Genomic DNA, 57,671 nt, shown 5'->3' with positions numbered 1-57,671 from the left:
CAGGTTCAACCCCAATAATTTTAATATCTGGTTTAATCATTTTAGCAGCAGCAGCGATTCCTGAAATCAATCCCCCACCACCAATTGGTACTAATATCATATCAGTATCTGGTAATTCATCTAAAATTTCTAAAGCAATTGTTCCTTGTCCTTCCATGACATCTTCATCATCAAATGGATGAACAAAAGTATAACCTTCGCTTTCTTGCAATTCTACTGCTTTTGCGTAAGCATCATCATATACTTCACCAGCTAAAACTACTTCAGCTCCATGAGCTTTAGTGGCTTCAACTTTAATTAATGGTGTATGGCTTGGCATAACGATAGTTGCTTTAACTCCAAGTTTATTAGCAGCATAGGCAACTCCCTGAGCATGATTACCTGCTGAAGATGCAATTAGACCACGTTTTTTAGCTTCATCATCAAGTTTTACAATTTTATTATACGCACCTCTAATTTTAAAAGCGCCAGTTCGCTGTAAATTTTCCGGTTTGATATAGACATCATTGCCACATTCTTCTGAAAAAGCATCACTATGAATCAAATGAGTTTCTAAAATTACTTCATCAACCCGTTTTTTTGCAGCTTTAAAATCTTCTAATTTTAACATTTGGCTATTCCCCCTTAATAAACGTATTATAGCATTTATCATTAAAAAGTAAAAGAGAGTATTTTTTAGCAAAAATTTCATTTTAGAAAATAATAAAAACGAAGAAAATAATAATTCTTCGTCTTTTAACAACCACATATAATATTATTTAGCTTTTATCTGATTATTACTTTCATCATAATAAAAACCATTAGCTTCTAATTTATTCATTATTTCTTCACTATTTCCATCATTAATTTCAATCACTGTTTCTAATGACATATCATCATCTCTTAGTTTCATATTTAACATACTTACTAACATATTAATATCATTTGGCAACATTAAATTTCACCTCTTTCTACTAACTTATTTAAACAATCATAAATTCCTTCATCATCATTAGATAAAGTAATATAATTAGCACGCTGTTTAACTTCATCAACAGCATTTCCCATAGCAACACCTAATCCTGAAAATTCTATTAAGCTAAGATCATTATAACCATCACCAAAACTAATAATTTCTTCTGGTCTAATATTTAACGAATCAGCCAATACTTTTAACGATGCCGCTTTATCAATATTTTTAGCCATAACTTCAATAAAATACGCTGCTGAACGATAAATACTTAATGAATCTTTAAACGGCGCTTTAAACTCATCTTCAATTTTAGCTGCATATTCTGGTTTACCTGTCAATAATACTTTATTTACCGGATAATCAACAACCGCTTTGAAATCATCTACCTGTTTTAATGGCATATTATTTATTTTAGATTCAATTTGTACATATTGATCAGCACTATCTTCAGTAATAATTTCCTGATCAGTATATGTCATAACTGCCAAATTATATTTTTTAGCTCGATCATAAACTAAATGAGCAGTTGTGGCATCGAATATTTTTTGAAAAATAACTTCTTTAGTTTGATAATTAACAACTTTAGCTCCATTAAATGATAACAAATAACCACCAAAGTCATTTAATTGCAACTCATTAGCTTCTGCATATAAACCTGCAGTAGGTCGCCCTGATGCTAAAACTATTACAATTCCTTTTTTAGCAAGCTCAATTAAGATTTTTTTGGTTTTGGGCAAGATTATTCTTCCCGTAGCATCACTACTTTTTAATGTACCATCTAAATCTAACGCAATCATTTTATACTTCATTTTCATACCTCACTATTTTGCCACTAGTTTATGCTAAAACACCCATTATTGTCAATTGATTTATAATTATTATCATTTTTTGAAAATTTTTCTACTCTTTAATAAAAAATTTTATTTATATTAATTATTTTTTATTGCTTTTAATAATAAAATAGTATATACTAACTTCAATAAACAAAGGCATTGACGAGGAGAGTAGTTTTCTATCAAAACTAAAGCGAGTCAGGGATTGGTGCAAGCCTGATAGTGGAGTAGATTACCAAGAACACCTAAGAGCCGTCTACCGAAAGCTTTTGCAAGTAGGCTAGAACGTTACCAATGACGTTACCATTGGCGGGTATCGAGTACTCTATGAAGTATTTTCCGTACCATGTAACTAGGAAAAATATAGGTTATAAGGTACTCGCTACTTAGCGAGTTTTTATATTTATAACATTAATTTTTAAGGGGGAAATTAATTATGTGTGGATTTTTAGTTGTCGGTAGTAGCGATATCGAACTACAAGTTTTTAATGATGCACTAGACCAGGCGGCGTATCGCGGCCCTGATCATCAGCATGTAAGTGTTAACGAAGGAATCACTTGGGGATTTAATCGTTTATCAATTATGGACTTATCATCTAAAGGTAATCAACCTTTTGTTTATAAAGATTGTGTATTAGTATGTAATGGGGAAATATACAATTATCCAATCTTGAAAAAGGAATTAGAAAATGAATATACTTTTAAATCTGGTAGTGATTGTGAAGTTTTAATTCCTTTATATGATAAATACGGTATTGAGATTTTATGTAAATTTCTTGATGCTGAGTTTGCGATGGTTTTATATGATGTTAAAGAAAAAAAGATCATGGCTGCTCGTGATCCAATGGGGATTCGCCCTATGTTTTATGGTTATAGTAAAACAAGTGGTGATATTTGCTTTGCTTCAGAAGCTAAAAGCTTAATTTCATTATGTGATGATATTATGCCTTTTCCACCAGGTCATTATTATTTAGATGGTAAATTTATTTGTTTTAATGATTTAAGTGATCCTAAAACAATTAACACTGATGATTTGGATACTATTGCGATTAATTTAAAAACCAAACTAGAAAAAGCCGTTAAAAAAAGATTTATGTCTGATGCCCCAATTGGGTATTTATTAAGTGGCGGTTTAGATTCATCACTAGTATGTGCTATTGCAGCTCGTTTAAACAGCAGACCAATTAGAACCTTCGCTATTGGAATGGAAACTGATCCAATTGATTTGAAATACGCAAGACAAGTAGCTGATTTTTTAGGTACTGAACATACTGAGGTTGTTATGAGCAAAGAAGATATTCTAACCAATTTAAAAGAAGTTATCTTCCATTTAGAAACTTATGATATTACTACAATTAGAGCAAGTATGGGAATGTATCTTTTATGCAAATATATTCATGAACATACTGATATTAAAGTAATAATGACTGGTGAAGTAAGCGATGAACTATTTGGTTATAAGTATACTGATTTTGCACCTAATGCTTTCGAATTCCAAAATGAAGCTAAAAAAAGAATCAAAGAATTGTATATGTACGATGTTTTAAGAGCTGATCGTTGCATTTCTGCTCATGCTTTAGAAGGACGAGTACCTTTCGCGGATATTGATTTTGTCGATTATGCTATGAGCATTGATCCAGCTAAAAAAATGAATACTTATAATAAAGGAAAATATCTACTGCGCAAGGCTTTTAAAGACCAGGGATATTTACCAGATGAAATTTTATTTAGAGAAAAAGCGGCATTTTCTGATGCGGTAGGTCATTCTATGGTTGATTATCTTAAAGAATATGCTGAAAGTATTTATAGCGATGACGATGTTATTGCTGCTAAAAAGAAATATCCTTTTGCAACACCATTTACAAAAGAATCTTTGCTATATCGTGACATTTTTGAATCTTTTTATCCTAATCAAGCTAAATGGGTAAAAGATTTCTGGATGCCAAATAAAAACTGGGAAAACTGTGATGTAAACGACCCAAGTGCTCGAGTTTTAAAAAATTATGGTGATAGTGGTAAATAAACTTAATAATAAAACTTCTCTAGTTAAGATTACTTAGAGAAGTTTTATTTTGGTGTTTTAATTTTTGAAAAACATGACTTGATTTTTACCACTTTGCTTAACTTCATACAAAGCTTGATCAGCTTTTTGGAAAGCCTGATTAAAATCAATTGTATTATCCACAGCTGTTACTCCAACACTATATCCTAAACAAATTTTATTTCCCTTTAAGACCAATGTTTTTTTACTCATCTTTAAAAGCCGTTCTATTTTTTGAACAACTTTTTCTTTATCACAATTTAAAAATAAAATGACGAACTCATCCCCACCATAACGACAAACATAATCCTCACGTTCTAACAACAAAACAATTCTTGAGGCTGTTGCACAAATAACTTCATCACCAACATTGTGACCATAATTATCATTTATTGCTTTAAAATCATCAAGATCAACAATACAAAGATAACCATCTTTATTCTGATTAATTTGAAAATACTTTTTGTAATAGTATTCAAACATTAACCTGGTCGGAAACAATGTCAAACTATCACTATATTTCAACAAGTTTTTACTAACCTGCATATAATTAACACCTTTTTTATCTTTAGTAGTAATTGGAATTAAATAATTCTTATCATGACCAATAAATTCAAACTGACTGCGAAATCTTGTTTCATAATTAATAGTTTGTCCATGAATTACAGCATTAAAAATATCATCATAACTTTGCCCTAAAACATGACTACCAATTAATTCTTTAAATGTCTTAGCTTCTTGATTATAATAATCACAGTTTTGAGCTCGTTTATTTTTATAAATGATTTCACCTTGGGCATTACTAATTACTATTTTATTAGGAATACTATTTAAATAAAATTCTAATCGTTCGCGTTCATAATCCAGACTTTTCATTTCAGTAATATCCATAATAGTTACATACCAGCAATTATTATCACGATCATATTTAGCAGTATCATGAACCCAAAAAATTTCGCCATTTTTCTTTCTTAATCTAAATTCAAAATCCAAATCTTCTTTTTTAGAAATCTTTTCATCAATAGCAATTAATATTGCCGATACATCATCAACTACTAAATCAGCAAAACGATTATCAAAATTATCTTTAATCTCTTTAGCAGTATAACCAATCATTTTATAAAAGTAATCATTAGCATAGATTATTGTTGAATAGGGATCATTTTTACAATAAAGCACCCCTGAATGAATATGATCTAATACCTCTTTAAAATAAACATTGAAATCCATACCGATACTTTTCTCCTTATTACCATAATATTGCAATTATATAAGATATATTCTTTTATATCAATCAATGTGATAATTAATATTATTATTGTTAACTTAAAAGTTGTTATTATACAAAAAAGATGTATAAAATCATTTATACATCCAAGACTCTTTCTAATTGTTCTAAAAAATACTTTCGAACTTCACTATCTCTTTTTTTAGGCCCTTTCAAATGAACATTAGACCTTCTTTCTTTACTTGATAAATAACGTGACAATAACAATTCATCAATATTATCATTATCGATTATTTTTCCGGAAACATGCAAAACCTTAGCCTTTCTAGTCAATGCTAATGAAGCCAATCCATAATCTTGAGTAATAACAATATCATCTTCTTTAATATCATTAAATAACGCTAAATCAACATTATCTTTACCATTTTCACAAAAAACAGTAACAAAATAATCATCCAAAATATTATGACTATAATCAACATACACAATCATCTTTTGAGCTTTTTTGATTGCCACATCTTTTATTAAATCAAGATCTGGACAAGCATCACCATCAACTAAAATCGCCATGACATACACCAGATCAATAACATCATTGCTAAAAAGCCACCAATTAAACCACCTAAATGACCCGCTTTAGATACTTGACGATTCATAAGTGTAAAAGCTATATTTATAACAATTATATATAAGTACTGTTGTAACATATATTCAAAATATCCACCAACAAATAAACCTAAAGCAATCATCGCTCCTAAATAGCCATAAAAAATACCACTAGCTCCCAAAGTAACAGTGTTGTAGCTAGATACAGAATGCTTTCCTTGATAATAACAAGCCAAACTAGTAGCTATACAAGTTACTAAAATTAAATATAAATATTGACCTGTTCCTAAAATATATTCAAAAAAATGACCTAAATTATATATACAGTACACATTCATAAAAATATGCAAAATATCAATATGAACAAAATTGGCAGTTATAAACCGCCAATATTCCTTTTTTATTTCAATCCTTGGCATGTAAAATGCCCCATATTTAATTGCTAATGAAACTTTATCATCACTTTTATCAACAAAATTAATAATGATAAATATTATAATCGATATTATAATTATCGCATTTGTTATCAACTTTAATCACCTGACTTTTTTGATTTTAAAACTGTTACCTTTCTAGTTCTTTGTAACGTATTTCCTTTATCATTAGTAACCGAATAGATTACTTCATATTCTCCTTCTTCTTTGGTATCAACATTATTTTTTAGGATTTTTATTTTACTTGTAATATCATTGCCATTTCCATCTGTTGCAGTTACACCGTTTAATGGATCAAACAATGTATCTTTTAAAATCTCGACATCATCAATACCAGATAATGTTGGATTATTACCATTTTGACCAACAACTATTTTAACTCTTAATTGGGCTGATTCATTTCCAGCACTATCCTCGACAAAGATTTTTTCAACATAAGAACCTTTTTCACTAAAAATTTTATAAGTAGCGATTTCGCCATTTTTATCTTTAAAATATGCTGTATATTCAGAATTATCTTCGACTGTTTCAATTAAGTCAATTGCATAAACTTCAGTATTCAAAGCAACATTGAATGTTACTGCTTTTAAAGTAAATACCGGTTTAGTTGTATCAACAATTTCGATTTCAAAAGGATATTCAACACCCAAATATGTTGCAGCTACTTGATATCTTCCTATTTCATTTTTCAAATCTGAAAAATCCAATTCTACCTGTTTTAATATTTCTTCGTTAGCATTAACATAATCCTGTGGCAAATTAGAAATCTCACTTCCATATTCATAGACAAAAACATCACGTTTTATTGTCAAAGGAGAAACATCAAAAGCACAGGCAATCAGCATTGTATCAACGATGATAAAAAAAACTAAAATTGCGGCAACAATTCTATTTTTCACGTCATCATCATCTCCTTTTCCAATAAATTTGTTCACGGAATATATTAGTCTTTTTCAATACAAAAATCAATGATAATAATCAATAATTAAGAGTTTTTATATCTTATAATTTTTAATCATTATGCTCGATACATATCATACTTAATCTATATGAACTTTAGATTAAACCCTCTATATTTATTATACCATCTCACCAATATTAAATCGAATATTACGATTATTTATCTAAAAAAATATCCACATATACTCACTTTATAAACTATAGTATTTCCAAACATTTATGATTAAAAAATAATTTTTGGTTTTAAAAAAAATCCACCAGATCAATCTAGTGGATTTAATAAAATACAATTATTATATATTTATAAACGAGATAATACTTTTTCTTTTCCTAATAAACAAATTGAACTAGCTAAATCAGGACCATGCATAATTCCAGTAGTTGCAATTCTTAGTGGCATATATAACATTTTTCCACGCACTTTAGCTTCTTTTTGAGTTGCTTTGATACAAGCTTGAACATTTTCTTTAGTAAAATCTTCAACAGCTTCTAAATGTTTTTTAAATACTGCCAATGTATTAGGAATACTTTCATCTTTCATAAATTCTTTAGCTTCATCATCTAATACTAATTCATCATTAAAGAATAAATCAACTAATCCTACAATTTCTTTACCATATGACAATTGATCATGATAAGTAGCAATTAAATCATTGATCCATTGTTCACTTTTTGTTGATAGATCATATGCTTCTTCTAAATAAGGACGACATAAAGCTACTACATCTTCTAATGATCTTTCTTTAATATAACGGTTATTAACCCATGTTAATTTATTTTTATCAAACATTGAAGGTGATTTTGAAAGACGTTTTTCACTAAATTCTTTAATTAATTCTTCTTTAGTAAAAATTTCTTGTTCTCCTTCTGGTGACCATCCTAATAATGCCATGAAATTAAACATTGCATCTGGTAAATAACCTTCATCTTTATATTGAGAAACAAATTGCATGATACTTTCATCACGTTTTGATAATTTTTTTCTTTGTTCATTAACAATTAATGTCATATGTCCATAGATTGGTGGTTGCCAACCAAACATTTCATAAAGCATTAATTGTTTTGGAGTATTACTTAGATGTTCTTCACCTCTAAAAACATGTGTAATATCCATAGTATGATCATCAATAACTACTGCAAAATTGTATGTAGGAATACCATTTGCTTTAACAATTACCCAATCGCCAATATCATTTGATTCAAATGATACATGGCCACGAATCATATCTTCAAATTCATAAGTTTTATTTTCTGGTACTCTAAGTCTGATTGTATAAGGAATTCCAGCTGCTTCTTTTTCAGCCACTTCTTCAGCTGTTAAGTTACGACATTTTCCATTGTACATTGGCGCTTTTCCAGCAGCAACTTGACGTTCATGTTCAGCATCTAATTCTTCTGGTGTACAGAAACATTTATAAGCTAAACCACGCTGTAATAATTCGTTAGCATATTTACGATAAATATCCAAACGTTCCATTTGACGATATGGAGCATATTTTGGATTAGGATTTAAAGGTGATTCATCAGGAACAATTCCTAACCAAGCTAAATTATCTAACTGACTAGCTTCACCACCTTCAATATTTCTTTCAATATCAGTGTCTTCTAATCTAAAAATAAAATCTCCATCATAGTGTTTTGCAAATAAATAATTAAATAATGCAGTTCTTGCACCACCGATATGCAAATGTCCAGTTGGACTAGGAGCATATCTTACTCTTACTTTTTCCATCTTATATTCCTTTCTTTTTTAACATTACTACACATTGGCTGACAGCTCCTTCACTTTTACCGACAAAGCCTAATTTTTCACCACGAGTAGCTTTAATATTGATTCTATCTGGATCACATTTTAAAATCCGGCTAATGTTTGCTTTCATTGTTGGAATGTGAGGTGCCATCTTTGGTTTTTCAATCAAAATAAGGGCATCAAGATTACTGATTTCATAACCTCGCTCATCCATCATTTCATAGGTTTTTTCCATTAAAACAAGTGAACTAATTCCTTTATAACGTTCATCAGTATCACTAAAATGTTTACCAATATCGCCTAAGCCTAAAGCACCGATAATACTTTCAATTACGGCATGACTTAAAACATCGGCATCACTATGACCTAATAAGCCTAATTCTGATTCAATTTCAACGCCACCAATTATTAACTTTCGACCTGGTACTAATTGATGAATATCTGTTGATTGTCCAATTCGATACATATTCTCACTCCTTCACGCCATATTCTAACACAAAAAAGCCCCATATTCTAGGGGCTTTAATCTTCTATTGTTCTTTTGTTCTTTTTACGTTTATAATCTTCTTTACAAAATGATATTGTAGCAACGGCAGTAGCACCTGCCAAATCAAGCATTAAATCTTTCATCGTATCCGCTAGTGCTTCATGACCAACTAAAGGCTCATCGGTTGTTTTATATAACGTTCCACGTGTAGTTTTCATATATTGTTGATTGTTCGTTTTAAAAACATCATCTACTAAATATTCACCAATCTCCCATAAAGCACCTAATGATAGTGAAAATAAAACAACACTAATACAGATCCAAATATTTCCCATCGAAATATTCACATTATCTTTTTTTACAAAAAACTCTAATAAAACTATCCCAACATATGATAAAACAACGCCTGAAAATGCATGTAAAATCGAATCCCAGACCGGAATCTTGCCATAGAAATCAAAAACATCACCAAGAACAAAGCCACAAAAAGCAAATACCGTTAATGTCGTTTCTAATAATAATGGTATTTTTAACCCAATTCTTTCTTTTAACTGTTCAGGTAAAATTATTATTACCATCATTAACAATAATTGCCCAATAGTAAAAATTAACCGTCCTTTACGATCTGGATTTTTTCCAATAAACAAAAAGACAATCGCTGTTAATAACATTGCTGCTGTAAACAACGTAATTATTTTCTTTATTACTTTCAAACTTTTATCCGTATTTAACTTAAGCATAATATTGCCTCCAATATGCTATGTATTATACCAAAATCTATCAATAAGAATCAACCGATTATAATGATAAGCTTAAATATAGTCATAATTTAAACATAAACAGCTTAACGTATCTTCAAACAAACGTTCTAATCTTGCTTTTCGATAATATAAAGGTCCGTCAGTTTCTATTGATATTTGATAATCTACTAAACAAGTTTTGGAAAAATCAATTTCGCCTATAAAAACAACCTTACTTGGGCAGTCAAATTGAAAATATTTAATATCATTGTAATAGACTGTTCGGCTATTTAAAAAACTTTCAAAAGTCTCATGCAAACTTACGAAAATAACTAAATCATCATCTTTTAAATCATATTCTTTAAAAACAGTCTCTTCTTTCCCTAAATATATTGGAATTTCCATATCTATGCCTAAATGAATAAAGCCTTTTAAATACAAAATCAAACCAAAACAATTGCCATCACCTAAAATCAAGATTCGATTAGCCTCACTTATTAAATATGCTAGATTAATCACAGTAGAATCAAATTGTTTTTGAGAGGCATCTTTTTTTTGTTCTAAAGCTGTAAGTCCTTTGATACTCTCTAAAACAACGACTTCTTTAAACAAAGAAAATGTATTTACTCCTAGATTGTCTAAATACCTAATTAATGATGTTTTAGATACCCCTATTTCACGAACAAATCGATCAATAGTATATTTTTCAATATTTTTACCTAATCTCAACACACTTTTACAAATTTGATAATCAACACTACCGTATTTACTTGCTGATTGAATCATTAATATTTTACCTAAAATCATTTATCGCATTCCTTTTTATAATATAGATAATAGTATCTTGTTTTAATAACATCTAAATAAAATAATACAATATAATATGTTTCATAATACTCATTTTTCATGTTCAGCCGTAAAATATAATCAGCTGTTATTATTGAATTATTCTGAGTAATTAATAGTTTTTTATTTATCGAATTAGTAATATTTATTCTAGTAGACTCACCTAATACATTAACTATCCGTCCGGTTAAAGAAAAAAAACAAGTAAAATCATCAGTATTGGGAAAGATCGCTTTATCTTCATTTAATGAACTTCTAACTACTAATTTTCCTAACAAACGCATATCTATTTGAAAATCATGCGTTAAACTAACCATTGACTCTGATCCATACAATATAACTCGATTGCATTTTTTTATTTGATAACAAATATCATCGATTATTTTTATATCCAAAAATTCTTCTACTGATTTATAATTAGTTAAATTAATTAGTATATTTGAAGTTTTTATAATATTTTGCCAATTACAACGTGTAGTTAATTGTTCTAAACGAATTTGACACCATAGTGTAATATTTTTTTTTAAAGCATTATAATTGTTACAATTTAAATTTTGGTAAAATTTTTTAAACTGACTTGTACTTATATTTATCTTATCTAAAAATTCAGTTAATGTCATTTTTTCTATTTCATCACAATATTCAAATAGTTTATAAGCTATATAGCGATCATTACTAGAAATATTAAAATTATTTGCAATATCTAAAACATTATCCAAAATCGTCATTGTATATATCATATTTATTCACCTCAATTAATTGATATTATAATTACTTTAAATAATATTATATCACACTTATTTTTTATAACCATAGTAAAAGGTGCTACAAGCCAGCACCTTTTTGCATCGATTTTTTGATATTATTTTATTCAAATCTTTTTCTTGTTGATAAATAACCACCTAATATAGCTAATCCTGCTAAGCATACAAATATTTCAGAATTACTTGAATCACCAGTTTTTACAGCTGTTGCTTTTTGATCTACTGGTTGATTTTGATCAGCTGGTACATCGACTACTGGCGTTTCTGGAACAGTTGGAGTTTCTGGAACTTCAGTTACTTCTTTAGATTGTTTAAATAACCAGTTCATTGGACTACCTTCTTCATTATGATTCAACACTTTTACCCATGACCAGTGTAATATTTGTGGTGCAATCCCATCTTCAGCCATTTCACTATCGCTCCATACTGTTAAATGATTATTTTTTGCACCTAAATTATTTAATGCTTCATACATTGCTTTAGAACTTGTAACAGAACAAGTTGTATCATTTTCAGCATGAGTGAAATATATTGGTAAATTAATTAAAGATTGTGTATCAACTGCTTTTTCAACCATTTGTCCTTGTGATTCATCCCAAGTATAGACATTTCCTTGAAAAGCGTTTTCAAAATTAGCAACTATTTGTTCATATGAATCTTGATAATTGTAATGTACCCAAACAATTGGATCCATTGAACAACATGCTATAGCCCCAGCAAAAAGTTCAGGATATTGCATAGCAAATCTCATTGTTGCTCCACCACCACTAGATGCACCAGTTACATAAACACGATTAGCATCTACATAACCATCGTTTATTAATTGTTTAATCAAATCAGCTTGTAAAGCGTTATTTTGATCAATTAATTTCTTTTTAGATTCATCAAAGGCAGCTCCATAGCTATAATTTTCATTAGAAATTTGCACTTCTAATACTGCTGTTTCATAACCTGCTTCTACCCATGCAGTAAGTCCACGGTTAGCAACTAATGTATTTTCTATTTCACCAGCATATTCACCACCACCATGGTTCCAAACTACTAATGGTACATCTGTTTTATAGCTACCGTTACTATTTTTTGGTAAGTATAAAGCATATTCTCTTGTTAGACCGGCATATGTATATTCGCCTCTAATTACATTATCCAATGTTCTTGTTTTTAATTCAGTTACATTATCCTTATTGAAGCTTAATTCCGGATATTTTTCACAAGTAATTTGCCATGGATTTTTTGTAAAATCGGCATTATATTTCCCAGTATAATCGAATGATTTTACATTCATTACAATAGTATTATCTTCAATGGCAATACTAATACCATCATCAACATAGTCAGTTACCATTTCTCCTGTTGTTAAATCATAAGGAATAGAACTAACATTATTAGTAATATCAAAATCATCTGCTGTTAAATCAGCAATCAAACTAGCATCATTAACCTCAATTTCAAAAGAACTCACTTCTCTTTGACCATCGCCTACAAAAGTATTAGCTACAATTGATTGTACTTCTAAGCCAGTTGTTGCACTAACACTACCAAAACTTAATCCTAATGTCATTGATAAAGTAATGGCTGTCAAAAATAATTTTTTTAACTTTTTCATTTTTCTCCTCCTAACTCCTATCCACATTTTAAATGTAACCGGATACAATTAAAAGATAAAAAAAAAGACACTTAGTTCCATATTATGGTACTAAATGTCTAAAAATATTATTTATTGTTCGTATTTTCTTTTATGAGCCGCAGTTATCAACCCTTGAAATAATGGTTGTGAACGATTAGGACGACTAGTAAATTCAGGATGGAATTGACAAGCAACGAAATATGGATGCTCTTCAATTTCAATAATTTCAACTAAATTACGTTCTGGATTCACTCCCGAAATAATCAAACCATTATCAATAAGCACTTGACGATATTCATTATTAAACTCATAACGATGACGGTGCCGTTCTTCAATAATTTCTTTACCATACAATTTATGTGCTTTAGTTCCTTTTGTTAATTCACAACGATAATTACCTAGTCTTTGTGTACCTCCCATATCCATTAATGATTGATCAGACATTAATGTAATAATTGGTGTTTTACAGATTTCATCAAACTCAATTGAGTTAGCATCTTTTAAACCACAGACATTACGCGCAAATTCAATAGTTGCCAGTTGCATTCCTAAGCAAATCCCAAAAAATGGCAGCTTATTTACCCTAGCATATTCTATCGCAATGATCATTCCTTCTATACCTCGGTTACCAAATCCACCTGGCACGATCATTCCATCAGCATTCTTTAATTTTTCAGCAACATTATCTCTAGTTATTTCTTCAGAATCAACAAACTCAATATTAATAACACTATTTTCATAATATCCTGCATGTCTTAAGGCTTCATTTACTGATAAATATGCATCTGGTAATTGAGTATATTTACCTACTAATGCAATTGTAATTTCATCATTCAGTCCTTTTACTCGCTCAATTAACTGTTGCCATTCACTCATATTAGCTTTAGGTACTTCAATTTGTAAATGTTTTAAAACTAAATCATCCATTTTTTGATCCAATAACATCATTGGTAACTCATATAATACATCAACATCATAATTAGAAATTACGTTTTGAGTTGGTACATTACAGAATAAAGAAATCTTATCTTTTAATTCTTTATCTATATGCTTTTCACTACGACAAACTATGAAATCCGGTTGAATTCCTAGTCCTCGTAATTCTTTAACACTGTGTTGAGTTGGTTTAGTTTTAACTTCATGACTAGCACCAATATATGGTAATAAAGTAGTATGAATATACAATGTATTTTCATATCCTAAATCTAAACGCACTTGTCTAATTGCTTCAATAAACGGCAAACTTTCAATATCTCCAGTTGTTCCACCGATTTCAGTAATTACAATGTCAGCATTAGAACTAGATGCTGCAGCATAAATTTTAGCTTTTATTTCATTAGTAATATGTGGTACAACTTGAACAGTTGCTCCTAAATAATCACCACGACGTTCTTTAGAAATTACATCACTATAAATTCTTCCAGTAGTAATAGATGAATTACGATTTAATTGTTCATCGATAAATCTTTCATAATGTCCTAAATCTAAATCTGTTTCAGCACCATCACTAGTAACATATACTTCTCCATGTTGGTATGGTGACATAGTTCCTGGGTCTACATTAATATAAGGATCCAATTTTTGCATAAATACTTTTAATCCACGTTGTTTTAAAATTCTTCCTAATGATGCTGCTGTTAGTCCTTTTCCTAAACCAGATACAACACCACCGGTTACAAATATATACTTTGTCATAACTTATTCTCCTTCTATTACAAAATAAAAATGCCTTCCTAAGGAAGACATGCAGGTGCCCTTTTATATTCTAGCAAATTTTTATTATCTAAGCAAGAATTTTTTATTATATACTAATAAAATAAAAAGGAAACTTGGGGAGAGTTTCCTTTACTGTATAGGTCATTACTTGGGGAAGAAGGGGGTGACCTATACATATATATTATTATCTTGTCTTGACGACATTTGATAATATACAAAAGAATTATGAACATAATATGAACTAATGTCAAAAATGTATAAAAAAAGGAACATTTTTCATGTTCCTAATTTGCATAGATGATTAATATGGGAGAGGGGTCATCTATGCAGTATTATTGTCATATTTTGACATGAGTATAATACACCAAATATTATGTATTATTTTTGAAAAAAAGTCAATCTGTTATAAACGTTTTTCGAAACAACTACTCCATTAACACGTTGATACTCTTTTTCAAGATAATTTTGATACGTTCCTGGTGATATTATTCCATTTAAATCAATAATATCTAAACCCCCTTTTCCAACAACACGCTCTGCTAATTTTACACAATTCGAACCTAAAACAAAGTAAGTTTTAAATTTCCCTTTTTTAAATTTATAAAAAAATGCATTTGTAACTAAAAACAATTTGCTTGCATAATCCTTACAATCATTTTTATTATAATAACTACGTGGAAACCATCGATAAGTATCAACCATTAATTTATTTATCTCATTTTTTACACTAACTAATTGTTTAGCTGTTAAACTCAAACCATATGCAAAGATTGTTTGTCGATAGTTTTGAATACAAAAATTCAAATAACGATCACGATCAGCAACAAATAAAACACCATCACCTATGGCTTCAAACATTCTTATTGAATCATGATCGTAATTTCCATAGGAGATAACTTTTTCATCGATGCAAACATCACAGTGTCCTACAGTTCCAAAACCATCAGCACTTACATGAATAAAAATTTCAATATTATATACTTCTTTAGGATCTAGAAAATGTTCTTTGGGTTCTATTTGTAGACGCTCATTTATATAATCCATCATTACCTTTGGAATTAAAGCCGATATCAACAAAGGAATAGGTATTCTAATCCTTCTTTTTAAACTATCCTTTTTTTGTTGAGGAATCGCAATAAATATACCATCAATAATATAATTGATTCCTAGCAGCAATCCATATGCACCAATAAAAATCATCATATTTCTAACATTAGCATATTGTCCAATTAAAAGAGCCAATCCATAAATAATTAATAATAAAGCACCACATAAAACTGGAAAACGATAACTCACACGGTCTTTTTTATAATTCAAATAAGAAATTAAAGTGATTATTCCATTACATGTTATATAAAAAGCAAAGATAATCAAAACAAGCCTAATTGGAATAGCAGTATATCCAATGATAAAAATACCAGCAATAATATTTAAAATGACACTTATTAACGACCCTTTAAAATGCTTACGATAATAATTACTAAGCTCATGAAGACCGTTAACAATCAATATCCAACCCAAAAGATCAAAAACACGCATTAAAAAATTTTCCTGGTAAATTAAAGCTAATAGTGAAAGAACTATTAAAACTACGCCCAAGATACAATAAAAAATAGAGCTGTAGATATTGCGTCGCATATTATCACCTCTTCACTTATATAATACTATTATATTATTGATATAAAAAGAAATAACAAAGACTAATTCAAAAAAAAGAGATAGTGCGTACACTATCTCAAAAAATACTATTTTTTAATAATTATTTTTTTGCATATTTGTTTTCATAATCCCAAGATACTCTTAAGATTTCTTCCATATCTTTAACCATAGGCATTCTAGGGTTTGCAGGAGTACATTGATCTTCATAAGCATTCATTGCAATTCTATGAATAGCTTCGTCCCAATCTTTCTTATCAATTCCTTGAGATTTGAAGTTAGAAGCTAAATGAACTTTTGCCATTAATTCTTCTACAGCATTAGCAAACATTTCAACCCCTTCAGCAGGTGTCTTTGGTTTTAAACCAATTAATTGAGCTAATTCCATATATTTAACGTCTGCTTTATAGTTTTCAATTTTTGGCCAAATGTTTAATTTAGTAGGAATAGAACCATTATATCTAATTACATGTGGTAATAAGATACCATTAGTACGACCATGAGGCACATGGAATTCTCCACCAATCTTATGAGCTAATGAGTGGTTCATACCTAAGAACGCATTAGCAAATGCCATACCTGCAATTGTTGCAGCATTGTGCATTTTTTCTCTTGCAAGAGGTGTACCTTTATTTACAGATTCTTCTAAGTAATCAAATACTAATTTAACTGCTTGTTTAGCCCATCCATCAGTAAAGTCTGATGCTAAGATAGAAACATAAGCTTCCATTGCATGAGTTAATACGTCAATACCAGTATCTGCAGCGATTGAAGCAGGTAAACTCATAACGAATTCAGGGTCTACGATAGCTACAGTTGGTGTTAAAGCGTAGTCAGTTAATGGATATTTTTTATTTGCTCTCTTATCAGTAATAACGGCAAATGGAGTAACTTCTGAACCAGTTCCTGAAGTTGTTGGGATACAGATTAATTTAGCTTTTTTACCTAATTCAGGGAATTTGAAAGCACGTTTTCTGATATCCATGAATTTTTGTTTGATATCATCGAAGCATACTTCTGGATGTTCATACATTAACCACATAACTTTTGCAGCATCCATTGGAGATCCACCACCGATAGCAATAATTGTATCAGGTTCGAATTTTCTCATTAATTCAACTCCAGCTTCAACTGTGTCAAGACTTGGATCTGGTTCAACATCGAAGAATAATTCGATATCAACTTTATTTCTTCTTCTTCTGATTACATCTTCAATTTTTTCTACATAACCAAGATTATACATACCTCTGTCTGTAATAATCATGGCTTTTTCCATTTCTTTCATGTCTCTTAAATATTTAATCGAATTTTTTTCGAAATAAATTTTTGGAGGAAGTTTAACCCATTGCATATTGTTATTACGTCTCCCTATTCTCTTAATATTGATTAAGTTAACAGCACTTACGTTGTTAGATACAGAGTTATGTCCATAAGAACCGCAACCTAATGTTAATGATGGAATGAATGCATTATAAACTGAACCGATTCCACCGAATGTAGATGGTGCATTTTCAATGATACGGATAGCTTTACATGCATGTCCAAAACGTTTAGAAATTTCATGATCTTCTGTATGAATTGCAGCAGAGTGTCCTAAACCGTTGAATTCAACCATTGCTGCTGATTTAGCAATACCATCATCAGTATTTTCAGCTTTTAATACAGCTAATACAGGAGATAATTTTTCTCTTGTTAATGGTTCATTTGGTCCTACTTCGCTACATTCAGCTAAAAGGATTTGAGTGTCTGCAGGAACTTTGATTCCAGCTTGTTCAGCGATCCAAGTTGCTGGTTTACCTACAACTGCAGGTAAGACACCTTTGTTTTTATCTGGGAACATATAGTTTTCTAATTTTGCTTTTTCTTCAGCATTTACCCAGTATACTTTAAAACGACTAATTTCTTTTTTGAATTCTTCATAGATTTCTTTATCAACAATAGCAGCTTGTTCAGAAGCACAAATCATACCATTGTCGAATGATTTTGATAATACGATATCATTTACTGCTCTTGGTAAAATACAAGTTTTTTCTACATATGCAGGAACGTTACCAGCACCTACACCTAATGCAGGTTTACCACAAGAGTAAGCTGCAGCAACCATTGCATTACCACCAGTTGCTAAGATAGTAGCAACACCAGGATGTTTCATTAATGCTGTAGTTGCATACATTGATTTAGTTTCCAACCATTGGATACAATCTTCTGGAGCACCAGCTGCTACTGCTGCATCACGCATAATTACTGCTGCCATAATTGAACATGCAGTTGCACTTGGATGGAATGAGAAAATGATTGGATTTCTTGTTTTTAAACAGATTAATGATTTAAAGATTGTAGTTGATGTTGGGTTAGTTGTTGGAACGATACCACAAACAACACCTACAGGTTCAGCAATTTCAGTAATTCCTAAAAGTGGATCTTCGTTAATAATACCAACCGTTTTTAAATGACGTAAGTTGTTAGTTACGTATTCGCAAGCGAATAAGTTTTTAACGGCTTTATCTTCAAATACCCCACGTCCAGTTTCATTTACTGCGGCTTCTGCTAAAGTACCGTGAGCATCAAGACCTGCTACTGAACATTTAGCTACGATGTAGTCTACTTGTTCTTGAGTAAAGTCTTCAAATTTTGATAAAGCTACTTGAGCTTTTGAAACCAGTTGATCGACATAAGCATCGATTTCTTCATTTGTCATTTCTGCTGGTTTGTTGTTAACAGCTTTCTTTTCTGCCATTATTTCTTCCTCCGATTCATTGTGAAATATTTAATTTGTTTCCACCGTTAGTGTACCTTAATTTATCAAAAAACACAAGCAATATTGTGCATTTTTTCACAATAAAATCACCTTCACCCTATGGAAACGTTTACAATATTATACCACACAAAAAAACTAGGGTAAATACTTTTTACCCTAGATATCTTTATTAGTAATAATAGTTTTTACACCCGCTTCAAGCAGAAAATCTTTAATTTCTTCATCGTTGACAGTCCATGTATTAACATCTAAATGATGTTTCAAATAATCCTTAATTTCTTGTTCGTTTAAAAACACATATTTACTATGACAATGAAAATGATGCTTTAAAACAAGTTCCTTATTTTTTTGATAATCATCTTCAAATAAATACCCTAAATATAAATCAGGATCAATTGACCGTAGTTTCAATAAACTATCTAGATGAAAAGATGAAAACATCACTTGTTTTAACATTCCTTTTTCCTTAACTAAATCATATGTCATTTGTTCAATGTTAGGATATTGAATCTTATCAGTTTTAATTTCCAAATTCAAAATAACATCTTTACCATAACAATAATCCAGTAATTCAGCTAATAATGGTATTTTAGCCTCAACATTTTTAAAGCGATAATTAAAATTAAACTTACATAATTCTTGATAAGTATGATCCTTAACATACCCTCTACCATTAGATGTTCGATTAATTGTTTCATCATGGATTAGAACCAGTTGATTGTCTTTAGTTAATTGAACGTCTGTTTCTACACCATCAAAATTACCATTTATTGCCGCTTTAAAAGCCATCATTGTATTTTCAGGATATTTATCACTATATCCCCGGTGTCCTAATTTTATCATTTCATTTCTCCTGTAAAGCTAAATCAATCTAAATTCTTTTAAAGCTTTTACAATTCCATCATTTTCAATTCGATCAGTTTCAAAGTCGGCAACAGCCTTAGCTTCTGGGACCGCATTCCCCATTGCTACCCCCATAGCTACAGTTTCTAACATCTCAATATCATTACGACCATCACCAAAGGCAATTGTATCTGCCATATCACGTCCTAATCGCTCAACTAATTTTTCTATTCCGACTGCTTTAGAAACTCCTTTTAATGTTAAATCAAATGAATAATCGCTTTGATGACGTTGGACATCAAAATAAGGGCTTAATTTTTCAACAAGAATCGGAATATCTTTTTTATCATTAACAACAATCATTCCAATATAAGTTTCAATTTTTTCGGGATCAAAATCATCAATAATAGTTTTATCTTTCATCCCCCAATTATTCGCAAATTCAAGATGTCTTGAATCATTACGGTCACGAACATAAATATAATCACTACTTTCAAAATAATAATTAAAATTATGCTGATTTGAAAGTTCCATCGTTGCTTTAATAGCTTCACTAGAAACAATAGCTTTATAAATTGGTTGGTTTTTATATTCAACATAACCACCATTACATGTTACATAACCGCTAAAAGGATAATCCATTACCCCATCAGTAATAAAACACTTACAACGCCCAGTCGCTAAAAAAACATCATGACCATTTTCTTTAAGTTTATCCAAAGCAATTCTAGTATTATCAGTAATTGCATAAATATCCTGATTACATTCTATCAAAGTTCCATCAATATCAAAAAACAATAACTTACCCATCTTTTTACCTCCGCTACTTTATTGTAACATAATCATAGTAAGTTTCTACTTAAGAAATGTAAATATTACTGATATAATTCTCTAATAGCACCACAGGCAATAATTGCTCCAGCATTTCCTGAAGGCTGGCTAGTAAAATCATAAAGTCCAGCATGAATAACGATTGTACGACCAACAATGTCTTCAGGTGTAAATTTATCAATATAAACTGCCATCCAAGCTAAACCATCATTTGAAAATAGCGGTGGTAAATCACCTGTATGATAAGGGTGAGGGCAACTATTTGTACTGTAATGTCCACCAGTATCAGCAAATGGTTCATCAGCACTACCCGAACAATTACCACCTTCATGAATATGCATAGCATGTATTCCTAGTCCACAACCAGTTACTGGCAAACCAAATGCTTCTACTACAATAATGGTACCTTGTCCAAATTCATAAGCTAGCATCGACCCATTTACTATCGCTCCTCTAATAATCGCATAAGCTTTAGGGGTTTGTTGACATAAAGCTCTAATAATATCAAATGTATCCATCTTATACCTCCCCTATATTCTTATGACGATATATAAAAAAAGAAAGGACGTTTATCCTTTCTTAATTACATTTTTATAAATATCTTCTTGCACAAACATAGTTACGGTTTAAACTAGAAACCTTAACAACATCACCAGTATGTGGTGCATGTACCATTTGCCCACCACCAATATAAATGCCTACATGGGTAATATTGCTTGTACTTGATCCAAAGAATACTAAATCACCTGGCTGTAAGTTAGCACGATCAACAGGAGTTCCCCCTCTTGATTGTCCTTGAGCTGTTCTTGCAATTGAGATACCGTGTTGACGATATACCCAAGAAGTAAATCCTGAACAGTCAAAGGCGTTAGGTCCACTTGCACCATATACATATGGTGTACCTAATTTAGTATATGCAGTTTCTACAATCTTAGATCCTGGAGTATAAACTTTAACACTTAAAGTTGCTGTAGATTGATTTCCAGAACTATCACTTACTGAATAAGTAACAGTTTTATTTCCAGTAGAACTTGTATCAATTCCACTAACAGCAACATTCGCTGTTACATCACCATCTTTATTGTCAATTGCTGATACTAAATATTGACGTGGATCAAAAGCAGAATCTTTGACAACTTCTACTGCAGTTGTAGATAAGTTGATTTGTGGCCCACCGATATCTTTTACAGTAAAGTTTAAAGTAGTAACCACTTTATTTTCCGCTTCATCTTGAGTAGTAACTTCAATAGTTTGCACTTCATTTTCTTTAGTTGTATCAACAGTTCCAGAAACTGTATTAGTTACAACTCCTAAATCATCTGTAGCTGTTAAATAGTTTTCCAATTTAAATTCGCTACCATAATCAATAACAACATCGTTTCCTTGAGATAAAGTAACAACAGGTGCTGTTAAATCTGAAACAGCAAATTCAAAAGTCTTTTCTCTAACATTACCAGCAGAATCAGTTACTTTTAAAGTAATATCTTGAATTCCAGCTTTACTAGCATCCAAGGCTTTATCTGATTCAATAAAAGGTGAAACATCACCGTCAACGTTATCAATAGCGCTGACATAACTTGTTATATCGCTACTTCCATTAATTGGAACTTGAACAACATAACCTTTTTTTGCTCCGGCAATTTTAAATTCTGGAGCTTCATCATCAACAACTTCAACACTAACTGTTTTTGTAGTTACATTTGAAAAACTGTCAGTAGCCGAAACTGTCATACTATAAGTACCTAATTGATCAACATCTACACTGTTAACATTCCCTTCAACCACTAAATCTTGGCGTGAATCTTGATTATCAGTGATATCAATTACGTCTAAATCCAATTTTTCACCATATGGAACTTCAATACGATTAGAAACAATTACTGGTGCTTCTTTATCGATTGCAGCATAACCCACTAACATAAATACTGATACCCCTAAAATTGGGATAAACATTGCGCGTCTTTTGATAATGTTTTCATTAATAAAATCAATTAATTGTTCTTTATTACGTTTTTCTTTCATTAATTCACTTCCTATCTTGAACGTCCTTTGCATAATAACATATTTTGATACAAAATGCAAATTTTATCGATATAATCAAAGAAATTTCAATTATTAAAGAACTTGTTTAATATATAAAACAATAATTTTCTTATTAAACCCCCTATTTTACTACGTTTTTTTACTCTTTATAAAAATTACAAAACCTTAAATTTTATTAAATTTATTTTTTCATATTTTGAAAAAAATATTTTATATTTCCTATATCTTTAATAATTGCCATTTTGTAATCATTTATACTTCTAATAAAAAAAGGCACAAAAAAAGGACTTAAACATATATTTTGTCTAAATCCTTTTTCAAAATTACACCATTTAACCCAAAAAAAAGCGAATATTAAATATCCGCTTTTTCTAACTGAACTAAATCGATTTCGATTGGTGTTAAATTTCCTAAAAAATCTATTAAAACTTTAGCTGATTCTTTTTCAGTATCAATTGATTCAACTTTTCCACTCTTACCAGCAAATGGACCAGAAATTACATTAACTTCATCACCTGGTTCATAATTTACTGATACTTCTGAAGTACTAATACCCATTTTCTTTAAAATTGGTTCTAATTCACTTTTTGGAAGTGGGAATGGTTTAGCTCCACCACCAGAAGATCCAATAAATCCAGTTACTCCTGAAGTATTTCTTACAACATACCATGCTTCATCTGTCATGATCATTTCAACTAAGACATAACCAGGAAACATGTTTTTAGTTTTATTAATTTTTTTACCATCTTTAATCTCAGTTTCAACATGTTCAGGAATAACAATTTGAAATAACACATCTTGTAATCCCATTGATTCAACACGCTTTTCTAGATTTTCTTTTACTTTATTTTCATGACCTGAGTATGTATTAACAACATACCAGCGTCTTCCTTCATCATTCATTCCTGTCATTTTAATTCATCCCCAATGCTTTTAATATAAAGGCAATGATTGCATCACCAGCAAAAAAGTATAACCCTAAAACAAAACAAAATGCTAATACAGTAGCTGAATTTTGGGCCAATTCTTTTTTCGATAACCAGCTAATTTTTTTAATTTCACTTCTAATTCCTTTTAGAGTAAACCAATCACGAAATTTCACAGCTAAACCTCCTATTTAGTTTCTTTATGCAATGTGTGTTTTCCACATTTTTTGCAAAATTTTCTTAATTCTAATCTTTCTACATTAACTCGTTTATTTTTTGTAATTGTATAATTACGTGATAAACACTCTGTACAAACTAAAATTACTTTTTCTTTCATACTATCAGCTCATTTCTATGCTATAATAATTTATCATAAATACCAATGATAGTCAAATACATTTGAATTTTGCTATCTTTTTTTGGATTCGATAGTTCGCATTATAAACACTGCGAATATCAATATTTAATATCCTGGCAATATCTTGATTTTTATAACCTGCCTGGTGATACTTTACTATCTTTTGTTCAAGTTCTGAACAAACTTGTAATAAATATTTATCAATTTCCTGCTGTTGCTCTTGTTCAATACAATATCGATTGGGATTCGGAGTTCGTTCATCAATCAAATTAGTAACATAACGAATTTTTTGAGTTGCATCATAATAATCATCTAATGAATATACTACTCTTTTTTCTCTAATTACTTTGCCACTATTTTTCAATACGATTGATTTTATCGCATTTTCAATCAGCATGGAAATAAAACTTCTCATTTTCATCCCTTTATCTGGACGATAATTATTTAATGATTTAAACACTCTTACCATAATAAGCTGAATATAATCTTCATACTCATCTTTATAAATTGTACTTATATAATACTTAGGTAAAATGATTTCTATTTGTTTATAACAAAATTTCATTAAATATCGTTTTGCTTCCGGACAATCCTGCAAATATAAATAATACAATTCTTCAACATCGTAACCATCCATGGTTACCTCCCTTCTGCTTATAAAGGGTTACGAGAATTATATACCTGGTATAAAATTACAGCAGTTGCTACTGAGGCATTTAGCGATGTTACATGCCCCACCATTGGTAAAACTACATTAAAATCACAATTTTTTTTCACTAGTCGTGATATTCCAAAACCTTCAGAACCAATCACAATTACTAAAGGCATGTTATAATCAATAGCTCGATAATCCTGAGATTGATTTAAATCACAGCCTACTACCCAAAAAGAACGTTTCTTTAATTCTTCTAATGTTCTTGATAAATTCGTAACCTGAGCTACTTTAACATGATCAATAGCCCCAGTTGATACTTTAGCTACCGTACCATTTAATCCAACACTACGATTTTTACCAATAATTACACCATCAACGCCTATTGCATCACATGTTCTTAAAATAGCCCCTAAGTTATGAGGATCTTCTAGTCCATCTAACATTAATAGCAATGGTTGTTTGCCCTCTGGAATAGCATCTAATATCTCATCAAGAGAATAGTAGCGATATCCCTCTACTTCTGCCATAATTCCCTGGTGAGTAACATTGCCAACTTTCTTGATAAATTCCGACTTATCAACCTGGCGATATGGAACTTTCGTTTTTTTACATAGTTCAATAATTTTATTGTCTTTAAAATTGTTTTGGACATACACAGTATATACACGTTTTTCTCCCTTTAAAGCTTCTAATATCGTGTTTTTACCATATATATATTGTTTCATATTTTTCACCTATTTTCGTCTCAAATTTATCTCAAATTTATATATTCTTTATATCGATTAAATATTTCATTCATTCTTTTAAAATCTTTTTGTAAATACAATGTACCAATTATTGCTTCAAAACCAGTCGAATGCAAATGCTCAATACTTTCATTTTTATTACCTTTATTATTACGACCCCGCTTATAAATTCCTACTTCATCTTCACTAAAAAAACCTTCTGATAACATATCATGCATAAACTTAGCATGGGAAGTTGCTGTTACATATTTAATAGCTTCTTTTTGAATTTCATGAGTCTTGGCAAGGCCACTTTCTCTAACTAAATAATCTCTTACTAAAAGTTCAAAAACACTATCTCCTAAATAAGCTAATACGCTAGGATTAATTAAATCTGGTCGCATTAAATTATCCCCTTATCAATTAACTCATCACGAATTTTATCAGCTGTTTGGAAATCTTTTTTAGCTTTAGCATCATTCCAGCTTTGATATAATTCTAATTCATCGTCAGAAAGCTGTCTTGGCTCATAAACAAAACCAATTACATTAACCATCGCTAATAAAGTTTGATAAGCCTCACTAATTGCCTGATCATCTTTATCTTTTTGTCTAAATAATTGATTCAATACTTTTACTTGATTTAAAATCTTTGTTAAAGCTAAAGATGTATTTAAATCATCTTCTAAAGCACTTACCATATCATCAACAATTTGCTTATTAACTTCACCTTTAGCAACATGATTTACTTGTAAATATAATGAAACAGTTTTAATAACATTATCTACTTTTGCAACTTCTTTTTTTACAGTAGCTACTACTTCATCAGTTAAATTCAACGGATTGCGATAATGACTTGATAACATTAGCCATTTATAAACATTACATCCTAATTTAGCAATCATATCTTTAGCCCAAATTACATTACCTAATGATTTTGACATTTTTTGATTATCAATATTGATCATTTGATTGTGCATCCAAGTATGAGCAATTGGGTGATGATGGCACGCCATTGATTGAGCAATTTCATTTTCATGATGCGGGAATTTTAAATCTTGTCCACCACCATGAATATCAATCTTACCATCTTCAAAAATATCATTGATCATTACAACACATTCAGTATGCCACCCCGGTCTTCCTTTAGACCATGGACTATCAAATTGAATCCCTTCATCTGTTTTTTTCCATAATGCAAAATCAGTTGATTCTTCTTTTTTATCATTTTCATCAACACGATCACTAGCACCAGCCACTAAATCTTCAATTTTAATTCCTGATAATTGACCATATTCTTTAATTTTAGATACTCTAAAATAAACATCACCATCGACTTCATAAGCATACCCATCTTTTACTAACCCATCAATAAAATTAATAATAGCATCCATAGTATTAGTAACTCTTGGAGCGTAAGTTGGGAATAATAAATTCAAATCACGGCGAACATCTTCATATGCTTTGATATATTTGTCAGTCAATTCCTTTTCGGTAATCCCTTCTTCTTTAGCTGCTTTGATAATTTTATCATCAACATCAGTAAAATTTGATACAAAAGTTACTTTATAACCTAAGTATTCAAACGTTCTTCTTAAAACATCAAACACAATCATAGGTCGTGTATTGCCAATGTGTACGTAATTATACACTGTTGGTCCACATACATAAATGCTCACTTCACCTTCACGAAGCGGTTTAAAATCTTCTTTTTTATTTGTTAGTGTATTAAATAACTTCATCATTACCTCCATAAATAAAAAAGCATAATGCTACATTCTCGATAGCAGATGCTTTAATGTTAAATGTTTTAATAGATTTCGATAAGCATATATCAATCCCCATTTAATTTTCTACCATCAAGCAGTTTAAATTAATATCCAAATAAATTACTGCTCACTAACTATTTAATATCTTACCAAAATCAATCTAAAAATACAACTTATTTGCCGACTGCCATTGAAAAGCTTTCCAAATATACAGTCATTTCCTCTTCATTATCCGCAAATTCATCTTTTACAGTACGATAACCATAAATATAAGTTTTATCCTCTAAAAAATATACTATCTCTTTGCTCTTTACACCAGTTTCACTATATTCATATATATACTCATATACATCTAAGCCACTATCTAAAACCGGCTTTAATACCTCAACATCCGATGCTTTACTTTGTTCAAGCATTCCCGTATATAACTCATCTTTATCTTCAACTAAATTATCAGTATTATCATTTACCACAGTAAAATACAACATATTATTATCTTTTGTAAATTCTACTGTATTTACTCCATTTAAATCATTTAAATCAGAAACAACACTAATCTCATAATCTTTAGGATAATAAAAGCTCACACCATCTTCAGTAGTATATAATTCCCCCGTTTTAGTTAAATTAACTTCTTTATCACGGGCACCACAAGCTGAAGTTAAACACATTAAAGAAACCATGATAAGAAACAGGATTGATTTTTTCATCATCATCCCTCCTTGCTATCATCATTTTACACAACTAACTAAGTTATTACAACCAAATTTTAGTCGATCAATTTAAAATGCTTTAAAGCACTTACAATTCCATCATTTTCGACAGTGTCAGTAACATAGTCACTACAAGCAATGGTTTCTGGATGCCCATTAGCCATACACACTCCAATGCCAACTAGCTTTAACATATCAACATCATTATGACCATCGCCAAAAGCCATAGTTTCTTCTAATTTGATACCATAATACTTAAGAACCGCTTTAATTCCTTCTTGTTTTCCACCATTTTTGGCAATTAAATCATATGCACCATCATGCCATTTAGTATATTTACAATTTTCTAACTCAGCAGTTAATTTAATAACATCCTCTTCACCTACAAATGGGTTAACTTGATAAACATCATTTTCTAAAGCTCTTTTAGCATCTTTAACTGGCGGTATTGACGTATTAATAGATTTCTGTGCTTCAACGACATAATCATTAACTAAATTAACATATAAATCATTACTTTCTACAAAACTGCACGCTAAATTATGCTCACTAATATAAGATACTATTCTTGCTATATCTTCTTTATTGATTGGATTTTTATAAATAACTTCTTTTTGATTATAACAATAACCGCCATTTAAAGTTAAATAACCATCGAAAATAAATTTATCATTAATCCCTAACTCCTCAATCTCTAAAGCATGGCGTCCACTAGCAATAAATAATTTTATCCCTTTTTCTCTTAAGCATTTTAAAGCATTAACTACACCATCACTTATTTGCGGATGATTTTTAGAAATTAAAGTTTCATCGATATCAAAAAAAATTGCTTTTATCATATATAGTCTCCCTTATAAAATTACCAGAAAAAAATTTTTTAATCGTTTATATTGTAAACAAAAAAATGTTAACATTCAATCGTTAATACGTTAAAAAAGGGCAGCTACTAACTGCCCTTATGAGGTTTCGAGTTTATCCTAACAATGAATTAAAAACTTTTAAATATTGATCAGCACTAGCATCCCAGTCAAGTTTTGCACTCATCGCTCTTGTCATGATACCTTTCCATGCTTCGGGATCTTCATTATATACTTTTAAAGCATAATCAATTGTTCTCATCATTTCATGAGCATTGAAGTTTGCAAAGCTAAATCCAGTTCCAGTGTGTGCATATTCATCATATGGTTGAACACTGTCTTTTAAACCACCAGTTTCTCTAACGATTGGAATTGTTCCATATCGAAGTGACATCATTTGTGATAATCCACAAGGTTCAAATAATGAAGGCATTAAGAACATATCACATCCAGCATAAATACGACAAGATAATCCAAAGTCATATTTTAACTGTAATGATACTTTATCAGGATGATGATAAGCGATACCTTTTAAAGCATCTTCATATACGTGATCCCCAGCACCTAAAATTATAATTTGAACATCACGGCTGCACATTTCACTGAATTGATTTAAAATCAAATCCAACCCTTTTTGTTTAGTTAAACGAGTTACTACCCCAATTAATGGTACATCTTTATTTTCTGGTAATCCAACTTCTTTTTGAAGTGCTAATTTATTAGCCACTTTGTCTTCAAATACTGTATTGATATCGTAATTTTTAACAATTTCTGGATCAGTAGCAGGATTGATTACATCATAATCTACCCCATTTAAAATACCATATAAATCATATTTACGCATTTCAAGGATATTTTGTAATCCTTCACCATATTCAGGTGTTAAAATTTCTTTTGCATAAGTTGGAGAAACTGTTGTTACGATATCACTATAGAAAATAGCTGCTTTCATCATATTAAAGCATCCATCATTACGACAATTTCCATTATAATATAGATAATTATCTAACCCAAATAATTCACTTAATAAATTAGGGTCTGCTTTTCCTTGGAAAGCAATATTATGAATCGTAAAGACAATTTTAATATTTTCATAATGTTCATAATAACAATATCTTTCCTTATACAACATAGCAATCATCGCAGTTTGCCAATCATGTAAATGTAAGATATCTGGTTTTAAATCTAAATGAGAAATCAATTCTAAGACTGCAAAATCAAAATATGCAAATCTTTCATTGTCATCATCATATCCATATAATCCAGGTCTTTTAAAGTATTGTTCATTATCAATAAAGTAGAAACGAACACCATCTAATACATAGGTAAATACACCACAATATACTTTACGCCATCCAACCCAAATATCGAAATTAGTTACATATTCAATTTTGTCTGCCAATTTCATATCTTGGTATTTTGGTAAAACAACAATACTTTCGACACCTTTTTTTACCATTTCTTTTGGTAAAGAACCTAATACATCAGCTAATCCTCCAGATTTAATAAATGGAGTAGCTTCTGATGTAGCAAATAAAACTCGCATTAAACTACATCTCCTTCTTTAATATATAATGGTGTTTTAGAATCCCCTTTTAAGTCTAATTGACGTTTAACCTTAGAATGTTTATCCATAATTACATTTTCTAAGTGAGCCCCTGGGCTAACAACAGATCCTGAGAATAAAATACTATTTTTAACTACTGCACCTGTTCCAATTGTAACATCACGTCCAATAATACTATTTTCAACAGTACCATTGATCATTGCACCATTAGCTACAAATGAACTAACAACTTCTGATTCAGATAAGTATTTTGCAGGAGGTGTATCATTAGTATTTGTATAAATTGGCCAGTTGCTTTTAAATACTGCAGATGAAACATCAAGATCCAAGAATTCTAATGAATATTGATAATAATGTTCTAATGAATCCATGCAACGTGCATATCCTTTATATTCATAAGCATTAATTTGTTTTTCATCACATAAATATGCTAATACATCTCTTAAACTAAAGAATGAACTAATTTTTTGAGCTTGTTTCATTACTTTTAATAAAGTTTTTGTATTGAAAACATATGTTTCCATTGAAATACTACAATCTTTACGGCTACCTCTATTTTTTTCAATTGCTGTTACTGTTTTATTTTTTACAGTTAAACAATCACATCCAATGTATGCTTCATTAGCATCATGAACTTTTTTATAAACCATAGTAATCTCAGCACCAGATTTTTCATGACTTTCAATAGCATCATTGTAATTCATTGTAGTAATAATATGAGCAGGAGCAACAACTACATAATCAGCTTTATTGCTTTCTAAAAATGCAATATTTTCAATTAAGTTATTAATATCATGATTATAATTAGGGTTATTAGCGTATTTTTCGTTATATAACAAAGATACACCACCGGCTTTAGAGTTGAAATTCCAAGAATTACCATTACCTAAATGTTTTAATAATGATCTTGGTTTCTTTTGAATTAATACTCCAACTGCATCAATAGTTGAATTAGACATGTTTGATAAAACAAAGTCAATCAACGCATAACGTCCTAAAAAACTAACAGACGCTGCTGGTCTTCTTTCTGTAAGACCTACAAAATCTACATCTGAATGTAAATTTACTACACCAATTACTTTAACCATCTCTATTTCCTCCCCTACTTACTATTATCACTAATCAAAGCTACATCTTTGGCTTCTTCATTAACTTTTGTATTAGCGCGAATTACAACACCTTCATCTACAATAGCTTTATAGACTTCAGCACCTTCTTCTACTAATACGCCTGGCATTAATACAGAATCAACGACTTTTGCACCTTCACCAATATTTACATTGTTGAATAATACAGATCCTTCAACAGTACCGTTAACCAAACATCCTTGAGTAACCATTGAATTTTTGATACTTGCTTTGTCACCAATAATTTGAGGTTTTTCCAAAGTATCTTCAGTATAGATTTTCCAATCTCTTTTAATATTGTAAAGATCTAATTCTTTATCGTTTAATAAGTCCATATTAGCTTGCCATAAGCTTTCAACTGTTCCAACGTCTTTCCAGTATCCGCTAAATTCATATGCATATAATTTTTTGTTATCATTCAACATACTTGGAATGATATTCATACCAAAGTCATGTTTACTATTTTCATCTTTTGCATCATCAATTAAATATTTTCTTAATTCTTTATATGTGAAAATATAAATACCCATTGAAGCTAATGTAGATTTAGGTTTAGCAGGTTTTTCTTCGAATTCATAAATCGTACCATCTTCATTAGTATTCATAATTCCAAAACGACTAGCTTCTTTTAAAGATACATTTAATACTGCGATAGTAGCATCTGCTTTACGTTGTTTATGAGCAGTAAGCATCTTATCATAATCCATTTTATAAATATGGTCACCTGATAAGATTAAAACATATTCAGGATCATATTGATCTAAGAAACTAATATTTTGATAAATTGCATCCGCTGTTCCAGCATACCAAGTAGCTCCAACTTCACCACGTTCACGTGCTGGTAAAATTGCTGCCAATGATTGTTTACCATCAAGGCCCCATTTAGTTCCGGCACCAACATAAGTACCCAATAATACAGATTCGTATTGAGTTAACACACCTACAACATCAATTCCAGAATTTGCACAGTTACTTAAAGGAAAATCGATAATACGATATTTACCCCCAAAATGCACTGCTGGCTTAGCTACTTTAGCTGTTAGTGCTTCTAGACGAGTTCCACGTCCTCCAGCTAAAATCATTGCGACAATCTCTCTTCCCATTTTTTAAAATACCTCCTTGTCTAATGTAAGCGCTTTACCTATAATACTATTTTAGCATAAAATAAAACTAAATACGAGATTTATTATATAAAATATAAGTATTATATCTTGTCATTAATTATACTCTCTTTTATTTTTTTATTAAACTATAAATAAATGCATTCTTGTAAATTTTTTATTATGTTTTATTTAAAAAACACCAAATTATTCCACAAAACCATAAACAAAACGATTTAAACAATAATAAAGGTATTTTATTTTTTTTAATACATATATTATAACGGGGTGATAATTTGGCACGAGTTAAATATTCTAACGAAGAAGTCGAATTACTGGCACGATTGATTCAATCGGAAGCACTTGGAGAAGGCGAACAAGGAATGTTATTAGTTGGTAATGTAGTAATTAATCGTGTCGTTGCCAACTGTGATGTATTTAGAAATACACGTTCCATTACTGAAGTTATTTATCAAAAAAATGCTTTTTCTGGAGTAGATACTCCATTATTTAACGAACCTGTTAATAGTCTAGTTAGGAGTCTAGCCCTTCGCTGTATTAACGGTTATCGTAATGAACCAGCTACAAATGCACTCTGGTTCAAAAATCCTGGTGCCAATGTTGCTTGCCCGCCAGAATTTTATGGCAATCTTTCTGGTCGGTATAAACAACATTGTTTTTATAATCCAGGGCATGATTTAAGATGTGACTTATAAAAATTTTTAACAAGGAGACTGCATATGAATTATTTTAATGATTTAAATCCTTTTTTAGTACGTCAAGAAAATGACAATTCATCTGCTGAAAATCCCAGCGATTCTTCAACTAATCCTCCACCTATAACTACTCCTCCTAATACAAGTAATACTCCTGGTACTGGTACTACAATGGTTCCTGCTCCAGTAATTGATCAAACTTATATCGAAAACATTTTAAGATTAAATATCGGTAAACTAGGTACTTTTTATTTTACTTACTCAAATAGCAACGAATGGCGCGATAAAGTTTATCGTGGAATTATTCAACAAGCAGGACGTGATCACTTCATCATTCGCGATAGTAAAACCAATCATGAGTATTTATTACAATTAGTATATTTTAATTGGGCAGAGTTTGATGAACCAATAAATTACCAGCATCCATATCAATAAGGGATTTCCCCTTATTGATTAAATGCTGGCAATATATAACTATACTATTTTTTAGCTACCAAATATTTTCTAACCGCACTAATAAAATGCAGCGATCCAGTGACAACAATATTTTTGTGATTATTCCAATTATCTTTTAATACTTTTTTAAAATCCGGCGCATCAGATTTTAAACGTTCATCATCAAAACTAGCTTCTATAATTGAATAGCGACAAAGTAAGTCTTTCATAATTTTTGTATCTTTATCTTGCAAAGCACTAAAGATAATCAATACATCATCAATATTTTGATCGATCAAAGTTTTTATCAACGATTTAATACCATCTACATTATGAGCCCCATCTAAATAAACCTTATCAATTTTTTCAAAACGTCCTGGCCAGCTAGCCTTGTTTAAGGCTTGTTGTAACAAACTTGGCTTCAATTCAATTAAATCATTTGCAATCGTTATCGCTAATGAAGCATTAGCAACTTGATAACTGCCACAGTTTTTTAAAACATACTGCTGATTTAAACAAGTAAAAACATAAGGATATTGATAGTCACATTGAACAGCTACCTTTATTAATTCACTTCTTTTTAAATTACATACATCTTCAAAAATATTTAATAATCCCGGATTCTTTTCAGTTGTATAACATTTTTGATTATCTTTAATAATTCCGGCTTTATGAACAGCGATTTTTTCTAAAGTATCTCCTAGCATAAACTGATGATCATAACCAATATTAGTAATAGCACTACAACGACTTGTTATTACATTAGTTTTATCATTCAAACCACCAATACCAGTTTCAATAATTCGAAAATCCAAATCAGATTCATTAAAATACTTAAGCATGATTAATGTATCGATTTCAAACATTGATAATTGATCATTTTCAATTATCGGTACTAATTCATTGATTATCTTTAAAAGACGATCATCGTCGATCATTTTACCATTAATACAAATACGATCATTATGACAAATTAAATAAGGAGAAGTAAATGTCCCAACATTATAACCGTGAGCCATTAAAATTTCTTTTAGATAATTTGTTGTAGAACCCTTACCATTAGTTCCGGCAATATGAATCATGTTTTTTTGATTAACATTAAATCCATATTTCTTTATAGTTGCTTTAAATTGATCTAGCGTTCTTTTAGCCCGTTTAGATTCAATATAAACTAACGCTTCATCAATTTCTTTAAATGTTTTCAATTTGCCAATCGATTGGCTCAATGCCATTTTTAACTAAAAACTGATTTGCTTTACTAAACGGACGCGATCCAAAAAAGCCACGACTAGCAGATAATGGCGATGGATGAGCACTTTCTAAAACAAGATGTCTAGAAGTATCAATATATTGCTTTTTAGCACGAGCATTATTACCCCATAAAATGAAAACAAGCGGTTTTTCTCGTTCGTTTAATGCTTTAACAATATTTAAGGTAAAAGTTTCCCAACCAATACCTGCATGACTATTAGCTCGACCTTGTTCAACAGTTAAAACATTATTTAATAACAACACCCCTTGCTTAGCCCATTTCGTTAAATCACCATGATTAGGAATAGTAGTATTTAAATCATTATGTAATTCTTTATAAATATTTACTAGACTAGGCGGAACTCTAACTCCAGGCGATACGCTAAACGCCAAGCCATTAGCCTGATGTAATTCATGATAAGGATCTTGACCTAAAATAACTACTTTTACATCATCATAGTCACATAAATTTAAAGCTCTAAAAATATTTTGCTTAGGTGGAAATATTGTTTTATGTTTATATTCGTTTTCAACGAAATCATGAAGTTTTTTATAATAATCTTTTTGAAATTCAGCTTGTGCAATATCTTTAAATCTCATTGAAAATAAACTTCTCTATTAATTCGGCTACAACGCCTTCATTATTATTAGCTTTTGTTGTATAATCACAAGCTGCTTTTACTTCATCAACAGCATTATTAGCTGCTACTGCTAATCCTGCTACTTTTAACATTGCCATATCATTATAATTATCTCCAACAGCAATTGTATCTTCAATTGCAATTGATAATTTGTCGGCAAGATCTATTAAACCTTGTCCTTTATCAACACCTAAAGCATTGAATTCCATATAACGATTAGATGAATAACTAACCGCACAACATCCATCAGTAATTGGTTTTAAACCATCTTCCAAACTCATTAAATATGGCACATCAGTATTTTGATACAATATTTTAGAAATTGGTGTATCTTTTAAGAAATCAACACTATTTTCCTCAGGATAGATTACTTCCAATCTTTGTTCCAATAATCTTTGTCGTTCTGATTCACTTAAATTAAACACATATAAATGCTCAGGGGTATAAACATGGATACAAACATCAAAATTCAACCCTGCTTCAAAAATCTGTTTCATCTTTTCAAATTCTAAGCCTTTAAATTCAATAAGACGATTACCCTTATTTTCAGTTAAAGCTCCTCCATTAAACGAAATAACATACTCCTCTGGTAAATCATATAATTGTAATTCTTTTAACTCAGGCTGAATTTGCATAAAGCCTCTTCCTGTTGCTGGAACAAATTTAACCCCATATTCTTTACGCGCTCTTTGAATCGCTTCAACATTACGCTTACCAACATGATGCTGGTCATTTAATAAAGTTTCATCCAAATCACATGCTATTAATTTATAACCCATTATTCTTCCTCCAAAATAAATTTTTCAATTACTTCTTTTACTGCTCCTTGATTGTAATCAAGTTTAGTTACATAATTGGCAATACTCTTTATTTCATCATCACCACAAGCTACACAAACACCAAGTTTGGCCTGTTTTATCATCTCAACATCATTATAGTTATCACCAATGGCAATTGTTTTATCTAAATCAATATTTAAATAACTAGCTAACCATTTAAGCCCATATCCTTTATTTACTCCAGGTGCATTAAATTCCAAATAACGATTTGATGAATAACTAGCACAAGCTTTATTTTCAATATCATCTTTAAGATCAGCTGCTATTTTCTTTAAATAGTTCATATCTTTTTTTTGATATAAAATTTTAGCTATTCGATCATTTTTTAAATTATCGATATTATAATCTTCAACTACAACAAACGGTGCTTTTTGATCCTTTTTTCTTTGCACTTCATCAGGATCAGCATTATAGATATAACACATATCAACCGTAAATACCAATACACAAACATCATAATCACGGGCTTTATCAAATAACATCTTAGCAACATCAAATGATAACCCCTTAAAGTTCAAGATTTTACTATTTTTATTTTCTACAATTAATGCCCCGTTAAAACAAATCGAATATTCGTCTTCTTGATCATATGTACCAATTTCTTTTAAAATTTCTGGTATCATATTAAAAGCACGTCCTGTTGCTGGAACAAATTTCAACCCATGTTTACGCGCCTTTTTTATCGCTTCAACATTAAATTCAGGAACATGATGATTAACTAATAAAGTTTCATCCAAATCAGATAACATTAATTCATACATATTCAAACCCCTCTGTTATTTATTTTAATAAATAATAACATAAATTACTACCTGCTTTTTCCTTTTTTGCAAAATAGAAAACAAAAATAAAAAAATGAGGTCTTAATCGACCTCTACCGACGATAAAAAAGTTCCATAAAAATCGGCACTCGTTTTCGCCATTCAAATTCATTGTGAACAGCATCTTCAAAAAAGCGTGCTTCAATCTTGTCACTTTTTTTAATTAACTCATTAAATATTCTTTCATTGCTTTCATAGTATATACGGCTGATGTTTTCATCACCATTACCTTCATTACCACCTAAATCCAAATAAAAACATTCTATTGGACTTAAATCGCTTTTATTAATCAAATCAATAAATTCGTCTACATAAAACCAATAAGCCGTCGAAAGTGAAGCTGTCTTTTTAAAAATATGGCTATATTTAATACCCGCATAGCTAGTAATTATACCACCCATTGAGCTTCCTACCATCGCACAATCATCAACTATTGTGGGAAAGTTTTTATCAATATATGGTTTTAACTGTTTTATGATAAAACGCATATATTTATCGCCTTCACCACCAACTTTAATACTATCATCACCATATTCCATTAACAATACTTCTTTTTTTATTGGCCATGGCCCATATTCATCTTCACGCTTATTTAATTTAAAATTGCATGGAATAGCAACCATAATAATATCTAAATTATTCTCTTTAACATAATCAAAAAAGCCCCAGCTAACACCCATATAAGACTCTTCATCAAAAAAGGCATTTTGGCCATCATTTATGTATAGAACTGGATATCTTTTATTACTAGTTTGATAATCATCTGGTGCATAAATAGTGATTTTTCGCCACCGTCGCAATGAACGCATATAGATATTTTTTTCAATAAACATCTTTTACCCCCTAAAAAACTAAAACAAAAATAAGCACTTAGTGCTTATTCTACTCCAGGAATGATAGATACTTGTTCGCCATCACGAGAAAATATATAATTTTCACGAGCATAACGAGCAACATAATCTTCATCATTCAATAATTCTACTTCATTTTGTAATTCGGCCTTTTCTTTTTCAACAGCTTTTTTTTGTTTTTCTAAAACTGCTATTTCATCCTGACGCTGAAGAACGTTCATAGCGCTGCTAAATAAAACAATCATCAAAGCACATCCAATGATCATAAAGGAAAAACCTTTAATTAATTTGAAAACTTTTCTTTTATTAGCCATCTAATCACCTTCTTCATGCGTCTTATTATACCATTTATTTTTCTAAAAATGAATATAATTGGGGATAAAATATATTTTAACATTTTCACAATCGCTTCAATTACAAAAAACATATAATAGCTATAATAATTGAGATAAAGAACATATCCTACTAATAAACTAATAATAAAATATCCTCTTATCACACCATTATTAATCACTAACAAACCAAGATAATAGCAATACCCAAAAACAATACCAACAATAATCTGTATAAAATATCTAAATATACTTTTGTGGTATTTATAAAACACACGATTGATAAGACTATAAACAAAAGTAAAGAGAAAGCCAAATACCAGTGAATAGCTGATCCCTTGAAGCTGCTTTATTAAATCCATTATTTAAGCAATTTATTAAAAACACTTTCTTTACTTTTGGGACTTTTTTTACTAGAAACATATGAAATAGCATCAATATTTCCTTTAATGCTTACTTCATTTTTTTCCTGATCTAATCGTGTTAAAGAAAGTTCGGTTCCTTTGATATTTAAAAAACCTAACGAAGTTTCTATCAAAAATTCTAAAGAATCAAAACTTTCAATTCTTTTCACCCCGGTTAATTCAATATTTTTACGATCTTTTAAATACACGTTATGATAAGGAGTATGTTCAAAACGTATACCATTACTGTTGTTGTCCATATAATTACCTCCATTAATAAATTATGCAAAATGGAGAAATTAAGAACCACTAAATTTGTTCAATATCCTTATGACGATATCGATTCACCGCTTTAGTTTCTATTTCCTTTGTAAATGCCGCTTTACCTTGCGTATACTTCTTAATATTTCTTGGATACTTTTTAGCTAATTTAACTTTCAAATCTTCATATTCTTTAGCAACCTCTGGATTATCTTTTAGATAATCATAAAAAGCTAGTAAAGCCTCAATTCGATCACGATTATTATCATCATAAGCGTGCACATGTACTGAGTTATCACTTTTCATAAAGAATCTTCTGCCTTTAATACCATCTTCTCCCAAACAACGATATCCTGCTGCTTCAAACTTTTTATTTAAATCATCTAATTTTTTTACATCTTTTACAAAAGCCAATATATCAATTGTTGGCTTTGCTTTCAAACCAGGAACCGCGGTAGATCCAATATGAGTAATAGTAATCAATTCGCTAACAAGAATATTTCTAATTACATTAGCCTCATAAACATATTTTCGTGGCCATTGTTCATTATAATCAACTACTTCAACTTTATCCACCTTCATCACCGCCTTTGTTTAATTGTACTAGATTTAAACATCATAATACAAGCTACTTATTTATTTTTTTACAATTAAATATAATCATCAGTAAAAAACACCAAAATCTTTAATAATATCTTTATTTTCTATTTACTAACATCCATTCAAAAGCAAAATCACACAAAGATTTAACGCCAATAAGTTTTGCTGATGCCTGCCCAACTAATCCATTGATCACATTATTTCCCTGTTCATATTTTCTTCCAATTTCTAAAAAATCACTTTCATCATAAGCAATTTCTAGAAACTCTTTCCAAATATCTTGACCATTTTCTTTAATACAAGCCCCATCTAAATACCACTGGTTTTCTTTATTCAACCAAACTTCAGCTAAGTGCATACAAGTACAACGATTATAATCAACCCCTAGTAATAATACCTTACCATTTAAATCATATACCCGCTGTAATGGCGAAAACCGTCCAAAACCTGGTGATAATTGATGATTTTCAATAATTGACTTAGCCAATTTACCATGTCCGCTCATAGAAACTTGAGGATGGTTAGAACGTAACGTTCCAGGATAGTGCCAAAAAGCCTCAGCTATTAATCCCATTTCTCTAGTTGGTGTTGTCAAAGGATCAAACGGTAACATTTCATTTTTAATCTGGTCTACCCAGCTAGCTGGTACTGGTGGATTTTGCCAAAGCTCAGGTTGACTATTTTCACCAGTAAAACTAGGCATGACAATTGTCCCTTGTAAGCCTACTACCTCCAATAATGCTTCAATAACTGCTATTTCTCGCCCAGCAATCCAGCCAATTTTAGACATTGAAGAATGTACTAATATTATATCGCCAGATTTCAATCCTAATGCCTGTAAATCTTTTTTTATGCTTGTTTTACTTTGGGGCTTGTTACTTTGTTTTATAACATCTGCCTCCGACATAATCTAACCTCCCATCTTTATAATAATTATATTATGACATAAAAAAAGATATTTGGAAAAACCAAATATCTTAAATATTTTCTAAGAATGTTAAATAAGCTACATAAGCTTCATAAACATCTACTTTGCTTACAATTTCCATTGGCGCATGCATATTTAATACAGCAACACCAGCATCAATAACATTCATATTATAGTTTCCTAAAATATATGCGATGGTTCCCCCACCACCTTGATCAACTTTACCTAATTCAGCAGTTTGATAATATACATTTTTACTATCTAAAACATTTCTAATTTCTGCCATATATTCAGCATTAGCATCATTAGAACCACTCTTACCACGTGATCCAGTATATTTGTTAAAAACAATACCTTTACCTAAATAAGCAGCATTTTTCTTATCATTAACACTTAAATATAATGGATCAACACCAGCACTAACGTCACTAGATAACATTTTTGAATTAGCTAAAGCTTGACGAGTTTTTACAAAACTATCAGTTCCTTGTTTTGCAAGTAATTCAGCCACTGTGTTTTCAAAGAATAGTGATTGGGCTCCAGTAGCTCCAACACTACCGATTTCTTCTTTATCAACTAAGATACAGCAGCTAGTATATTCAGGATTGTTTACTTGTAATAATGCCATCAATGAAGTATAAGCACAGACACGATCATCATGTCCATATCCAGCTACCATGCTACGGTCAATTCCATAATCACGTGCTTTTCCACTAGGAACAACTTCAATTTCAGCACTTAAAAAATCTTCTTCTTCAAAATCATATTTTTCTTTTAAGATTTTTAAAACATTGGCTTTAACAGCTTCTTTTTCACTATCTTTTAAAGGAATACTAGCAATTGTAACGTCTAAATCTTCACCTTCAATAACTTTAGAAGCATCTTTTTTCATTTGATCAGCAGATAAATGAATTAATAAATCAGAAATTCCTACTACTGGATCATTTTCATCTTCACCAATATTTACATCAATTACAGTACCATCTTTTTTTACAACAACCCCAATTAAAGATAAAGGAATTGTTACCCATTGATATTTTTTTACCCCACCATAATAATGAGTATCTAACAAAGCAAACCCTTCACTTTCATATAAAGGATTTTGCTTTAAATCCATTCTTGGAGAATCAATATGAGCCCCTAAAATACGCATCCCTGTTTCTATTGGTTGTTTTCCAACTACAAACAATGCGATATTTTTATTCATATTATTAACATATACTTTATCACCTGGTTTTAAAGTTTCATATTCACTTAATTCTTTAAAACCTTTTTCTTTGGCTAACTCAATACTTTGTTTAACACATAATCTTTCTGTTTTTCCATTAGTAATAAAGTTTTTATAGCCTTCATTAAAAGCCATAACATCTTTTATTTGTTCATCAGTATATTTTTCCCAAGCTAATTTTGCGTACATAAAAATCTCCTTTCACTTCTTTATATATAGTATACCAAATTGCAATATCTATCAAACAATTTACATATATAATTATTATAAACAAAAGATATCTAGCTAACTAGATATCTCGTTGAATTCTTTCTTCCTTAATTATCTCATAAAGCATCGTGCTATCTTCTTTTAATACATGTTCTTTTAATTCTTTTACTCGAACCGTTAATAGACTACGTCCAAACTCAATTTCAATTTCATCGCCTACTTTTAAACGAGTACTTGGTTTAGCTACTTTCCCATTAACTTTAACTCGAGAACTTTCACTAATTTCTTTTGATAAAGTCCGACGCTTAATGATTCTGGATACTTTTAAAAATTTATCTAATCTCATTTTAATCACTCATAACTGCAGTAATTGCAGGAACTACTTGTTTTTTACGAGAAATAACACCTTTTAAAGTTGCTTGACTATCATTTAATTTAATATTAAATGCTTGTTCAACTAAATATGCTTTTGGTCCAGCTGCAAAAATTTCACTATTAGCATTAATTACATCTGTCAATAATAATGCCACAAAGTCTAAATTATTATCTTGAGCGAATTTTGTCATATATTCAAGCATTTCTGCTTTATATTCCGCAAAACCTTCAATATCCATAGTGTTTACTTGCCCAACACCAACTGTTCCATTTTCAAATAAGAATTTTTTGAAATCTTGATTAAAGATTTCTTCCACTGTTTTTCCAGCTAAAGATGTTCCAGCTTTAAACATATCCATTGCAAATTCTTGAATATCAACTTGAGCAATTTTAGCTAATTTGCGAGCTATTTTTGTATCTGTTGGTGTACATGTTGGTGATTTAAACAACAATGTATCAGAAACAACTGCTCCAAGTAAAATTCCTGCAATTGCTTGTGGAATTTCAACATCAAATTCTTCAAACATTTTAGTAACAATTGTCGCTGTTGATCCAAGTGGTTCCCCTCTAAATAATAATGGTCCAACTGTTTGAATATCAGCAACACGATGGTGATCGACAATTTCTAAAATATCAGCTTCTTCAATTCCAGGAATTGATTGACCACGTTCGTTATGGTCGACTAAAATAACTTTTTTTCTTAATCCTTTTAACAGAGCAAAACGTGAAATACTTCCTACGCATCTATTATTTAAATCTAATACTGGATAACTTCTAAAACGAGTTTCACTCATGACTTCTTTTACATGATCCAAAGTATCATCAGTAGTGAAAATTTTCAAATCACCCTTTTGCATAATATATTCAACTGGAATAGCTTGAATAATTTGTTGTGAAGTTAAATATGTATTAAATGGTGTAGAAATAACACTAATCCCCTTATCTTTCAATTTATCAAGCATATCTTTTTCAAGTTCAAGAGAACCTGTCAAAATAATTAAAGATACTTGTGCTTCAATTAATGAATTAACAGCATCATCACGGTCACCACCAACAATAACAATATCCCCTGGTTTAATTCTTTTTTTAGCTTCTTCACCACGCATTGCAGCGATATGAAGATCACCACTGATTATTTTTAAATCATGGTTCAAATAAAGAATTGAAGCTTCAAGAGTATCGATAACATTTTCAATTGGTGTATGCGCATCTTTTAATAAACTACTATCCCATTTTTCCATGAATCCTTCAACAATATTTGATGTTGAAAGTAAACCTAATAATTGCCCATGGTCATCTAATATTGGTGCTGATTTTACATTTTGTTGTTTCATTAGATCCCATGCTGTTTTTAATGTTAATTCTTTAGAAAAAACAGTTACTTTATCATAGTTTAAATCTTCTACTTTTTGTTTTACTGTTTTCAATAAAACCGGTATCTCAACATCAAATCTTTTTAAAACATATTCAGTTTCCCGATTAACTTTTCCTAATCTAACCGGCATTGCATTATAGCGATTAATAGCTTTTAATAAATATGAATAAGCAATCGCTGAACAAATACTGTCAGTATCTGGATTTCTATGTCCACTAACATATACGACTTCTTTCATTTTAACCTCCTATTTTTCCATTTTCTTTAAATAACGATATACTGTTGGTTCGGAAACCGCTAGTTTTTCAGCAACTAAAACAATTGCTCCTTTAACTTTAAAGGTACCTTTTTCTTGTAGATATTTAACTACTTTGATCTTTTCATCAACATTTAATCGTTCTGCCAAGAAATAACTTGGGAAGCCCATTTTTTCTAGACATTCTTTAATATACATATCAATCATTTCATCTAAAGGTGAAGATAAGATTTCGACTGGATTATCCATTTTAAATTCAATATCTTTTTCATCTTTAATCCCTAAGATTTTTTTAATTGTTGCTGTTAAATACTCAAAATCAGAAATATTAACATTAATACAAAGCATTCCTACTGGCATTTCTTTATCGGATTCCTTAATAAAATAAGTAGCAGCTCGCATTAATTTACCGTCAGGTCCGGTAGTTTTATAATTAACTACATAATCATGATCAAGATATTGTTTTTCTTCTAAGTAATGTAATGATAAATTCGATAACTTAGCCCCAATTTCTCTTCCTGAGTTATGGTTATTGATTATTGCGACAATTTCTTGATCTTTTGAAGTTAAATCATGTAAAGCAATTTCGACATTGTCCCCTAATGCTTTTCCTAGAAATTCAACCATTGCAGCATATGGTTCCAAAAATTTATACATTTTTTATTATCACTCCTTTATGTCAATTATACACGAAATGATAAAAAATTAATAGCTTTTTTATCATGATAATAATTAATTCAATAATTTATAACTTTTTTATCACTTAAATACAAACTACAAATTATTTCCTATTTGATAAGCCATTTTTAAAAAACGTTCAAAATTAGCTTCTCGATTAGGATAATCTCTAGACATTCGATCAAAAACAATCATTTCTTTTTCTTTAGCTCGTTCATTGATACGATCTTCAAGCATAACTGTTTTCATTGCCTCTAATTGCTCCTGACGCACTAATTCATTAAGATCACCGCCCATTGTAACCAAAAACAATGCTTTATCTAATTGTTTCATTGCTGCATGATTACCATAGGCAAAGCCATAAGTCCAAACTCTTTGAAACCATCCTACTAGCTTAGCTGGCGCTTCAGTCCAAAATACCGGATAAATAAAAGTTAAAATATCAGCCTCATTAATTAGCTTATGATAAGCTTTCACATCTTCACTAATTGACATCTCATCATTATAAAAAGCTTCTCTTGTATATTCTTGTTCACTAAAAGTCTCATTAAAATTTTCTTGATATAAATCCACTAAAGTATATTGATGTCCTGCTGCCACTAGTCCCTTAATAAATTCATCTTTAACCCGTGCTGTAAAACTATTATCGCTAGGATGACAATATATTATTAATACCTCCATTCAATCACCTCATCTCCATTTTAACATAAAGTGTTACTAAAAATAAAAATCAACTCTAAATAATAGAGTTGATCAATCTAACTATCTTATAATTTTGATAAATATTCGTCCATTGCTTTAGCAGCTGTTTTACCAGCACCCATAGCTAAAATTACTGTTGCCGCACCAGTTACAACATCGCCACCGGCAAAGACACCTTCTTTACTTGTTTTCATAGTGTCTTCATCAACAATAATTCCACCCCATCTTTGAGTATCTAGACCAGGAGTAGTTTGTCTAATCAATGGATTTGGACTTTGTCCAATTGCTACAATTACAGTTCCAGTTTCAATAACAAAGTTTGAACCTTCAATAACAACTGGTCTTCTACGTCCTGATTCATCAGGTTCACCAAGTTCCATTTCTACACATTCCATTGATTTAACCCATCCATCTTCACCTTCGATTTTAACTGGGTTAGTTAATAATTTAAAGATAATTCCTTCTTCTTTAGCATGATGTACTTCTTCAGCACGAGCTGGAATTTCATCAACACCACGACGATAAACAATATAAACATTTTTAGCCCCTAAACGTTTAGCTGTTCTTGCCGCATCCATTGCTACGTTACCAGCACCAATTACACAAACTGTATCAGTAATTTTAACAGGTGTAGGATGATTAGGGAATTCATATCCCTTCATTAAGTTAACACGTGTTAAAAATTCATTTGCTGCATAAACACCGTTTAAGTTTTCACCAGGAATATTTTGGAATCGAGGTAATCCAGCACCACTACCAATGAAGATACCTTGATATCCTTGTTCTTGTAATTCATCAATTGTAATTGAACGTCCTACAACAACATTTGTTTCAAAGTCAACACCTAAAGCAGCAACGCTGTCAACTTCTTTTTGAACTAAATCTTTTGGTAAACGGAATTCAGGAATTCCATAAGAAAGAACTCCACCTGTTTTATGAAGTGCTTCAAAAACAGTTACATCATATCCTTTTTTAGCTAACTCACCAGCACAAGTAATTCCTGCAGGTCCAGAACCTACAATCGCTACTTTTTTACCATTTGGTTTAATATCTAAAGTAGCAGGTTTACCGTGAGCCATATGGTAATCAGCAACAAAACGTTCTAATCGACCAATACCAACTGCTTCACCTTTAATACCACGAACACATTTTCCTTCACATTGATTTTCTTGAGGGCAAACACGTCCACAAATAGCTGGTAAAGCATTTTCACTTGTAATGATTTTATATGCTTCTTCAAAATTTCCAGCAGCAACTTCTTTTATAAATTCAGGAATTGGAACTCCTACTGGACATCCTGTTTTACATGGCTGATGTTTACAGTTTAAACATCTAGTTGCTTCTTCCATTGCCATTTCTTTAGTATATCCTAAAGCAACTTCTTTAAAGTTTTTATTTCTTACATCAGGTTCTTGTTCAGGCATTTGAACCTTTGTAGGTGACATATTTGGTTTAGCCATTATTTGACACCTCCCATTAAATTACACATTCTATTAGCATTTTCACTTACTACATGTTCTTCTTCTTTAAACATTCTTTGACGCATCATTAATTCATCAAAATCAACTTGTAATCCATCAAAATCAGGACCATCCACACAAGCAAATTTAACTTTACCGTCAACTGTTACACGACAGCAACCGCACATTCCTGTTCCATCAATCATAATTGGATTTAATGAAACTGAAGTTTTAATATTTCTTGGCTTAGTAACACCAACAACAGCTTTCATCATTGGTACAGGACCAATAGCGATAACTTCATCATATGTTTCACCTTTTTCTAATAAATCAGTTAAAACAGTAGTTACAAAACCTTTAGTTCCAAGTGATCCATCATCTGTTGCAATATAAACATTTTTACAGAATTTTTTAAACTCATCTGCCATTAATACATATTGAGCTTCACGACCACCAATGATAACATCTACTTCTACTCCACGAGCAGCTAGTTCACGAAGTTGTGGATATAGTGGAGCGCTTCCAACACCTCCAGCTACCCCAATAACTCTTTTAACTTCGTGGAATGTAGTTGGAACACCTAACGGACCAACAAAATCAGTTAGTTCATCACCTTCATTTAATTTTGATAATTCTTTTGTTGAATAGCCTACAATTTGATAAATGATAGTAATTGTTTCTTTTTCACGATCAAAATCTGCAATCGTTAATGGAATTCTTTCACCATCTTCACCAACACGAAGAATAATGAATTGACCAGGTTCGCATTTTTTTGCGACATAAGGAGCATGAATTTCCATAAGTTCTACAACATCATTTAATACTTCTTTTCGTATAATCTTATACATGCTTAAATTCCCCTACTTTCTTATTCTTGTAATATTATATCTTTCTTGAATAAAAGAAACAATGGTATTTTAAAAAAATTATTCCTTTAATAACTTCTTTTTAATACCATGTTTTTTATTCATATACCACATCGCCCATGTATCATTATTATAGCATGTAGCCTCGTAGAAACAAAGATTGCTTTTACATATAATAAAAACTGGGTTATTTAATCCCAGTTTCTATTAAAATTAATTTTTTCTTTTTCTCATTTTAATACTAGCGTATATTCCTAAAAGAGATATTGCACTGACAAATACAGTTGCTAGAAGGGCAGTTTGATCACCAGTTTCAACTGAACCTTTTGAATTATTTTGTCCATTTTGGTTTCCATTATCTTTTACAGGATCATTTTTATCTGGATCTTCTGGTGTTGGAGGCACTTGATTCTTTTGATATACATATACTACTTCTAATTCACCTTTTTCGATAACGCCATTAGCATTTGCAGGTGCTTGTACTAATGTATAATTTTCAAATTCTTTTGCAGTAGAAGTATATGCCATGCCAACTTCATCTTCGATAACTATTGGATCGCATAAATCTTTATTAGTTTCATCAACATATTTAATTGTTACTTTTCCTTTATCAGCTACATATTCTACATTTTCATATTTATGAATTAATGTTTCAATTTCTTGAACAGTATATAATGTTTTGTCATTAGGTGTATCTAACAAAGCGTTTAATTCATCAATATTCTTTTGTACGTTTATATCATCTGTTTTGATATTAGCTAGTCCATCTTTGATAGTTTTAACTACTGCTTGATAATCTGTTGCTGTGTATTTTTTAGCAACTTGGCTACCTAATAATTCTGGTCTTGGTGATTCAACAGCGTATGCTAAACGTTCAAATTCTTCATATGAAAGTCCGCTGTCATATTCAGCACCCCAAGTTTTGTATGCAAATCCAGCATATCTTGGGAATAATGTTCTTGAAAGTATGTATTCAGGAACATAACCATGAGCATCATCCCAAATTGGGAAAACTTGTCCTTGAGCTTGATCTAAGTTTTCTGTTAATACTTCATCTTGATTGTAGAATGGGTAATTAAATGCACTACCTGAATAAGTATATCTAGTAAAGTTTTCATATAAATTCTTTGGTGCTGGACGATCTAATTTATTTTGACCTTGTTGTGGCCATAAATCATGATAGTTTGATGAAGAACTTGACATTACATTATATCCAGCTTTAATTGCATCAGAAGCCATTACAGAACCATAAATTCCGCCACCCCAAACGTCAACTACAATTCTTTTATCTAAATCAACAACACTATCAAATGAGAAGATATTATCATTCCATACTAATACTTTCGTTCCTTTATCTAAGAAAGGTTTGGCTGCTTCATTAAAGAATAATTTCAAAGCATCTCTTTGATCAGCAGCAGGATTTCCAGTTTGTTCTTGAGCCCAAGCTGATAATTTTTGATTACCTTCAACACCCCATCCTGATGTTTGGAAATATTCATCACCACCGATATGGATAGTTTTGGCATGGAACATATTAGCTGCTTCTTGATAAATTGCAAATATATATTCTCTAACTTCAGGTTTTGAAAAATCTAAATTTGAACAATTCTCAGTAATTTTCCATTCTTTATGATAATCAGCTTCTTGACCTGAGTGACCAGGGAAGTCTACTTCTGGAATTACTTCGATATTAAACTTAGCAGCATAATTTACTAATTCATCAATTTCTTCTTGAGTCCAGAAACCACCTTTTCGGTCAACTAATTCAGGAGCTACTTTAGAATCAAAACGAATCCCTTCATTATCTTTAAGTCTTAATTGCAATACATTTTGTTTGTAATATGCCATTTGTTCAACTTGTTTTTTCAACCAATCGATTGAATAATAACGTCTACCAGAGTCAACTTGTAATCCACGAATATTTTGATCTGTATAGTCTTGAACAACACCACAATTTAGACTATCTCTTTGAACAAAAGCTTGTAAAATAGTCATTGAACCATTTTGAATTCCTTCAATGTAATCAGAGTAGATAGTTACTGCATTTTCAGTGATATCAATTTGATATGCATCTTTTTCACATTCTCTACCTTTAACCATATCATTTAATTCAAAAGATACTGGTTGTTTATAAAGAGTAATTCCTTTTGCATTACTAATATTATCAATAACATTTATAGTATAATTTTCAATAATTCCCTTTTCTTTCATTGACTTTGCTAAATATTCAGTTTTAGCTTTAGAGAATTCATCAGTAGAAAATACTTGATTTCTCTTTGTCAATTTGTAAACACCACTTGTTTGTTCAAAATTTTGAATCGCTGGAACAGTATCAGGGAATCCAGTAGTTTCGCCGTTATAAGCTATTGTTTGAACATCTTTTTGAACTGTTTCTACTTCTTTTATTTCAACATCATCAAAATAGAAAACACCTGCTCCACTTTCATTACCTGTCCATTCCATGTATGCAAATGCATAAATTTCATCTGTTCTTGGTCCAGTAGTGATTGTATGAACATTAGTTTGCCATTCAGCACTTTTTTGTGCATTTGTCTTAATATTAGATGCTAATTTCCATGGATATTCAGCTGAATAATCACCATCAACATCAAGAACACCTGTCGACATTTTTACGCCAGTTTCATTATAATAATGTGTAGTTACTTCATATGTTGTATTAGGTTTTACATTATCAATAATGACATTAACACTTCCCTTACCATAATTATAAGACCAGATTGGTATTTCATGTTCATTTTCTGGTTTATAATTTCCAACCTTAATAGACCAGTTTCCATCATAAGCTTTTTCTGAAGTTCTTTCAGCTTTATAAAGTTGAATTGCATTTCTATCAATTTCATTTTCAAAAGATGGATTTGTCATATATTCGTTACCTTGTGCATAGGTTATTTGACTAAACATACCAATAGTCATCGCACAAGCAAGCATTGATGCAAATATTTTTGTCTTTTTCATATTTTCCTCCATTTCCGTCCGCCTTCGTCGGTCGGACACAAACATACAATAAAAATTTTAATTTATCATTAACCTAAATAAATTTAGGATATTACTATTCGATTTACTTTTTTCATAAGCAATATCTACTATGTCTTTATTTTTTTCGATTAATAACAAATTTTATTTTCACACTTTTTTCCTTTCTCTAAAAATAAATTTGTCTTTGGGATTTATCAACCGATCCTCCTTCCTGTCCCATGTCTATTTTTATTTTAAAATGGCCCATATCCCGTTTCAACACACGAAATAGATACTGTATTCATATTTTAAAAAGCATGTCAAAAAATGAAATATTTTGCATTTTTTGGAAACATTTTTCATATTTTTTTCAAATCTTTATAAAAAAATGTAACTTTTTTACTTTTTTCTTCACAATCTTTAAAAAGAAAAAAATTCATAATATAATGAAAAAACCAACCAATAAAAAGGAGGGATAGCTAGTTAATTTACTAGCAATAATTTATGGCTGGCTTTATTTATAAACTACAAAATATTGTCAATATTACCCAAATAACAATAACACTGATATAAATATTGCAAGATGCTTATTAAAAAATGTTGGTAAAATAAAAAAGAAAACATCTTTACAAGACATATCAGAACTTTGTTATACATCTCCATCAAGTATTAGCCGTTTTTGTCATAAAATGGGCTATTCAAGTTTTAATGATTTTAAAGCTGACTGTTTAGATGTCCAAGAAGAACTCGATGAAATGATTTTAGATAATAAAGCTTTTAAAAAAATCGATACATTTACATTTTTAAATAATATCAATGCTAGCTTTTTAGCAATCGAAACTGATAAACTAGAAAAATCAATAGATAAACTATGTGATATGATCTATGAAGCACAGCGCGTGTTTATATTTGCCACTCATATTCCTGGTGATTTAGCTAGCATTTTACAAAGAGCTTTATTAACAGCAAGTAAAAATGTTGAATTTTATCCTCAAAAGGAACATCAAATGGAATTAGTTAAACAAATTCGTCCTAACGATCTTTGTATTTTTATTTCTTTAGAGGGTACTTTATTAATGGAAAAAGCAATTACAATTCCTGCTATTATTTCATTAGCTAATATTGTTTTAATTACTCAAAATAGTCAAATTAAATTTTCACAACAATTTAGTGATACTATTGTATTAGGTAGTCATGATGATGAAAGCTTAGGTAAATATAAGTTATTATTTTTCATTGATTGTTTAATTAATCGATATTACAACAAATATGTTATTTAAAAACTATAATGATTTTGACCCGTTATGGGTCATTTTATTTTTCATAAAATCACAAATAAATTACAACTTTGTTAATTTAATGTTATAATAAATGCACTTATATTTATCTTTTAGGAGAATTATCATGTACAAAATTGCAATTATTACTAATGATTCAATAACTGTAAAAAAAATAACAACAAAAATACTTAAAGCATTCAATAATCATAGCGTTGATCCAAAAATCACAACTTATAATGATATTCAACCACTTAATTTAAATACCCATTATGATATGCTTATAATCGATAACTATCGAAATATCACTTTTGCAAAAAAATATCGTCAAAAACATTTAAATACCCATATTATATTTATTTCTAATAATCATGATTTTCTTTATATTCAGCCTATAAATGAAATCAAACAAAATCATTTACAATCAGATTGTTATCCTATTATTAATCATTTAACTCATAAAACAAATCATCATAATAACGTTTTACTTATTCAAACAAAAAGTGATTTAATTACCATCAAACATAACCAGATTATTTATTGTCAAAGTCAGGGGCATACTAGTTATATTTATACAACTAAAACAACATTAACTACCCGATATAAACTTTCACAATTAGAAACAATGTTAAATTCAAAAGATTTTCACTTAATTAATCAGTCATATTTAATAAATTGGCATTTTGTTTATCAAATAAAAAACAAAGATGTTTTCTTAACAAACGGCACTATTTTACATATCAGCAGGCGTAAGTATAAACAAGCTATTGCCTCATATCAAAAATATCTTATTACTAGATAATATTTTTCTTTGTTGCAAAAAATGTTTGTTGTATAATGCAACTAGGAGGCAAGCATGAAAACAAATAAAATTTTATTCTTTGATATTGACGGTACATTGCTATCAGAAACTACTCATACCATCCCGCAAAGTACTATTGACGGGTTAAAACAAGCTAAAGAAAATAATCACTTAATTTTTATCAATACCGGTAGACCTTATACTACTATCGATGATTGTATTAAAGATTTAAACCCTGATGGTTATATTTGTGGTTGTGGAACATATATTCGCTACCATGATCAAGTTTTATTTTCAAAAACTCTTAGTTTACAAAAATGTAAAGAAATTCGTGATCTACTTAGAAAAACAAATGTCGAAGGCGTTCTTGAAGGGAAAGATGGGGTCTATTTTGATAATTCTATTCGTCATCCTTTCTTACAAAATATAAAAGAAAATTATCAAGCCGTTCCAACATTTAAAGTTTCTACATTTGATGATGAAAATCTCTCATTTGATAAATTTGCAATCTGGTTTGATCAAAATAGTGATATTGAAACTTTTAAAAAAGAAATCAGTGAAGAATTCCAATATATAACTAGAGATCATGACTTTGGAGAAATTGTTCCTAAAGGATGTTCAAAAGCAACTGGGATTGAGTTTTTATTAGATTATTTTAATCTCGAATCAGAAGATGCTTATGTCTTTGGCGATAGTTTTAATGATTTGGCAATGCTTGAATATGTAAAATACGCTATTGTAATGGGAAATGGCAATCCTGAGTTATTTGACTTAGCTTACTTAGTAACCAAAAACATTGATGATGACGGCATTTATTATGCTTTGAAAAAATTAGAATTAATCTAGCGTTATGGATAATCATAGCGCTTTTTAAATTGTTTTTAATCTATGTTTAATGTATAATAGGTCTTGCTTTTAAAGGAGGAAAGATATGGCAGCAATAAGCTATGAATTAAAACATGTTTGTAAACAGTCAAATGCTCGTTATGGAATCTTACATACCCCTCATGGTGATGTAGAAACACCAATGTTTATGCCAGTAGGAACTTTAGCAACCGTAAAAGGAATTGCTCCTGAAATGTTAAAGGAAATGGGTTCACAAGTTATTCTTGCAAATACTTATCATCTATGGTTACGTCCTGGTGAAGATGTTGTTGAAAAAGCTGGTGGATTACATAAATTTATGAATTATGATGGACCTATCTTAACTGATAGTGGTGGTTTTCAAGTATTTTCTTTAGGAAAAACAAGAAAGATTGAAGAAGAAGGTGTAACTTTCAAGAGTATTATTGATGGAAGCTCATTATTCTTATCACCTGAAAAGTCAATTGAAATTCAAAATAAATTAGGGGCTGATATTATTATGTCGTTTGATGAATGTGCCCCATACCCTTGTGACTATGAATATATGAAAAATAGTGTTGAACGAACTATTCGCTGGGCTAAACGTGGTAAAGCTGTTCATCATAATACTGAAAAACAAGCTTTATTTGGAATTGTTCAAGGTGGGGCTTTTCCTGAACTTAGAGAACAATGTGCCAAAGAATTAGTAGCGATGGATTTCCCTGGTTATTCAATTGGCGGTACTAGTGTTGGTGAACCTAAAGATGTAATGTATAAAATGGTTGAAGATGCTATTCAATGGTTACCAGAAGATAAGCCACGTTATTTAATGGGTGTAGGGAATCCAATTGATTTAATTGAATGTGCTATTCGTGGTATTGATATGTATGACTGTGTTTTACCAACAAGAGTTGCTCGTCATGGTGCCGTAATGACTAGTATGGGGCGTTTAAATATTAATAATGAAAAATTTAAATATGATTTTACCCCTCTAGATCCTAACTGTGATTGTTATACATGTAGGAATTATACAAGAGCTTACGTTCGCCACTTACATAAATGTGATGAGATTTTTGGTAAAACTTTATTATCAATTCATAATGTCAATTTCTTATTAAACTTATCTAAAGATATTCGTGAAGCAATTAAAAATGATCGTTTATTAGATTTCAAAGAAGAATTTTTAAAACAATATGGTCATGATGTTTATAAGAGGGCTTTTTAAATGAAATTAAGTGAATTTGATTTTAACTTACCTGAAGAATTAATTGCTCAACGACCTCTTGATAAACGTGACACTTCACGATTAATGGTTTTAAACCGCGAAAAACAAACTATTGAACATAAACATTTTTATGACATTATTGATTATTTACAACCTGGTGATATTTTAGTTAGAAATAATACTAAAGTTATCCCAGCCCGTTTATTTGGTATTAAAGAAGAAACTAATGGACATGTTGAAGTATTATTATTAAAAGATCTTGGTGATGATACTTGGGAATGTTTAGTGGGAAATGCGCGAATTGTAAAAATTGATACTGTAATTACTTTTGGCGAAGGGTTACTTAAAGCTAAATGTATTAAAATTAAAGATGAAGGAATTAGAGTATTTAAAATGATCTATACAGGAATTTTCTTTGAAATTCTTGATCAATTAGGTACAATGCCATTACCACCTTATATTAAAGAAAAATTAAATGATCAAAATCGTTATCAAACTGTATATGCTAAAATCGAAGGAAGTGCTGCCGCTCCTACAGCTGGGCTACACTTTACTGATGAAATAATTGAAAAAATCAAAGCTAAAGGCATTGAAATCTTAGATGTTACTCTTCATGTTGGACTAGGAACATTTAGACCAGTAAAAGTTGATGATATCTTAGACCATCATATGCATAGTGAATTTTATATGATTGAACCTGATGTTGCAAAAAAACTTAATCAAGCTAAAGCTAATGGTCAAAGAATAATCGCTGTTGGAACAACTTCAACTAGAACTCTTGAAGCCAACATTAAAAAATATGGAAAATTCACAGCAACTCATGAAAATACTGATATCTTTATTTATCCTGGATATCAATATGAAGCTATTGATTGTTTAATCACTAATTTCCATTTACCAAAATCTACTTTATTAATGTTAATTAGTGCTTTTGCATCTAAAGAATTTATCTTTAAAGCTTATCAAGAAGCAATTGATAAAAAATATCGTTTCTTTAGTTTTGGTGATAGCATGTTTATTATTTAAGGGAAGTTTTTAGAAACTTCCTTTTTATTATGTTATAATGTTATCATGAAAATTAATTATGACTTAAAATTTAAAGAAGAACTAAAAAAAATAGGAAACACACGTCCTACATTATTACTACATGTATGCTGTGGACCTTGCAGCAGTAATGTTTTAAAAGAAATCTGCAATCTTTTTGATATTACTATTTACTATTCAAACTCTAATATTTATCCTAGTGAAGAATATTATCGTCGATATCATGAATTATTAGATTTTATTACTAAATTCAATAATGATTTCAATCAAAATATTACTGTAATCGAAAAAACATATCAGCCTAAAGAATATTTAAATGATATCAGCAAATACAAAGATGAACCAGAAGGAGGTAAACGTTGTTATCTTTGTTATCAAAAAAGAATGGATGACGCTTATAATTATGCTATTAGCCATAATTTTGATTACTGGACTACCGTTTTAAGTGTATCACCACATAAAAATAGTCAATGGATCAATGAAATTGGTGCTACTTATCCCCAAGAGCAAACTAAATTTTTATTTAGTGATTTTAAAAAGAATAATGGCTACTTAAAATCAGTCCAGATGGCAAGCAGTTATAATTTATATCGCCAAAGTTATTGTGGCTGTGTGTATTCTTATCAAGATATGTTGAAAAGAAAAAAGGAGCGTGAAAATGATGAAGCCACTTAATATTTATGGCAGCAAACCTTTTTCTAAAAGCGATTTTGCAGGTTGTTTACTTTTTGCTGCTTTTTTCGCTTGGGTGATAACTTCTAATTTGCATATTGAATCACTAATTACTTATTTAATTATTCTATTATTTATTACTTTGGTTAGTGTTATTTTACTTTTTTATTGTAAGGGGCGAAAAATTTTTCTGTTTTATAACAGCTATATGCTATATCGAGAAAATATGGGAATTATTGATATTATTAAATTAATGTTGATTAAAAATAGATCTGATTTAATTGATGATTTTTTTGATAAACGTAATTATATTAATATTAATTGTTTAAAAATTTATATTAAAAATATTGATGCTATTTTAACAGAAGAAAAAGGGGTTGAAGCTGAATTTCAACTAATATTCAATGATCAAAAATGCTTTAATTTTCGTCCTGAAGATACCAAAGAAGCTTATCAAAAGTTTTTAACACCATTTTTAAATTATAATGTTTATATTGATGATCCCTATGATTTAGTTGATGGTATCTACCAGCCGTTAAGATTAACAGAATATTTGAAAAAGACACAATAAACCTGGCTTAACCCAATGTCATTAAGTTAAGATGACAAATTTTTAGCCAGGAGCTATATAGAAAATATATTTTCTCCTGGTTATATTTTTATTCAAGCTAAAAAAGTGTAGTCTTGAAACT

Annotated in this window: 60 protein-coding genes and 1 pseudogene (1 of these 61 running past the window's edge); 11 read left to right on the top strand and 50 right to left on the bottom strand. The window is 30.2% G+C overall.

Annotated features, from left to right (window positions below; genetic code table 11):
• The 3 genes from ilvA to B5F09_RS07815 form a co-directional block, all read right to left on the bottom strand.
• Positions 1 to 610: the 5' portion of a threonine ammonia-lyase gene (gene ilvA, locus B5F09_RS07825; protein WP_087300575.1), read on the bottom strand. It extends 593 nt beyond the left edge of the window; 610 of the gene's 1,203 nt are visible here — the first part of the coding sequence; it begins with the start codon at positions 608 to 610; its stop codon lies beyond the left edge, outside the window.
• A 144-nt stretch (positions 611 to 754) separates the two neighbouring features.
• Positions 755 to 934, bottom strand: a complete 180-nt coding sequence (locus B5F09_RS07820) for a DUF4250 domain-containing protein (protein ID WP_087300577.1) — start codon at positions 932 to 934, stop codon at positions 755 to 757.
• Positions 934 to 1,761, bottom strand: a complete 828-nt coding sequence (locus tag B5F09_RS07815; protein ID WP_087373382.1) for a Cof-type HAD-IIB family hydrolase — start codon at positions 1,759 to 1,761, stop codon at positions 934 to 936. The genes B5F09_RS07820 and B5F09_RS07815 overlap by 1 nt, the downstream gene beginning before the upstream one ends.
• A 460-nt stretch (positions 1,762 to 2,221) precedes the next feature.
• Between B5F09_RS07815 and asnB the strand changes: the two genes are divergently transcribed.
• A complete protein-coding gene (gene asnB, locus B5F09_RS07810) occupies positions 2,222 to 3,808 on the top strand; it encodes an asparagine synthase B (protein ID WP_087300581.1) in 1,587 nt (528 codons plus the stop codon).
• 57 nt (positions 3,809 to 3,865) lie between these two features.
• On the opposite strand, the gene B5F09_RS07805 is transcribed toward asnB, so the two are convergent.
• The 29 genes from B5F09_RS07805 to B5F09_RS07665 form a co-directional block, all read right to left on the bottom strand.
• Entirely contained in the window at positions 3,866 to 5,056 is a 1,191-nt protein-coding gene (locus B5F09_RS07805) for a diguanylate cyclase domain-containing protein (protein ID WP_087373381.1), read from the bottom strand.
• Between the two features lie 136 nt (positions 5,057 to 5,192).
• Entirely contained in the window at positions 5,193 to 5,624 is a 432-nt protein-coding gene (locus tag B5F09_RS07800; protein WP_087373379.1) for a DUF188 domain-containing protein, read from the bottom strand.
• Entirely contained in the window at positions 5,612 to 6,190 is a 579-nt protein-coding gene (locus B5F09_RS07795) for a rhomboid family intramembrane serine protease (RefSeq protein WP_087300587.1), read from the bottom strand. Before B5F09_RS07795 ends, B5F09_RS07800 begins: the two co-directional genes overlap by 13 nt.
• Positions 6,191 to 6,192: 2 nt before the next feature.
• Positions 6,193 to 6,993: an immunoglobulin-like domain-containing protein gene (locus B5F09_RS07790; RefSeq protein WP_239404285.1), complete on the bottom strand. Its 801-nt coding sequence runs from the start codon at positions 6,991 to 6,993 to the stop codon at positions 6,193 to 6,195.
• Positions 6,994 to 7,355: 362 nt separating this feature from the next.
• A complete protein-coding gene (gltX, locus tag B5F09_RS07785; protein ID WP_087300589.1) occupies positions 7,356 to 8,786 on the bottom strand; it encodes a glutamate--tRNA ligase in 1,431 nt (476 codons plus the stop codon).
• 1 nt (position 8,787) lies between these two features.
• Positions 8,788 to 9,270 (bottom strand): 2-C-methyl-D-erythritol 2,4-cyclodiphosphate synthase, encoded by a 483-nt coding sequence (ispF, locus tag B5F09_RS07780; protein WP_087300591.1) that lies wholly within the window; start codon positions 9,268 to 9,270, stop codon positions 8,788 to 8,790.
• A gap of 56 nt (positions 9,271 to 9,326) precedes the next feature.
• On the bottom strand, positions 9,327 to 10,031 hold the full coding sequence (locus B5F09_RS07775) for a hypothetical protein (RefSeq protein WP_087300593.1): 705 nt from the start codon (positions 10,029 to 10,031) through the stop codon (positions 9,327 to 9,329).
• A gap of 72 nt (positions 10,032 to 10,103) precedes the next feature.
• The gene (locus tag B5F09_RS07770; protein ID WP_087373377.1) at positions 10,104 to 10,838 is read right to left on the bottom strand and encodes a hypothetical protein; all 735 of its coding nucleotides are present in this window, start codon (positions 10,836 to 10,838) and stop codon (positions 10,104 to 10,106) included.
• The gene (locus tag B5F09_RS07765; RefSeq protein ID WP_087373375.1) at positions 10,835 to 11,617 is read right to left on the bottom strand and encodes a MurR/RpiR family transcriptional regulator; all 783 of its coding nucleotides are present in this window, start codon (positions 11,615 to 11,617) and stop codon (positions 10,835 to 10,837) included. Before B5F09_RS07765 ends, B5F09_RS07770 begins: the two co-directional genes overlap by 4 nt.
• Before the next feature lie 127 nt (positions 11,618 to 11,744).
• Positions 11,745 to 13,247, bottom strand: a complete 1,503-nt coding sequence (locus tag B5F09_RS07760) for a prolyl oligopeptidase family serine peptidase (protein WP_087373373.1) — start codon at positions 13,245 to 13,247, stop codon at positions 11,745 to 11,747.
• Positions 13,248 to 13,358: 111 nt separating this feature from the next.
• The gene (locus tag B5F09_RS07755) at positions 13,359 to 14,963 is read right to left on the bottom strand and encodes a CTP synthase (protein WP_087373371.1); all 1,605 of its coding nucleotides are present in this window, start codon (positions 14,961 to 14,963) and stop codon (positions 13,359 to 13,361) included.
• Positions 14,964 to 15,362: 399 nt separating this feature from the next.
• The gene (locus tag B5F09_RS07750) at positions 15,363 to 16,622 is read right to left on the bottom strand and encodes an HdeD family acid-resistance protein (protein ID WP_087373369.1); all 1,260 of its coding nucleotides are present in this window, start codon (positions 16,620 to 16,622) and stop codon (positions 15,363 to 15,365) included.
• A gap of 121 nt (positions 16,623 to 16,743) precedes the next feature.
• Complete coding sequence (gene adhE, locus B5F09_RS07745; RefSeq protein WP_087300599.1) at positions 16,744 to 19,377, bottom strand: bifunctional acetaldehyde-CoA/alcohol dehydrogenase; 2,634 nt, start codon at positions 19,375 to 19,377, stop codon at positions 16,744 to 16,746.
• 177 nt (positions 19,378 to 19,554) lie between these two features.
• Positions 19,555 to 20,241 (bottom strand): glycerophosphodiester phosphodiesterase, encoded by a 687-nt coding sequence (locus B5F09_RS07740; RefSeq protein ID WP_087373367.1) that lies wholly within the window; start codon positions 20,239 to 20,241, stop codon positions 19,555 to 19,557.
• Between the two features lie 18 nt (positions 20,242 to 20,259).
• Positions 20,260 to 21,051, bottom strand: a complete 792-nt coding sequence (locus tag B5F09_RS07735) for a Cof-type HAD-IIB family hydrolase (RefSeq protein ID WP_087300603.1) — start codon at positions 21,049 to 21,051, stop codon at positions 20,260 to 20,262.
• Between the two features lie 65 nt (positions 21,052 to 21,116).
• Positions 21,117 to 21,590: a superoxide dismutase family protein gene (locus B5F09_RS07730; RefSeq protein ID WP_087373365.1), complete on the bottom strand. Its 474-nt coding sequence runs from the start codon at positions 21,588 to 21,590 to the stop codon at positions 21,117 to 21,119.
• A 73-nt stretch (positions 21,591 to 21,663) separates the two neighbouring features.
• Positions 21,664 to 23,094, bottom strand: coding sequence for a C40 family peptidase (locus B5F09_RS15370; RefSeq protein WP_087300607.1), 1,431 nt, complete (start codon positions 23,092 to 23,094; stop codon positions 21,664 to 21,666).
• 375 nt (positions 23,095 to 23,469) lie between these two features.
• Positions 23,470 to 24,027: a transcription termination/antitermination protein NusG gene (gene nusG, locus B5F09_RS07720; protein ID WP_087300609.1), complete on the bottom strand. Its 558-nt coding sequence runs from the start codon at positions 24,025 to 24,027 to the stop codon at positions 23,470 to 23,472.
• Position 24,028: 1 nt separating this feature from the next.
• Complete coding sequence (gene secE, locus B5F09_RS07715; RefSeq protein WP_087300611.1) at positions 24,029 to 24,217, bottom strand: preprotein translocase subunit SecE; 189 nt, start codon at positions 24,215 to 24,217, stop codon at positions 24,029 to 24,031.
• Positions 24,218 to 24,228: 11 nt separating this feature from the next.
• Positions 24,229 to 24,378, bottom strand: a complete 150-nt coding sequence (gene rpmG / locus B5F09_RS07710; RefSeq protein WP_087300613.1) for a 50S ribosomal protein L33 — start codon at positions 24,376 to 24,378, stop codon at positions 24,229 to 24,231.
• 52 nt (positions 24,379 to 24,430) lie between these two features.
• Complete coding sequence (locus B5F09_RS07705) at positions 24,431 to 25,036, bottom strand: sigma-70 family RNA polymerase sigma factor (protein WP_239404283.1); 606 nt, start codon at positions 25,034 to 25,036, stop codon at positions 24,431 to 24,433.
• Between the two features lie 17 nt (positions 25,037 to 25,053).
• Complete coding sequence (gene rlmB / locus B5F09_RS07700) at positions 25,054 to 25,779, bottom strand: 23S rRNA (guanosine(2251)-2'-O)-methyltransferase RlmB (protein ID WP_087300616.1); 726 nt, start codon at positions 25,777 to 25,779, stop codon at positions 25,054 to 25,056.
• A 26-nt stretch (positions 25,780 to 25,805) separates the two neighbouring features.
• On the bottom strand, positions 25,806 to 26,183 hold the full coding sequence (locus B5F09_RS07695) for a Mini-ribonuclease 3 (protein ID WP_087300618.1): 378 nt from the start codon (positions 26,181 to 26,183) through the stop codon (positions 25,806 to 25,808).
• The gene (gene cysS / locus B5F09_RS07690; protein WP_087373363.1) at positions 26,183 to 27,520 is read right to left on the bottom strand and encodes a cysteine--tRNA ligase; all 1,338 of its coding nucleotides are present in this window, start codon (positions 27,518 to 27,520) and stop codon (positions 26,183 to 26,185) included. Before cysS ends, B5F09_RS07695 begins: the two co-directional genes overlap by 1 nt.
• Positions 27,521 to 27,720: 200 nt before the next feature.
• Positions 27,721 to 28,257 carry a hypothetical protein gene (locus B5F09_RS07685; protein WP_087373361.1) on the bottom strand — a complete coding sequence of 179 codons (537 nt, stop codon included), beginning with the start codon at positions 28,255 to 28,257 and terminating at the stop codon, positions 27,721 to 27,723.
• A 59-nt stretch (positions 28,258 to 28,316) separates the two neighbouring features.
• Positions 28,317 to 29,099 (bottom strand): Cof-type HAD-IIB family hydrolase, encoded by a 783-nt coding sequence (locus B5F09_RS07680; protein WP_087373359.1) that lies wholly within the window; start codon positions 29,097 to 29,099, stop codon positions 28,317 to 28,319.
• A 133-nt stretch (positions 29,100 to 29,232) separates the two neighbouring features.
• Positions 29,233 to 30,663: a glycogen synthase GlgA gene (glgA, locus tag B5F09_RS07675; protein ID WP_087373357.1), complete on the bottom strand. Its 1,431-nt coding sequence runs from the start codon at positions 30,661 to 30,663 to the stop codon at positions 29,233 to 29,235.
• A complete protein-coding gene (gene glgD, locus B5F09_RS07670; protein WP_087373355.1) occupies positions 30,663 to 31,772 on the bottom strand; it encodes a glucose-1-phosphate adenylyltransferase subunit GlgD in 1,110 nt (369 codons plus the stop codon). Before glgD ends, glgA begins: the two co-directional genes overlap by 1 nt.
• Before the next feature lie 14 nt (positions 31,773 to 31,786).
• Positions 31,787 to 32,914: a glucose-1-phosphate adenylyltransferase gene (locus B5F09_RS07665; RefSeq protein ID WP_087300630.1), complete on the bottom strand. Its 1,128-nt coding sequence runs from the start codon at positions 32,912 to 32,914 to the stop codon at positions 31,787 to 31,789.
• 293 nt (positions 32,915 to 33,207) lie between these two features.
• On the opposite strand from B5F09_RS07665, the gene B5F09_RS07660 reads away from it, so the two are divergent.
• Both B5F09_RS07660 and gerQ read left to right on the top strand, forming a co-directional pair.
• Positions 33,208 to 33,627: a cell wall hydrolase gene (locus tag B5F09_RS07660; protein ID WP_087300632.1), complete on the top strand. Its 420-nt coding sequence runs from the start codon at positions 33,208 to 33,210 to the stop codon at positions 33,625 to 33,627.
• Positions 33,628 to 33,651: 24 nt separating this feature from the next.
• Positions 33,652 to 34,062 carry a spore coat protein GerQ gene (gene gerQ, locus B5F09_RS07655; protein ID WP_087300634.1) on the top strand — a complete coding sequence of 137 codons (411 nt, stop codon included), beginning with the start codon at positions 33,652 to 33,654 and terminating at the stop codon, positions 34,060 to 34,062.
• Positions 34,063 to 34,106: 44 nt separating this feature from the next.
• Here the strand turns inward: gerQ and B5F09_RS07650 are convergent, their stop codons facing one another.
• From B5F09_RS07650 to B5F09_RS07565, 18 genes are all read right to left on the bottom strand, one after another.
• Positions 34,107 to 35,267, bottom strand: a complete 1,161-nt coding sequence (locus B5F09_RS07650; RefSeq protein ID WP_239404281.1) for a folylpolyglutamate synthase/dihydrofolate synthase family protein — start codon at positions 35,265 to 35,267, stop codon at positions 34,107 to 34,109.
• A complete protein-coding gene (locus tag B5F09_RS07645) occupies positions 35,254 to 35,913 on the bottom strand; it encodes a uracil-DNA glycosylase (RefSeq protein WP_087300638.1) in 660 nt (219 codons plus the stop codon). The genes B5F09_RS07650 and B5F09_RS07645 overlap by 14 nt, the downstream gene beginning before the upstream one ends.
• Complete coding sequence (locus tag B5F09_RS07640) at positions 35,903 to 36,733, bottom strand: Cof-type HAD-IIB family hydrolase (RefSeq protein ID WP_087373351.1); 831 nt, start codon at positions 36,731 to 36,733, stop codon at positions 35,903 to 35,905. Before B5F09_RS07640 ends, B5F09_RS07645 begins: the two co-directional genes overlap by 11 nt.
• Complete coding sequence (locus B5F09_RS07635) at positions 36,733 to 37,554, bottom strand: HAD family hydrolase (protein ID WP_087373349.1); 822 nt, start codon at positions 37,552 to 37,554, stop codon at positions 36,733 to 36,735. Before B5F09_RS07635 ends, B5F09_RS07640 begins: the two co-directional genes overlap by 1 nt.
• A 113-nt stretch (positions 37,555 to 37,667) precedes the next feature.
• A complete protein-coding gene (locus B5F09_RS07630; protein ID WP_087373347.1) occupies positions 37,668 to 38,447 on the bottom strand; it encodes an alpha/beta hydrolase in 780 nt (259 codons plus the stop codon).
• A 44-nt stretch (positions 38,448 to 38,491) separates the two neighbouring features.
• A complete protein-coding gene (locus B5F09_RS07625) occupies positions 38,492 to 38,779 on the bottom strand; it encodes a septum formation initiator family protein (protein WP_087300646.1) in 288 nt (95 codons plus the stop codon).
• Complete coding sequence (gene yabQ, locus B5F09_RS07620) at positions 38,749 to 39,159, bottom strand: spore cortex biosynthesis protein YabQ (RefSeq protein ID WP_087300648.1); 411 nt, start codon at positions 39,157 to 39,159, stop codon at positions 38,749 to 38,751. Before yabQ ends, B5F09_RS07625 begins: the two co-directional genes overlap by 31 nt.
• Positions 39,159 to 39,461 carry a sporulation protein YabP gene (gene yabP / locus B5F09_RS07615; RefSeq protein WP_087300650.1) on the bottom strand — a complete coding sequence of 101 codons (303 nt, stop codon included), beginning with the start codon at positions 39,459 to 39,461 and terminating at the stop codon, positions 39,159 to 39,161. Before yabP ends, yabQ begins: the two co-directional genes overlap by 1 nt.
• A gap of 49 nt (positions 39,462 to 39,510) precedes the next feature.
• Complete coding sequence (locus tag B5F09_RS07610; RefSeq protein ID WP_087373345.1) at positions 39,511 to 40,044, bottom strand: GrpB family protein; 534 nt, start codon at positions 40,042 to 40,044, stop codon at positions 39,511 to 39,513.
• A gap of 115 nt (positions 40,045 to 40,159) precedes the next feature.
• The gene (locus B5F09_RS07605) at positions 40,160 to 40,969 is read right to left on the bottom strand and encodes an aminoglycoside N(3)-acetyltransferase (protein ID WP_087373343.1); all 810 of its coding nucleotides are present in this window, start codon (positions 40,967 to 40,969) and stop codon (positions 40,160 to 40,162) included.
• A 70-nt stretch (positions 40,970 to 41,039) separates the two neighbouring features.
• Positions 41,040 to 42,407 carry an aminopeptidase gene (locus B5F09_RS07600; RefSeq protein WP_087373341.1) on the bottom strand — a complete coding sequence of 456 codons (1,368 nt, stop codon included), beginning with the start codon at positions 42,405 to 42,407 and terminating at the stop codon, positions 41,040 to 41,042.
• A 100-nt stretch (positions 42,408 to 42,507) separates the two neighbouring features.
• Complete coding sequence (locus tag B5F09_RS07595) at positions 42,508 to 42,774, bottom strand: RNA-binding S4 domain-containing protein (RefSeq protein WP_087373338.1); 267 nt, start codon at positions 42,772 to 42,774, stop codon at positions 42,508 to 42,510.
• Between the two features lies 1 nt (position 42,775).
• A complete protein-coding gene (locus B5F09_RS07590) occupies positions 42,776 to 44,416 on the bottom strand; it encodes a putative manganese-dependent inorganic diphosphatase (protein ID WP_087300660.1) in 1,641 nt (546 codons plus the stop codon).
• 9 nt (positions 44,417 to 44,425) lie between these two features.
• On the bottom strand, positions 44,426 to 45,091 hold the full coding sequence (locus B5F09_RS07585; RefSeq protein WP_087373336.1) for a transcriptional regulator: 666 nt from the start codon (positions 45,089 to 45,091) through the stop codon (positions 44,426 to 44,428).
• Between the two features lie 117 nt (positions 45,092 to 45,208).
• Positions 45,209 to 45,793 (bottom strand): NAD(P)H-dependent oxidoreductase, encoded by a 585-nt coding sequence (locus tag B5F09_RS07580; protein WP_087373335.1) that lies wholly within the window; start codon positions 45,791 to 45,793, stop codon positions 45,209 to 45,211.
• 86 nt (positions 45,794 to 45,879) lie between these two features.
• Positions 45,880 to 47,274, bottom strand: coding sequence for an NADPH-dependent glutamate synthase (gene gltA, locus B5F09_RS07575; RefSeq protein WP_087300666.1), 1,395 nt, complete (start codon positions 47,272 to 47,274; stop codon positions 45,880 to 45,882).
• The gene (locus B5F09_RS07570; RefSeq protein WP_087300668.1) at positions 47,274 to 48,122 is read right to left on the bottom strand and encodes a sulfide/dihydroorotate dehydrogenase-like FAD/NAD-binding protein; all 849 of its coding nucleotides are present in this window, start codon (positions 48,120 to 48,122) and stop codon (positions 47,274 to 47,276) included. Before B5F09_RS07570 ends, gltA begins: the two co-directional genes overlap by 1 nt.
• A 231-nt stretch (positions 48,123 to 48,353) precedes the next feature.
• Positions 48,354 to 51,116 (bottom strand): family 20 glycosylhydrolase, encoded by a 2,763-nt coding sequence (locus B5F09_RS07565; protein WP_158095828.1) that lies wholly within the window; start codon positions 51,114 to 51,116, stop codon positions 48,354 to 48,356.
• A gap of 569 nt (positions 51,117 to 51,685) precedes the next feature.
• On the opposite strand from B5F09_RS07565, the pseudogene B5F09_RS15380 reads away from it, so the two are divergent.
• The 8 genes and pseudogenes from B5F09_RS15380 to B5F09_RS07530 all read left to right on the top strand — a co-directional run.
• A pseudogene (locus tag B5F09_RS15380) lies at positions 51,686 to 51,778 on the top strand (MurR/RpiR family transcriptional regulator); the annotation flags it as partial.
• Positions 51,779 to 51,805: 27 nt separating this feature from the next.
• A complete protein-coding gene (locus tag B5F09_RS07560; RefSeq protein WP_239404280.1) occupies positions 51,806 to 52,396 on the top strand; it encodes a MurR/RpiR family transcriptional regulator in 591 nt (196 codons plus the stop codon).
• 124 nt (positions 52,397 to 52,520) lie between these two features.
• A complete protein-coding gene (locus B5F09_RS07555; RefSeq protein ID WP_158095827.1) occupies positions 52,521 to 53,195 on the top strand; it encodes a LytTR family DNA-binding domain-containing protein in 675 nt (224 codons plus the stop codon).
• Positions 53,196 to 53,249: 54 nt separating this feature from the next.
• Complete coding sequence (locus B5F09_RS07550; RefSeq protein WP_087373332.1) at positions 53,250 to 54,041, top strand: Cof-type HAD-IIB family hydrolase; 792 nt, start codon at positions 53,250 to 53,252, stop codon at positions 54,039 to 54,041.
• Positions 54,042 to 54,126: 85 nt separating this feature from the next.
• Positions 54,127 to 55,263, top strand: coding sequence for a tRNA guanosine(34) transglycosylase Tgt (gene tgt, locus B5F09_RS07545; protein ID WP_087373330.1), 1,137 nt, complete (start codon positions 54,127 to 54,129; stop codon positions 55,261 to 55,263).
• Positions 55,264 to 56,289 carry a tRNA preQ1(34) S-adenosylmethionine ribosyltransferase-isomerase QueA gene (gene queA / locus B5F09_RS07540; protein WP_087302380.1) on the top strand — a complete coding sequence of 342 codons (1,026 nt, stop codon included), beginning with the start codon at positions 55,264 to 55,266 and terminating at the stop codon, positions 56,287 to 56,289.
• Between the two features lie 45 nt (positions 56,290 to 56,334).
• Entirely contained in the window at positions 56,335 to 56,982 is a 648-nt protein-coding gene (locus B5F09_RS07535; RefSeq protein ID WP_087373327.1) for an epoxyqueuosine reductase QueH, read from the top strand.
• Positions 56,966 to 57,550, top strand: coding sequence for a hypothetical protein (locus tag B5F09_RS07530; RefSeq protein ID WP_087373325.1), 585 nt, complete (start codon positions 56,966 to 56,968; stop codon positions 57,548 to 57,550). Before B5F09_RS07535 ends, B5F09_RS07530 begins: the two co-directional genes overlap by 17 nt.
• Positions 57,551 to 57,671: the final 121 nt, after the last annotated feature.

The sequence above is a fragment of the Erysipelatoclostridium sp. An173 genome (assembly GCF_002160495.1).
GTDB classification, from domain to species: domain Bacteria; phylum Bacillota_I; class Bacilli_A; order Erysipelotrichales; family Coprobacillaceae; genus Thomasclavelia; species Thomasclavelia merdavium.
This window is presented reverse-complemented; position numbering and strand designations above follow the sequence as displayed.

Excerpts from the sequence above, each read along its gene's own strand:
- B5F09_RS07820 (WP_087300577.1), bottom strand. The coding sequence starts at position 934 with ATGTTGCCAAATGATATTAATATGTTAGTAAGTATGTTAAATATGAAA.
- B5F09_RS07815 (WP_087373382.1), bottom strand. The coding sequence starts at position 1,761 with ATGAAGTATAAAATGATTGCGTTAGATTTAGATGGTACATTAAAAAGT.
- asnB (WP_087300581.1), top strand. The coding sequence starts at position 2,222 with ATGTGTGGATTTTTAGTTGTCGGTAGTAGCGATATCGAACTACAAGTT.
- B5F09_RS07805 (WP_087373381.1), bottom strand. The coding sequence starts at position 5,056 with ATGGATTTCAATGTTTATTTTAAAGAGGTATTAGATCATATTCATTCA.
- B5F09_RS07800 (WP_087373379.1), bottom strand. The coding sequence starts at position 5,624 with ATGGCGATTTTAGTTGATGGTGATGCTTGTCCAGATCTTGATTTAATA.
- gltX (WP_087300589.1), bottom strand. The coding sequence starts at position 8,786 with ATGGAAAAAGTAAGAGTAAGATATGCTCCTAGTCCAACTGGACATTTG.
- ispF (WP_087300591.1), bottom strand. The coding sequence starts at position 9,270 with ATGTATCGAATTGGACAATCAACAGATATTCATCAATTAGTACCAGGT.
- B5F09_RS07775 (WP_087300593.1), bottom strand. The coding sequence starts at position 10,031 with ATGCTTAAGTTAAATACGGATAAAAGTTTGAAAGTAATAAAGAAAATA.
- B5F09_RS07770 (WP_087373377.1), bottom strand. The coding sequence starts at position 10,838 with ATGATTTTAGGTAAAATATTAATGATTCAATCAGCAAGTAAATACGGT.
- B5F09_RS07765 (WP_087373375.1), bottom strand. The coding sequence starts at position 11,617 with ATGATATATACAATGACGATTTTGGATAATGTTTTAGATATTGCAAAT.
- B5F09_RS07760 (WP_087373373.1), bottom strand. The coding sequence starts at position 13,247 with ATGAAAAAGTTAAAAAAATTATTTTTGACAGCCATTACTTTATCAATG.
- B5F09_RS07755 (WP_087373371.1), bottom strand. The coding sequence starts at position 14,963 with ATGACAAAGTATATATTTGTAACCGGTGGTGTTGTATCTGGTTTAGGA.
- B5F09_RS07750 (WP_087373369.1), bottom strand. The coding sequence starts at position 16,622 with ATGCGACGCAATATCTACAGCTCTATTTTTTATTGTATCTTGGGCGTA.
- adhE (WP_087300599.1), bottom strand. The coding sequence starts at position 19,377 with ATGGCAGAAAAGAAAGCTGTTAACAACAAACCAGCAGAAATGACAAAT.
- B5F09_RS07740 (WP_087373367.1), bottom strand. The coding sequence starts at position 20,241 with ATGATAAAATTAGGACACCGGGGATATAGTGATAAATATCCTGAAAAT.
- B5F09_RS07735 (WP_087300603.1), bottom strand. The coding sequence starts at position 21,051 with ATGGGTAAGTTATTGTTTTTTGATATTGATGGAACTTTGATAGAATGT.
- B5F09_RS07730 (WP_087373365.1), bottom strand. The coding sequence starts at position 21,590 with ATGGATACATTTGATATTATTAGAGCTTTATGTCAACAAACCCCTAAA.
- B5F09_RS15370 (WP_087300607.1), bottom strand. The coding sequence starts at position 23,094 with ATGAAAGAAAAACGTAATAAAGAACAATTAATTGATTTTATTAATGAA.
- nusG (WP_087300609.1), bottom strand. The coding sequence starts at position 24,027 with ATGACAGGAATGAATGATGAAGGAAGACGCTGGTATGTTGTTAATACA.
- rpmG (WP_087300613.1), bottom strand. The coding sequence starts at position 24,378 with ATGAAAGAAAAAGTAATTTTAGTTTGTACAGAGTGTTTATCACGTAAT.
- B5F09_RS07705 (WP_239404283.1), bottom strand. The coding sequence starts at position 25,036 with ATGGATGGTTACGATGTTGAAGAATTGTATTATTTATATTTGCAGGAT.
- rlmB (WP_087300616.1), bottom strand. The coding sequence starts at position 25,779 with ATGAAACAATATATATATGGTAAAAACACGATATTAGAAGCTTTAAAG.
- B5F09_RS07695 (WP_087300618.1), bottom strand. The coding sequence starts at position 26,183 with ATGCGACCAGATTTAATTAATCCTAGCGTATTAGCTTATTTAGGAGAT.
- cysS (WP_087373363.1), bottom strand. The coding sequence starts at position 27,520 with ATGAAGTTATTTAATACACTAACAAATAAAAAAGAAGATTTTAAACCG.
- B5F09_RS07685 (WP_087373361.1), bottom strand. The coding sequence starts at position 28,257 with ATGAAAAAATCAATCCTGTTTCTTATCATGGTTTCTTTAATGTGTTTA.
- B5F09_RS07680 (WP_087373359.1), bottom strand. The coding sequence starts at position 29,099 with ATGATAAAAGCAATTTTTTTTGATATCGATGAAACTTTAATTTCTAAA.
- glgA (WP_087373357.1), bottom strand. The coding sequence starts at position 30,663 with ATGCGAGTTTTATTTGCTACATCAGAAGCTACTCCATTTATTAAATCT.
- glgD (WP_087373355.1), bottom strand. The coding sequence starts at position 31,772 with ATGGTTAAAGTAATTGGTGTAGTAAATTTACATTCAGATGTAGATTTT.
- B5F09_RS07665 (WP_087300630.1), bottom strand. The coding sequence starts at position 32,914 with ATGGGAAGAGAGATTGTCGCAATGATTTTAGCTGGAGGACGTGGAACT.
- gerQ (WP_087300634.1), top strand. The coding sequence starts at position 33,652 with ATGAATTATTTTAATGATTTAAATCCTTTTTTAGTACGTCAAGAAAAT.
- B5F09_RS07645 (WP_087300638.1), bottom strand. The coding sequence starts at position 35,913 with ATGAGATTTAAAGATATTGCACAAGCTGAATTTCAAAAAGATTATTAT.
- B5F09_RS07640 (WP_087373351.1), bottom strand. The coding sequence starts at position 36,733 with ATGGGTTATAAATTAATAGCATGTGATTTGGATGAAACTTTATTAAAT.
- B5F09_RS07635 (WP_087373349.1), bottom strand. The coding sequence starts at position 37,554 with ATGTATGAATTAATGTTATCTGATTTGGATGAAACTTTATTAGTTAAT.
- B5F09_RS07630 (WP_087373347.1), bottom strand. The coding sequence starts at position 38,447 with ATGTTTATTGAAAAAAATATCTATATGCGTTCATTGCGACGGTGGCGA.
- B5F09_RS07625 (WP_087300646.1), bottom strand. The coding sequence starts at position 38,779 with ATGGCTAATAAAAGAAAAGTTTTCAAATTAATTAAAGGTTTTTCCTTT.
- yabQ (WP_087300648.1), bottom strand. The coding sequence starts at position 39,159 with ATGGATTTAATAAAGCAGCTTCAAGGGATCAGCTATTCACTGGTATTT.
- yabP (WP_087300650.1), bottom strand. The coding sequence starts at position 39,461 with ATGGACAACAACAGTAATGGTATACGTTTTGAACATACTCCTTATCAT.
- B5F09_RS07610 (WP_087373345.1), bottom strand. The coding sequence starts at position 40,044 with ATGAAGGTGGATAAAGTTGAAGTAGTTGATTATAATGAACAATGGCCA.
- B5F09_RS07605 (WP_087373343.1), bottom strand. The coding sequence starts at position 40,969 with ATGTCGGAGGCAGATGTTATAAAACAAAGTAACAAGCCCCAAAGTAAA.
- B5F09_RS07600 (WP_087373341.1), bottom strand. The coding sequence starts at position 42,407 with ATGTACGCAAAATTAGCTTGGGAAAAATATACTGATGAACAAATAAAA.
- B5F09_RS07595 (WP_087373338.1), bottom strand. The coding sequence starts at position 42,774 with ATGAGATTAGATAAATTTTTAAAAGTATCCAGAATCATTAAGCGTCGG.
- B5F09_RS07590 (WP_087300660.1), bottom strand. The coding sequence starts at position 44,416 with ATGAAAGAAGTCGTATATGTTAGTGGACATAGAAATCCAGATACTGAC.
- B5F09_RS07585 (WP_087373336.1), bottom strand. The coding sequence starts at position 45,091 with ATGTATAAATTTTTGGAACCATATGCTGCAATGGTTGAATTTCTAGGA.
- B5F09_RS07580 (WP_087373335.1), bottom strand. The coding sequence starts at position 45,793 with ATGGAGGTATTAATAATATATTGTCATCCTAGCGATAATAGTTTTACA.
- gltA (WP_087300666.1), bottom strand. The coding sequence starts at position 47,274 with ATGGCTAAACCAAATATGTCACCTACAAAGGTTCAAATGCCTGAACAA.
- B5F09_RS07570 (WP_087300668.1), bottom strand. The coding sequence starts at position 48,122 with ATGTATAAGATTATACGAAAAGAAGTATTAAATGATGTTGTAGAACTT.
- B5F09_RS07565 (WP_158095828.1), bottom strand. The coding sequence starts at position 51,116 with ATGAAAAAGACAAAAATATTTGCATCAATGCTTGCTTGTGCGATGACT.
- B5F09_RS07560 (WP_239404280.1), top strand. The coding sequence starts at position 51,806 with ATGGGCTATTCAAGTTTTAATGATTTTAAAGCTGACTGTTTAGATGTC.
- B5F09_RS07555 (WP_158095827.1), top strand. The coding sequence starts at position 52,521 with ATGTACAAAATTGCAATTATTACTAATGATTCAATAACTGTAAAAAAA.
- B5F09_RS07550 (WP_087373332.1), top strand. The coding sequence starts at position 53,250 with ATGAAAACAAATAAAATTTTATTCTTTGATATTGACGGTACATTGCTA.
- tgt (WP_087373330.1), top strand. The coding sequence starts at position 54,127 with ATGGCAGCAATAAGCTATGAATTAAAACATGTTTGTAAACAGTCAAAT.
- queA (WP_087302380.1), top strand. The coding sequence starts at position 55,264 with ATGAAATTAAGTGAATTTGATTTTAACTTACCTGAAGAATTAATTGCT.
- B5F09_RS07535 (WP_087373327.1), top strand. The coding sequence starts at position 56,335 with ATGAAAATTAATTATGACTTAAAATTTAAAGAAGAACTAAAAAAAATA.
- B5F09_RS07530 (WP_087373325.1), top strand. The coding sequence starts at position 56,966 with ATGATGAAGCCACTTAATATTTATGGCAGCAAACCTTTTTCTAAAAGC.